Here is a 57,145-nt window from a genome sequence, read left to right on the forward strand (position 1 = left end):
GCAGCGGTTCGTCGCGGCTGCGGTGGGGAACCGCCCTGACGCCATACAGCTGGAGCGGCTGCGCGCGGAGCACTCTGACACCCTCGTCACGGTGTCCGCTGACGGCGATCGGGTGCTGGGCCGGGTTCTCAGCTCGGCCGCGCGGGAGCACGGTGTCGACTTCGAGATCCTGTATGGCGGGATCACCGATCTCAAGCACGAGTCGCTCGCCTCGTTCACGCTCGCGCTGAGCGGCCCGGAAGCGGGTGTGCAGGCGACGATCTCGGCCCTGCACGCAGCGGGCGCGGTGGAAGGACAACCGCGATGACCACCGACTGGTCGACGCTGTGGCCGACCTTCGAGACGGCGATCGGGCAGACGCTGCTGATGGCGGTCGTCACGATCCTGCTCGGCGGGCTGATCGGGCTGATCCTCGGCGTCGCGTTGTTCACGACGCGCACCGGCGGCTTGCTCACGAATCGCCCGGTCAATGCGGTGCTCAACGTGGCGGTCAACATCGTGCGGCCGATCCCGTTCATCATCTTCGTGACCGCGATCGCTCCCCTGACCTTGCGGACGATGGGATCCACCATCGGGACCACGGCGGTGCTCTTCCCGCTGGTCATCGCGGCGACGTTCGGGGTCTCGCGCATCGTCGAGCAGTCGCTGGTGTCAGTGGATCCCGGGGTCGTCGAGGCAGCGGAGGCGATGGGTGCCGGCCCGTGGCGGATCGTGCAGACCGTGCTGGTGCCGGAAGCGCTCGGCCCGCTGATCCTGGGCTACACGTTCGTCTTCGTCGCTGTGGTCGACATGACCGCGATCGCCGGTGCGGTCGGTGGCGGCGGCCTCGGTGACTTCGCGATCACCTACGGCTATCACCGGTTCGACTGGGCGGTGACCTGGATCGCCGTGGCGGTGATCATCGTGCTGGTGCAACTCGCGCAGTTCGGCGGGAACGCGTTGGCGCGCAAGGCGCTCCGGCGGTAACCCCTCAGCCGAAGAGCGCGTTCAGCGAGTCATGGCTCCGTCCGCCGGCGAGCTCGCGATAGGTGCCGTGCTCGAGCAGCTCGTGCGCAGCCCGCTCGAGGTGTCCGAACACTGCTGCCGCCAGTGACGATCCGGCGGACACGCGGCGCACCCCGGCGGCCTTCAACTCGGGGACGCTCGGCGCGGAAGGTCCGGTCAGGACATTGACCGGAGCGTCGATGGAGGCGGTCAGGCGGGACAGGATGTCCAGGTCGGTGACACCCGGCACGAAGATGCCGCTTGCGCCCGCGTCGAGGTATGCGGATGCACGTGCAACGGTGTCGTCGAAGTCCGCTGCGCCTACCAGGTAGCCGTCCGTCCGGGCGTTGAGGTAGAGCTCGACGCCGGCCGCGTCCGCCGCCTCGCGCACCACGCGCACCCGGTCGGCCGCTTCGTCGATTGGGCGCAGCGTGCGGTCGAACGCGTCCTCGAGGTTGACCCCGACCGCTCCGGCTCCGATGACGAGCCGGGTGGTCTCGGCAAGATCCGCCGCACTGTCCCCGAAGCCGCCCTCGATGTCGCAGGACACGGGAGCGCTTGCGACGGAACAGATCCGGCTCAGGTGCTGGAGCATCAGGTCGCGGTCGAGGACGTTGCCGTCCTGCGTACCGAGAGACCAGGCGACCGCCGCGCTCGATGTCGCAAGGGCTGGTGCACCGGCCTCCTGAATGATCCGCGCCGACGCCGCGTCCCAGCAGTTCGGCAGGACGAGGAGATCGTCGTGCAGGGCGTGGAAGGTCGCGGCGCGTTCGTTCGGGGTCATCTCACCGACGGTAGACCCTCGTCATGGGCCACCGCGACGGCCGTGGGTGCGCGGCGCGTCATACCCTCCGGGCGGTGGCACCATCTCGGCACGGACGCCGAGCAACCGGACCGGCCGTTCGTCGGAAAGCCTTGCGTAGAGAGCGAATGCCGTGTCGGCGATGACGTCCGCGGCGAACGTCGGCTCGGGCAGCTTCCGCACCCGGGTGAGCGTGAAGAACGGTGCGAACCGGATCTTCAGGTGTACTCGTTGACAGGCGCGTCCTTCCGCGCGTATGTCGGACTCCACCTGCGTGGCGAGCTCGAACAGCGCCACGCGGATCTCGTCCTGTGTCAGCAGGTCCTGTTGATAGGTGGTTTCGCGGCCGTGGGCGCGTGCCATCCAGGGCGTGTCGTCGACCACGGCGCTGCCGGCTCCTCGCCCCAGCCTGCCGATGTGCGGCCCGGTGTTGGGTCCGAACTCGGCGGCGAGCACTTCGTCGTCCGCATCGGCCAGGTCGTTGACCGTCCGGATTCCGAGCTTTTCCAACCGTTTCGACGTCTGGCCGCCGACGCCCCACAGCGCCTTGACCGGACGGTCGCCCATGACCGGTCGCCAGTTGTCGCGCGTCAGCAGGAAGATGCCGTGCGGTTTGCCGAGATCGGTCGCGGCCTTGGCGCGGATCTTGGTGTCACCGATGCCGACACTGCAGTCGAGGCCGGTCGCAGTGCGCACGGAATCCTGGACGGCCCGTGCCGCCGCGACCGGATCGTCTGCGACGAGGCCGACGAAGGCCTCATCCCAGCCGAGCACCTCGACGACGGTCCCCGGGATGTCGCGTAGGGCCTGCATGACGGTTGCCGAAACTGCCTCGTAGACAGGGAAGTCCACCGGCAGGAAGATGGCGTCAGGGCATCGTTTGACGGCGATCTTGAGCGGCATGCCGGACCGGATGCCGAACGCGCGCGCTTCATACGACGCGGTCGACACCACGGCCCGCTCGGTCGGATCACCACGACCGCCGACCACCACCGGTTTGCCGGCCAACTCCGGATGACGCTGGATCTCGACGGCAGCGAGGAACTGGTCCATGTCGACGTGCAGGACCCAGGCCGTCATACGTGTCACCTCGCTGGGGACCAGGGTGCCCTACCGGCGAATGAGTGTCACGAATCAGAAGGCGCCCGTGCCGGCCACCTGCCGAGTGGTCACGTTGATCCGGTTGAAGAGGTTGGTCGTCGCGATCCAGAGGACCAGGGCCGCGAGCGCCTTCTCGTCATACCGGTCGGCGACCTCGTCCCACACGGCGTCCGGCACCGGGTCCAGGCTGTCCGCGAGGCGGGTCATGTGCTCGGCGAGCAGCAACGCGGCCCGCTCGTCGTCGGTGAAGTACGGCGCGTCCCGCCATCCGGCGAGGGTGATCAGGCGCTCGTCGCTCTCGCCCGCCTTCTTGGCGTTCTGCAGCCCGTAGTTCAGGCACCAGGAGCAGCCGTTGATCTGGCTGACCCGCAGATGCACGAGTTCGAGCGTCGCCTCGGGAACGCCTTGTCCGTGGACGGCGTTGACGACAGCGAAGATTCCCTTGGTGGCGGACTGGTCGAGCAGGCCGGCGGGGTTCGTCATACGGGGTTCCATGTTCGGTTGGCTCCTTCAGTGCTTGATTGATGTGTCATCGCAGGTGACGTATGACGGCAGGAGAATGTGACAGGTGAGCGACGACGAATTGCTGGCGCGCGACTTCGATGCCCAGCGGACGCGGTTGCGGGCCGTCGCCTACCGCATTCTGGGGACGTATGGCGACGCCGACGACGCGGTCCAGGAAGCGTGGTTCCGGCTGCATCGGACCGACCGGACGTCGATCGACAATCTGAGCGGCTGGCTGACCACTGTCGTGTCCCGGGTCTGCCTCGACATGCTGCGGGCACGCCGCAGCCGCGCGGAGGAAATGCTCGACGCCGAAGACGACACTCTGCAGTCGGAGAGTTCGGACGAACCGGAAGCCTACGCCGTGCAGCGCGATTCGGTCGGTGACGCGTTGCTGGTCGTGCTGGACAGGCTCGGTCCGGCCGAGCGCCTGTGCTTCGTGCTGCACGATCTCTTCGAGGTGCCGTTCGACCAGATCGCGGCGGTCATCGAGCGGTCGCCGGAGGCGACGCGCCAGCTGGCATCGCGGGCACGCCGCCGGCTGCGCACCGCGGACCTGCCGAGCGCCCGGGCGGAGCAACGGACCGCCGTGTCGGCGTTTCTCCGTGCGTCGCGCGCGGGTGACCTCGCCGGGCTGCTGGAGGTCCTCGACCCCGACATCGAGCTGCGGGCCGACCGAGTCGCGGTCGCTGCGGCCGCGCTGGCCGGAGGCGGCGCTCCGGAGATCGACCACCGGCTGCGGGGCGCCGAGGCGATCGCGGCGGCCTTTCAAGGACGGGCACGCCAGGCTTCGCTGGCGATCATCGACGGCGTGGTCGGTGCGGTGTTCGCGCCCGGTGGCCGCGTCCTGTCCGTGATCGCGGCTCGGGTGCAAGGCGGGCGCATCGTGCGGATCGACGTGTGCGCCGACCAGGACACGATCGCCGGAATGGAGATCGAGGTGCTCGGCGCCGCGTGACCCGTGGCGGGTGTCAGTCGCCGGGCCAGGTCAGGTAGGTGCGGGCGGAGGGGCTGGTCCAGGTGCACACGCCGTCGGCTGTCATCGAAACGGTCCAGCCCCCTTCGTGTTTGGCCCGATGGTGATGCCGGCAGAGACATTGCAGGTTCGACGCGGCGGTCGGTCCGTCCGGCCAGCGATCGACGTGATCGATGTCGTCGAGCCGCGCCGGCCGGGTGCAACCGGGGAAGCGACAATGCTGGTCGCGAGCCATGACGAATCGCCGGAGGCGAGCGCCGGGCCGGTAAGTGACATCGGCCGTCTCGACGGTGGTCCCGGTCGCCGGGTCCACCAAGGCTCGAGTCAGGCCGACGCCGAGCGTTTGGCACAACTCGGTCAGCACGGCAGCGGGTATGACGCCCAATCCTTCGACGACCACGTCGCCGATGCGGTAAACCTGGGTCGGCGACGCGGTCTCGGAACCAGTCGGTCGAGACCGCCCGCGTCGCCGCTTGGTTGACGTGGTGATCGGTCCGGGGTCCCAGCGTTGCGAACTTGTCGAGGCCGGCGGGTGGAGGTCCACCTCGATTCGCGGAGCACATCGCGTGCCCAGCTTGCTCCGGATCAGGGTCGCCGCGTCGCACGGGGTGCGCACGATGACTTGGGATGTGGGGGTGTCGAGGGTGGTCAGCATGTCCATGCCTTCGGACACAGCCAGCGCGAGCCATTGCTCCAGCTGGGGCTCAACGAACGACGGCGCCGCGGGTCGATCGGAGTCGCAGGACAGCCGAGTCGTCGGACTGCGGAACGCTCTGCTGTGCTCGGTGATGTCGGCCAGCCGACCGAAGCGCCACGGCGCGACGTCGCTGCCTTGACGAGGCGTCCCGGCGGCTGCCCCAGAGCCGGGCTCACCGAAAGTCGAGACCAACGGGAGCTGGACCACGCAGGTGGTGCTGACCGAGATATTGCCGAGTAGCAGGTCGACGAACGCGTCGACGCGGCATTCGTCGAGAGACTTGCCGGTGGTCGTGTCCTTGTGCAGGTGACGCGCCAACTCGTTGACGCCGGCCATGACCCGCATCGCGTCCTCGGTGGGCAGGACCGCACGGAACACGCTCAACCCGGGCTCGTGGTGCGGGAAGGCCCGCACCTGCTTCGCCTGTGCCCTGCAAGCGGCGGCCGCCTCCTCCGCATCGGCGGGTGATGCGGCGGCGAGCAGCCGCCGCGCGCGTCGTACCAGTTTGGTCGCCGTCAATGGAACTGGCTCATCGCTGTCGTTCACGCACGCGTCACCGATCGCCGTGAGCAGCTCGGCCTCGATCTTGCGGGCGGCCTTCCTGTCCGAACCGCACAGCGTGTCGGTGACGCCGGTGAGTTTGCGCGGGTCCAGTGAGCCGCACTGCGTGAGGTCGAACATCGACGGCGCGTAGCGGATCACATCGACTGCTTCAGTCAGGCGGTCGGTCGCCTGACGGTCGGACCAACCGAGTCGGGTCGCGAGCTCCTGCGGCGTCCACTCGTCGGCGTAGCTGCCGATGGCGTGGCGGACTTCACGAGGCGGCGCACCCGGCGATACGACCTCCTCGATGGCAGCCACCTGGGCGAGCCGGACCGATTGCGCCGCCCAGACGGAGTTTTGCACCTGCTGGCAGGCGACGACCTGGTCGATCAGCTGCTCGCGAGACACGTTCGTCGTGCCGGCCCTCGACTTGGCGGCCGCCTCACGCGCAAGGGCGTGCGCGGTGGCCAGCAGCGCGACGACGGACGCGTCGGCAATGACCTCACCGGCGACCAAGAACGGCTGCTTCGACATGTTGTCATGATACTTACGTTCGACTCTGAATACAAGGTGTAAATGCGGTCAATTACGTTGCCACTGAGCAGTTTTCGCCGACTTCGAGACGTCACACCACCCCACTGCAGAGCCTATACGACCCTACCGACATCACCATCTCTGACAGAGTGTCGTCATGACGCCGCCCTGGCCGTTCGACGCACTCACCATCACCACTCGGGAGCTTGTACTGCGCCCCGTGCGAGACGTCGACCTGCCCGCTCTGGTCCGTGTTTTTCCGGACGACTTCGATCTCGATCCGCGCTACCCAGCCGTGCCCGGCATCCCGATGGCCGTGGACCGCCAACGCCGGCTCCTGCAGAGCATCTGGCGGCACCGTGGCTGCTGGTCGGTCGACGAGTGGGCGCTGGACTTCGCGGTATGGCGCGACAGCGACCTCATCGGGGTGCAGACCCTCGAAGGGACCGAGTTCACAGCCGAACGCACCGTCGACACGGCATCCTGGATCGCGAAACCGTTCCGTGGCAGCGGATTCGGCATCCAGGCCCGTGCATCGGTGCTGGGATTCGCCTTCGAGCACCTGCATGCCGAACGCGCTATCACCTCCGCCCTCCGGACCAACCGCGCGTCTCTGGGAGTGAGCCGGCATCTCGGTTACCGGGACACGAAGGTCAGGTCGCACGACACCGGGCACGGCATCGTCGAGTTGCAGCACCTCGTGCTCACCCGCGACGAATGGGCAGCGCGCGGCAGCACGCCGGAGATCGAGGTTCACGGCTTCGACGCCTGCCGCCCGTTCTTCGACCCGGCCTGACGAGGTGCCCTCACACCGGGAACAAAACGCGCCTCCGCATCCTTGAGCCAATAAGACTCAACTTTCGTTGCGGCATGAAGGGGTATGGCGGTGGGACCGCCCGACCCGTCAGCGCCGCCCAAGACTCAGGAGAGCAATGACTCAATCCTTCGAGCTGCCCGTGCTCTTTCTGCACGACCAGGTGGCCCTGCCCGGCATGACGCTGCCCATCGAGCTCGACGACGAGGCCCGCGCGGCCGTCGACGCGGCTCGGGCTGCCGGTGGCGAGCAACTGCTGCTCGCGCCGCGTGTCGACGACAACTACCCGACAGTCGGCGCCGTCGCCACCATCGAGCAGGTCGGCCGGATGCCCAACGGCGGGCCGGCTGCCGTTCTGCGCGCCACTGACCGTGCGCGCATCGGCCGCGGTGTCGCCGGCCCCGGGGCCGCGCTCTGGGTCGAAGCCGAGGTGCTGGCGCCCTCGGAGCCGACCGAGCGCACCCGCGAGCTCGCCACGGACTACAAGCGACTCGTCGTCGCGACCCTGAAGCGCCGCAACGCGTGGCAGGTCATCGACCACGTCGAGTCCACCACCGATCCGCACGCGCTGGCCGACCTGGCCGGGTGGGCGTCATACCTCTCGCCGCAGCAGCGGGTGCAGCTGCTCGAGGAGACCGACGTCGACAAGCGGCTCGAGGTCCTGATCACGTGGACCGGCGACCACCTCGCCGAGCAAGAGGTATCCGACAAGATCGCCACCGACGTCCGCGAAGGCATGGACAAGCACCAGCGCGAGTTCCTGCTGCGTCAGCAACTCGAGGCCATCCGCAAGGAGCTCGGCGAGAACGAGCCGGAGGGCGCCGACGACTACCGCACACGTGTCGAAGCGGCCGACCTGCCGGACGACGTCCGGGAGGCCGCCCTGCGGGAGGTCGGCAAGCTGGAGCGCTCCAGCGAGCAGAGCCCGGAAGGCGGCTGGATCCGCACCTGGCTCGACACCGTGCTCGAGTTGCCTTGGAAGTACAAGACATCCGACCGCACGGACATCACCGCCGCCCGCGAGGTGCTCGACGCCGACCACCACGGGCTGGAGGACGTCAAGGACCGCATCGTCGAATACCTCGCCGTCCGCGGTCGTCGCGCCGAGCGTGGCCTGGAAGTCGTCGGCGGTCGTGGCTCGGGCGCGGTGCTCGCGCTCGTCGGCCCGCCCGGTGTCGGCAAGACGTCGCTGGGCGAGAGCGTCGCACGCGCGCTCGACCGGTCGTTCGTGCGCGTGGCCCTCGGCGGTGTGCGCGACGAGGCCGAGATCCGCGGTCACCGCCGCACGTATGTCGGGGCGCTTCCCGGTCGCATCGTCCGTGCGATCAAGGAGGCCGGCTCGATGAACCCGGTCGTCCTGCTCGACGAGATCGACAAGGTCGGTTCCGACTTCCGGGGTGACCCGGCGGCAGCGCTGCTCGAGGTGCTCGACCCGGCGCAGAACCACACGTTCCGCGACCACTACCTCGAGCTCGACCTGGACCTGTCCGACGTCGTCTTCATCGCGACCGCCAACACGCTCGAGACCATCCCGAGCGCGCTGCTGGACCGCATGGAGCTGGTCGCCCTCGACGGCTACACCGACGACGACAAGGTGGCCATCGCGTCGACGCACCTGCTGCCCCGGCAGCTGGAACGCGCGGCGCTGACGACCGACGACGTCACGGTCGACGAGGCCGCACTGCGTGAGATGGCAGGCGATTACACCCGCGAGGCCGGCGTTCGGCAGATGGAGCGGTTGATCGGCAAGGTCCTGCGCAAGGTCGCCACCAACCTCGCCATGGACAAGGCGGAAGCACCCGTCCGGGTGACGGTCGACGACCTCAAGGACTACCTTGGCCGGCCCCGCTTCACGCCGGAGTCACCCGAGCGCACGGCGGTGCCCGGTGTTGCCACCGGCCTGGCGGTGACCGGCATGGGCGGGGACGTTCTCTTCATCGAGGCGGCCAAGCCCATGGTGCCGAGGCTGCAATCCGCTTCTACGGACGGCGAATCGGCGGCCGACCCTCGGCTGACGCTCACCGGTCAACTGGGCGACGTGATGAAGGAATCCGCGCAGATCGCCCTGTCCTACCTGCGAGCACACGGCACCGAGCACGGCGTGGAGGCGGCATCGCTCGCCGGGCCGATCCACCTGCACGTGCCGGCGGGCGCGACACCGAAGGACGGGCCGTCCGCCGGTGTCACCATGGTGACCGCGCTGGCCTCACTGGCGACCGGCCGCCCGGTCCGCAGCGATGTCGGTATGACGGGCGAGGTCACCCTGAACGGTCGCGTGCTGCCGATCGGTGGTGTCAAGCAGAAGCTGCTCGCCGCTCAACGGGCCGGCCTGACAACGGTGTTCATTCCGCGGCGCAACGAACCCGACCTGGATGACGTGCCGGTCGAGGTGAAGGACGCTCTCGACATACGACCCGTCAGCGATGTCGCAGAGATCCTCAGCCTGGCGTTCGAGGACGCGTCTGCGGCCCGCGCCCACGGCGCCGCCTGATCGATCGTCCGGGCAGGGGCTTGGCCCTTGCCCGGACGCTCGCGGTCATCCGTCAGGACCCGACCTGCGGCGCTGAACCTGCCGACACACTCGTTGCCGCGTCGCGAACCGGGTCCCACAGGTCGATCGTCTGCAGGATCCAGAACGCCGCGAAGCACACCAGCATCCCCGTCTCGACGAAGAGCACCGAGAACTTCCACGCGTGCACGACCCCGAACACCACTGCGAGACCCACCATGACGGCGAGCAGCACCCAGTACGCGGTGTCGAAGCGCGTCCTGCTTCGCTTCGCATCACCGGCGAGCACCCGGACGCCCCAGTCCGTGTTGAGCACGACGACACCGACGAACGGCACGAAGGTGAACACCGCGGCCAGCGTGTGCGCGTGCTCCACGAACGTCGCCCGGCTCACCGACAGCCACAGGACTCCGACCAGCCAGGCAAGCGCCACCGACACCAGCCCTACCGTGCTCCAGACGGTGAGCCGGCCACCACGGCGCAGCCGCCGCCATACGAGGAAGAGCACCGCCACATAGCCGACGGCGAGGACAGCGAGAAACGTCACCGCGTTGTTGGTGATCGCCGGGAGGTCCGGCGGATACCCGGGCTCGGGGTGCGGCACGAACGCGACCATCGGCGCGCTGATGCCGGCAAGGTCCAGGCACACGTTCTCGGCCTCGGTGAAGCCGTGCAAGGCGACCAGGCATACTCCGACACTGGCCAGCACCGCGATGAAGACCGGCCCGGCCGGCGTGTAGTAGTACGAGCTGATCGACCGCTGCCAGCCGTCCCGGACCGTTGCCATCCCGACCGACACCGTGAGCGCCAGCAAGAGGCCGAGCAGCCCGAACCGCAGGTAGCGGTAGGTCATGACCTGAACACTGACGGCGTCACGGTTGCCGGCCGGTGGGACCGTCATGAGCCGAGCAGCAACTGGTACCAGCGGGTATCGACCCACCTGTTGAATTTCCAGCCGACCTCGCGCAGCGTGCCGATCACTTCGAAGCCGAGCGATTCGTGCAGCGCGCAGGAGCCGGGATTCGGTTCGGCCACAACGGCGATCGCCGTGTGCATGCCGTCGGACCGCAATAGCCCGAGCAGATGCGAGTAGGTGAGCGTGCCCAGTCCGCGGCCGACCACGGAGTCGGCAAGGTAGATCGAGGTCTCGCGGGTGTGGCTGTATGCCGGGCGCGGGCGAAACGACCCGGCGAAGGCGAACCCGGCAACGACACCGTCCTCCTCGACGACGATCACGTGGTGTCCGGGCTCGGTGCTGGCAACCTTGTCCCGCCAGTAGGACGCCGGCGGGTCGGCCGTGTCGAACGTCGCCACCGTGTGCTGGACCGAATAGCCGTAGATCGCACTGATTGCCGGCACGTCGCCGGGCGTCGCGGCGCGGACGGTTGCGGGCATGACCCTCACCGTACGGCTCTCAGATGCGGATGTGTCGTATGCCGACCGCGAGCCGACGTCCCTGGTAACGCACCGGGTGCAGTCGCGGCCGGGCCAGCTGCAGGCCGACATCACCGGCGATCCACTCGACCACCTCGTCGGTCGACAGGTCGTCGGTGGCCACGTGGGTCGCGTAGCGCTCGGTTGCCAAGGCCTCCACACAACGGGGATCCAGATCAGCACGACCCGCTCACGCCGCCCAGCGGATCGGCAGGCGCTTCACGCCTCGCTGGAAGTTGGAGCGCAGGTATGCCGGCTCGCCGGCGAGTTGTAGGTCGCTCGTGCGGGTCAGCACCTCCCGGAAGAGCAGCGCCATCTGCACCCGAGCGAAGTGGGCGCCGATGCAGACATGCGGGCCATGGCCGAAGACCCGGTGGTTGTTGGGTTTCCGACCGATCCGAAGCTCATCCGGTCGATCGAAGACCGCAGGGTCGCGGTTTGCGGCGATATACGACACGACGACCTTGTCGCCGGCACGCACCGCAGTCCCGCCGAGTGTGGTGTCCCTCGTGGCGGTCCGTCGAAACGTCATCACCGGCGTCCACCAGCGCAGCAGTTCGTCGACCGCCGCTGGGATGAGCGACGGATCGGTGCGCAGGGCGCGCATCGCATCCGGGTTGGTGAGCAACGCGATCATCGCCCCGGGCAAGCCGTTGCGCAGCGTCTCGTTGCCCGCCACGGCGAAGAGCCAGAACATGTTCTCGAACTCCTCGACCGACAGTTGACCGCCGTCCTCCTCGCGTTGGGCCAACAGGATCGACATGACGTCGTCACCCGGCTGGGCGCGCTTCGCGTCCCCGAGCAGATGCGCGTAGCGGTAGAGGTCCGGCATACCGTCGCGACCACGAGGGTCGGGCATTCGTCCTGCGGCGTCGCGCGACGGGCGCAGCGCAACCGCCTCTCGGGCGAGCGAAGTCCCCTGTCCCGCTTCGAAACTGGCAGAGCTCGCATAGTCCGCGTCGAGGAACCCGATCACCCGGTTGGACCAGTCGAACATCAGCCACCGGTCCTCCGGCGGCACTCCCAGGATGTCGGCGAGAGTGAGCAGCGGCAGATCGGCGGCGACGTCCTTGGCGAAATCGCACTCGCGCGGCCCGTCGATCATCCGGTCGACGATGTGCCTGGCGTGTCCGGCGATCCGGTCCTCCAGCGCGCGCACCGCTCGTGGCGTGAACGATGCGGCGATCATCCGGCGCAGCCGAGTGTGCTCCGGCGGATCCATGTTGAGCATCATCCGCCGGACGTACGCCAGGTCCCGCGGTGTGGCGGGGTCCTGGATCTGCGTGCCGCCGAGCGCGGAGGAGTATGTCGCGGTGTCGCGCACCACCTCCGTGACAAGCGCGTGATCGATCACCAGGTGATAGCCGGGTCCCTTTGCCAGCCCGCGCAGTTCGGGCTCGTCGACCCAGTGCACCGGACCCTGCTCGCGCAACCGCTCGAGCACGTCGAACGGCACGCCCTTCGTGTAGGTGTCCGGGTCGTGCAGGACGGCTGTCGACGGGTGCGCCATACGGCTCAGGCCAGTGGGCCGAGGGTGCGTTCGACGGCAGCCGTGAAGTCGCCGGGCGCTTCGTACATCGGGTAGTGCCCAGCGTCCTCGATCACGTCGAGCTCCGCAGTGGGGAAGAGTTGCAGCCAGCTCGCCCGGCACGTCTCCGGACCGAGGGCGCCGTCGCGAGCGCCGGCGATGACGCGCAACGGCACCTCGACCGGCGGCACCTCCTCGTGGAAGTCGGTCTTGGCCCAGGACGGCAGGTAGCCGCCGACCGCCTCACGCCGGGAGTTCTCGACGGAGAAGCGCACCATTTGCTGCACCCATTCGGTCGGATGGACGTTGCCGGTGGTGAAATCGATGATCGCCGCGCGGTTGTCGTCGCTCTCGGCAGCGCCGCTGAACAGCGCCCAGGAGTCGTCGTCGAACGGTATGCCGGTGGGCGGCACCGGTGTCACCGCGACCAGCGCGGTTACCCGGTCCGGGGCATCGGTGAAGGTGCGCATCATCGCCGTGCCGCCCATCGAGTGCCCGATCAACGCGTAACGATCCCACCGCAGTTCGTCGGCAAGCGCACGTGCGTCGGCACTGATCTCGTCGAGACCGTAGTCACCCGGCTCGTCCTTGCGGCTGCCGTAGCCGCGGTAGTCGAGGAACGCGACCGTGTAGCGGTCGCCGTCGAGCAGCAGCGGCCAGTCGCCCCAGCCCTGCGCCGAGCCGAACCAGCCGTGCAGCGCGATCACCCGCACCGGGCCGGAACCCACGAGAACGTGTCCAATACTCATCTGCGCACCATAATGCGTCGCGCGCGTCCTCGCCGGTGTCTAGCGTGCGGTGTATGGCGACCGACGCGACAGTCCGGCAAGCTCGAGGCGATGACGCCGCACCGGTGGCGGCGCTCCGCCGGTTGGTGTCGCCTTACAAGGTGATGTCGGCCGACATGGTGCGGCACCTCATCACCACGGATCGACCCGGCGAGGAACGCCTCGCGCTCGTCGCAGAGCGGGACGGCCGGATCGTCGGCTGGGGCAACGCTCACCTGAACGTCTGGACCAGCGCATCGGGGCAGAGCAACGCCACGGTGTTCGTGCACCCCGAGCATCGGGAAGCCGGCATCGGCAGCACGCTCGCCGACCGCCTCACCCGGCACCTCGTGAACGCCGGTGCGCAGCGCATCCAGGTCTTCGCCCAGCCGGACGGCGCGGAATTCGCACGGCACCGCGGCTATGTCGGGACGCGCACCATGCACTACGCGGGCGCCCAGCTGGCCGGCCTGCCGTCGATGCCTACGGCGCCGGACGGGGTCGAGTTGCGGTCGTATGACGAACTGGAGCCTCGCGCCGTGTACACCGCCGAGTTGCTCGCCGCCGCGGACGAGCCGGGCGACGCACCGCTGGACTCGATGAACTACGAGCAGTGGCTCGGCGACTTCTGGCACGATCCGTCGCTCGACCGAAGACTCAGCGTTGCAGCGGTTTTCGAGGGTGAAGTGCTGTCCTTCACCATCTCCGAGACGGACGGCGACCGACTGTGGTCCGCGTTCAGCGGGACGGTTCCGCGGCATCGCGGACGTGGCCTGGCCAAGCTGGTGAAGGCCGCTGCGCTGCACCGGGCGGCCGCATCGGGCGTCAGGACGGCATACACCTCGAACGACGAACGGAACACGCCGATGCTGGCGGTCAACGATTGGCTCGGATACCGCCGAGTCGCAACCGAGCTCGGCCTCGCACGCACCCTTGGCTGACGCGCCGGTGAACGGAGGAGTAGACCAGTTGTGTCTGCACAATCTCGACCGAAGGAGCCCGCATGCAACCGCGGATGAAGATCGCCAACGTCATACCCGAGGCCTACGAGAAGGTCATCGCGCTCGAGAAGTATGCCGCCGCACACGTCGATCCCGCGCTCTACGAGCTGGTCAAGCTGCGCGCGTCGCTGATCAACGGCTGCGGCTTCTGCATCGACATGCACAGCCACGACGCACTGGAGGCGGGCGAGAAGCCGCAGCGGCTCTTCGAACTGATGGCCTGGCGCGAAGTCGGGTGCTACACCGACAAGGAGCGGGCCGCCCTCGCTCTTGTCGACCAGGTGACGCGGCTCGGCGAGGAAGGCGTCACCGACGAGGTGTGGGAGGCGGTGAGCGGCGAGTTCAACGAGGAGGAGGTCGCCAACCTGCTCATCGCCATCGCGACGATCAACGTGTGGAACCGGCTCGCCATACCGACCCGGATGCAGCCGCCCCAGCGGTGACGCAGGGTGGCTCACGGACCGGACAGCCGACCCAAACCTCCACCCGACTCGATATATAAGTGGGTGTTATGACTTGCGACCCCGAGGTAATGAACGCTGGTCATCGCGGGTAGATTTGGGTCCAGTGGCGAGTGCGGAAGAAGTAGAAGCAGTGAGCAACCTGAAACAGATCAACAGCGTCGTCGTGCGGTTCGCAGGGGACTCCGGCGACGGCATGCAGTTGACCGGTGACCGCTTCACCAGCGACTCGGCCGTGCTCGGCAACGACCTGTCGACCCTGCCCAACTTCCCCGCGGAGATCCGGGCGCCGCAGGGCACGCTCCCGGGCGTCTCCAGCTTCCAGGTCCACTTCGCGGACCACAGCGTGCTGACGCCGGGCGACGCCCCGGACGTGCTCGTCGCGATGAACCCGGCCGCGCTCAAGGCCAATCTCGGCGACCTGCCCCGCGGGTCCACGATCATCGTCAACACCGACGAGTTCACCAAGCGCAACCTGTCCAAGGTCGGCTACACCAGCAACCCGCTCGACGACGACTCGCTCGACGCCTGGCAGGTGCACGCCGTCCCGCTCACCTCGATCACCGTCGAGGCGCTCGCCGATTTCGACCTGGGCCGCAAGGACAAGGAACGCGCGAAGAACATGTTCGCGCTCGGGCTGCTCTCCTGGATGTACACCCGCCCGCTCGAGGGCACCTACGCGTTCCTGCGCACCAAGTTCGCCGGGCAGCCGGACATCCTGGAGGCCAACCTCACGGCGCTGCGCGCCGGTCATGCGTATGGCGAGACCACCGAGGCGTTCTCCGTGCAATACGCGGTGGCACCTGCCCCGATGGAGGCCGGGACCTACCGCAACATCACCGGAAACGTCGCGACGGCATACGGATTGACCACCGCTGCGCACCGGGCGAAGCTGCCGCTGGTGCTCGGCAGCTACCCGATCACCCCGGCGTCCGACCTGCTGCACAACCTCTCCCGGATGAAGCACTTCGGGGTCACCACCATTCAGGCGGAGGACGAGATCGCGGCCGTCGGCGCCGCGCTCGGCGCGTCGTTCGGCGGCGCCATCGGGGTGACGACCACCAGCGGCCCAGGCTTGGCGCTGAAGTCCGAAACCATCGGGCTCGCAGTCGCTCTGGAGCTTCCACTGGTCGTCATCGACGTCCAGCGAGGTGGTCCGTCGACGGGTCTGCCGACCAAGACCGAGCAGGCCGACCTGCTGCAGGCGATGTTCGGGCGCAATGGTGAGTCGCCCGTCGCGGTCATCGCCGCCAGCTCACCGGCCGACTGCTTCGACGCCGCGGTCGACGCGGTGCGCATTGCGACCACCTACCGGACGCCGGTGATCCTGCTCACCGACGGCTACCTCGCCAATGGTTCGCAGCCGTGGCGCCTCCCGAGGTCCTCCGCCGAGCTTCCCGATGTCTCGGTGGAGTTCGCCACGGAGCCGAACGCAACGGATGCCAAGGGCAACCCGGTCTTCCACCCTTACTTGCGCGACGAGACGACGCTGGCGCGCCCCTGGGCCGTGCCCGGCACGCCGGGTCTCGAGCACCGTGTCGGCGGCATCGAGAAGGCCGACGGCACCGGCAACATCAGCTACGACCCGGCCAACCACGACCACATGGTTCGGACCCGGCAGGCGAAAATCGACGGCATCGAGGTGCCCGATCTGGTGGTGGACGATCCGACCGGCGACGCGAAACTTCTTGTCCTGGGCTGGGGTTCGACCTACGGCCCGATCGCTGCCGGTGTCCGGCTGGCGCGCGCCACCGGTGCCCGGATCGCGCGCGCCCACCTGCGCAACCTCGCGCCGTTCCCCGCCAACCTCGGCGAGGTACTGCGCTCCTACGACCGGGTGCTGCTGCCGGAGATGAACCTCGGGCAGCTCGCCCTGCTGCTGCGCGGGAAATACCTGGTCGACATACGAAGCCACACCGCCGTGCGCGGATTGCCTTTCACCGCAGTGGAAATCGCGACCGCCATCGGCGACCACCTGGAAGAGCTCGAAGGGACCCGATCATGAGCGAGCGAAGCGAGCGACCAATGGGCACAGGGCGAATGCAGAGCCCGACGAAGGAGGGGTCTGCATGACCACCATCGACCTCGGCATGCCGTCCGGCGTCGCCGGCGTACCGCTGCTCGCCGACGGCGAGAAGCAGACCAAACGCGACTTCACCTCCGATCAGGAGGTGCGCTGGTGCCCCGGCTGCGGCGACTACATCATCCTCAACGCGGTGCAGAGCTTCCTGCCGGAACTCGGACTGCGCCGGGAGAACATCGTTTTCATCTCCGGCATCGGCTGTTCGAGCCGGTTTCCTTACTACCTCGACACCTATGGCATGCACTCGATCCACGGTCGCGCGCCGGCGATCGCGACCGGCCTGGCCACCAGCCGGCCGGACCTGTCGGTGTGGGTCGTCACCGGTGACGGCGACTCCCTCTCGATCGGTGGCAACCACCTGATCCACGCGCTGCGCCGCAACGTCAACCTCAAGATCCTGTTGTTCAACAACAAGATCTACGGCCTGACCAAGGGCCAGTACTCCCCCACTTCGGAGGTCGGCGCGGTCACCAAGTCGACGCCGCTCGGCTCGGTCGACCAGCCCTTCAACCCGGTCTCGCTGGCGCTCGGCGCGGAGGCGAGCTTCGTTGCGCGGACAATGGATTCGGATCGCAAGCACCTCACCGAGGTGTTGCGCGCGGCCGCTCAGCACCGCGGTTCCGCGCTCGTCGAGATCTACCAGAACTGCCCGATCTTCAACGACGGAGCGTTCGACGTCCTCAAGGACGCCGACCAGGCAGAGGGGCGCATCCTGCGGCTGGGCGACGGCGAGCCGGTTCGCGCGGGCACGGGTGACGACGCGCGCGTCGTCATACGCAACGACGCCGGCGACCTCGAGCTGGTGCCCGAGGCGACGGCCGACCCGGCGCGGGTGATCACCCACGACGCCGCGGCGGCGAACCCGGCCACCGCGTTCGCCTTGTCCCGCTTCGACGGCCCCGAGATGACCAACGTCCCGATGGGCATCTTCCGCAATGCGCCCCGCCCGACCTACGACGATGGTGTCCGCGCCCAGATGGCGGCGGCCTCGCCCAACGGTCCGGCGACCGACGACGAGCTGCTCGCCCTGCTGCAGGGCAACGACACCTGGGCGGTGAGCGCGGACAGCTGACGTTCGCTCAGGGCCGGCCGTCGCCCGTCGGCCCGTTGTCCGACGACGGCGGCGGTCCATAGATCGAGCGCGAGATCCGCACGGCCCGACCCTCCGCCACCGCCAGGTGCAGAGCCGTCCGGAACCGGCCCGGCCCCCAGTAGCGGCCGCCGACCAGGTCGAACAGCTCCGAGGCCCGCAGTCGGCCACGGTCGGCCAGCGTGCGAGCGATCGACTCGATCTCGTGGTCGAGCACCACCGACGGCACGGCGGAGTTCGACACCGACATGCGCGGCGACCACATGGTCCGGCCGGGCCCCGGGCGGAAGCGCCTCGCGCCCCGGCTCTCGGCGCGCCGGCGCTCCTCGCGTGCCCTGATCCGTTCGTCGCGGGCCCGCCGCCCCGGGTCCTGGCTGCGTTCCTCCCCCTCGGCGGGCGCCGTATGCTGAGCGCCGTCCTGACCGCCGTCCTGCGCCGTCAGCGGGGTCGCGATGCTCTCCAGACTCTTCTGCTCGGAGTTCACCCCGAAGAACAGCTCGACGATGCCGCCGATCGCCATCACGATGGCACCGATGATGAAGCCCAGTGCGATCTGCGACGCCTGGCCGGAGTTGATGAAGCGCCCGAACAACAGGGGTCCGGCGATCCCGCCGGCGGCGGTGCCGACGGCGTAGAAGAAGGCGATCGCCAGCGCCCGCGTCTCCATCGGGAAGATCTCGCTGACCGTCAGGTATGCCGCACTCGCGCCCGACGAGGCGAGGAAGAACGTCACCATCAACATCGCTTCGAAACCCCAGACACCGCCGATCGACTGGGTGATGAACCAGGCCAGCACGATGCCGGCGACCGCCGAACCCAGGTAGGAGATGGCGATCATCGGCTTGCGGCCGACCGTGTCGAAGAGGCGCCCCAGCACCAGCGGGCCGAGGAAGCTCGCCACGGCATACAGGACGAAGTAGAGCGGCACCTGGTCCGACCCGATCTTGTACGCCTTGCCCAGCAGCGTCCCCAGGTCGAAGGTGATGCCGTTGTAGAGGAACGCCTGGCCGACGAAGAGCGCGAGCCCGAGGATCGCGCGCTTCGGATACATCGTGAAGGCGACCTTGGCGATCTCCCGGAACGGGATGGTCTTGCGCTGCCGGACCGTGATGCTGTCCTCGGGTTCGGACAGTTCCTCCCCGGTGTCCTCGGTGACGCCGCGCTCGATGCCGCCGACGATGTCCTCGGCCTCCTCCTCCCGGCCGTGGATGAACAACCAGCGCGGGCTTTCCGGCACGTGCCGCCGGACGACGAGGACGAACAACCCGATGACTGCACCAAGACCAAAGGCGATGCGCCAGCCCAGGTCCGCGGCGAGCAGCGACTTGTTCAGCACGACGACCGCCACGCCGGCGCCAATCGCGGCACCGGCCCAGTAGGTGCCGTTGATGATCAGGTCCGTGCGACCGCGAACCCGCGCGGGGATCAGCTCGTCGACGGCCGAGTTGATCGCCGAATACTCCCCACCGATGCCGGAACCGGTGAAGAACCGCATGACGAAGAAGTACCAAGGGGCGAAGGCGAAGGCCGACAGCACCGTGGCGGTGATGTAGACGGCCAGGGTGAGCATGAAGAGCTTCTTCCGGCCGAACCGGTCGGTCAGCTGCCCGAAGAAGAGCGCGCCGGCACAGGCGCCGGCGACGTAGAACGCACCGGCCAGCCCGATCTGGGCGGAACTGATCGAGATGCCGCTGCCGCTCTCGGTCATCCGGGAGGCGACGTTGCCGACCATCGTGACCTCGAGGCCGTCGAGGATCCAGACGCTGCCGAGGCCGATCAGCACCCTCCAGTGGAACTTCGACCAGGGCAGCCGATCCAGCCGGGCCGGGACCTTCGTCGTGATCGTGCCGGTTTGCGCGGTCATCGGCGATCACTCCGATCGCGCAGGAACCGCCATACCCGTAGCGGGAACATGCCGAGCCACGGCGCTCGTCGGCCGGTGTCCTCGCTGTCGCGGCGGTCGAAGGCGCGTGCGAAGTTCCGTGCTGCGGCGGCCGACTCGTAGGTCTTGGCACCTCGCTCGCTGCCGCACCATTCACAGGACCAGACCATGGTGCTTCCGTTCGCACGGAAGCGGATGCGGTGCCCGAACACCGTGCATTTCCAACACCGTTGCGGTGGTCCGGTCCTGGACGCCGTTTGCGTCGTCACGGTCCCTGGTCCACTCGCTCGGCTCATAGGTCTGCTCCCGTCGATCACCCCAGCACCCCCGGTGCTCCTCCTCTACCCGAGGGCGGGTGACGGAAACTACGAGCCGATCGGGTCAGGACGCTCCGACTGCGCCAGTGGTGCGCTCGTGCTGCTCGGGGGTGGGAAAGGCGTACCAGCGCACCGCCAACTCTCGTGTGTCCGCCGTCGGCTCGGTGTGCAGCATCGAATAGCGCAGGACAAGGTCGAGATATTCGCGGCCGAACCGGCGCAGCTCACGCTCGGTGAGCCACATGCCCGCGCGACTTCCCTTCGCCCACTCGTCGAAGGCGGTATGGCGTGCCGCCGCCCACTCGAAGAGCCGCAGCTCCTGCTGAAGTTTTCCGTCGTAGAACGCCTCCACGGCGGACCGGTCGACGCGGTTGAGGGACGCGAGCGCCGGACGCTCCAGCGAGACCGGCACCGTCGACCACTTGCCCGCGCGACCCCGGCGAACCTGCCGTCCACGCAACAACCCCCGCAACGTCGCATCGACCTGCCCTGCCGAGAGGCCGGAGCGCGCGGCAATCATCGCCACGGGAGCGGGACCCTCGGCAAGCACCGCCAGCACGGTGGAGGTGTCGGGTTCACGTCCCAGCCGCACGTCCTGGGCTGTCAGCACGTGGCGCGCCATACCACCGGACAGCAGTTGCCGGCTGGACCGGAAGAGAAGCACGGCCAGCGGTATCTCGACCACCACCGCACACGCGATGCTGGCCCAGACGGCGGACGACCCCCAGTCGAGCGTGATGTCGAACCACGCGTCGCAGAGGAGAAGCGCCGCCGTCGCGGTCATCACCCCGCTGGCCAGGGGATGCCGCCGCGTGCCGAGCCACGCCGCGCACCCGAGAAGCACCAGCAATCCGAGATCGAAGCCGACCCACGCTGCACGCCAGCCGTCGGCTTGGTCCTGTGTCGTGCCACCGGGGTGTGTCAGTGAGTCGCGATCAACGCGCACGAAGCACACGAAGAGGTCTGGATCGCCTGGCAAGCGGCCCAACAATTGCGTGACGACTACGCCGCCGAAGACCTGGTCACCGGACGCACAATCGCGGCCAAGATCCTCGAGTCATTCCCGGCCTGTCCGATCCCGGAGCTCCGCCGCCTGGGCAAGACGCTCAACCGGTGGAAGGAAGTCATTCCTGGCTACTTCACCACCGGCCGCGCCAGCAACGGCGGCACCGAAGCCATCAACGGCCTGATCGAGCTACACGGCCGCGTCGCCCGCAGCTTCCGCAACCGCGACAACTACGGCTACGCATGCTCCTGCTCGGCGGCGCACTCACCAGAACACCTACCCCCACCACAGGTCTTGAAGAGCCGCTTTACCGTAGGCACCTGTGATTCTGGTTCTGATGGCGGTCATGGTCGATCTTTCGAAATCGGGTCACGGACTCCCTTATTGCCCAAGATGCGACTAGAGCCGAGGTGACTATCCCGATGATGCGACCAAGGAAACCATCCGTGTCGGGGCTTGAGAGAGTGATCACTAGTAAGTAGACAACCCATGCAACGCAGATAACTGCGACGGCCATGGCGATCGCGAAGCCTGTAAACGCAGACTTAGCTTTTGACGTCATCGCAGTCCTAGTATGTTCGTTGCCAGTTCACGCCATATGCCTGCGTATGAGTGTATTGCCACCAGCCACCGTACGTCCACCATCCGACTCGTGGCTCGACATACGCGCGGCCCCGTCTAATCCTGAAGTTAGTGACCGTTGTCCGCCACCTGTGATGGACGCACTTTGCGTAATAGGTTGTCCATGAACCATATTTAATCTGAGCAGATTTGATATTGAACCCCCAGGGGTTGAATCCGATGAATCCTACCATCTGTCTTTCAATCCAGCTAAAACGATATGCGCGCCACCGACCCCAATGGGTTATTTGCCGAGGTAACGACGCTGGCCATTGCACGCGCAGTGGCTTGATGGTTGCGGTACTCGCATCATGCCACTTTCGTCAGCCGAATTGATTGGATCAAGCGGATATGTGTATGCCGTCTCGTTTCCACCGGGAATAGGGTCAGGTCCTGTGAAGGATCCGGTGACCCAGTTGTAGTAACGGGCGCCCATGAGGGTGAAGGAGGCGGTTTCACCGGTGGTTGCGCGTTGTTTGCCGCCGAGCCACCCGTAGCCGAGGGGCCCAGCAACAGTGGAGTCGGTCCACTGCCAGTTAACGGCACGGCCGCCGTATTCGGTGTATGCCGACCACCCGGTCACGTTAGTTGCGGCAGTGCTAGTCGCCTGGGCCGCTGGGATGCTGATGCCGGTGACGTTGTTGTTGTGCGGGTCAATCAGGTTGATGGTGGCGTCTCCGGTGTCCGTGATCATCGCACCGAGGTCACCGGTCAGGCCGTCGGTGAACCGCATCGTCTGATCTGCCTGACCCGGGCGGGTGGTGGTTTCCCAGGACGGATTGTCGCTCTCGTCCGTGTAATGCCGGGTGACGGTCTCGCCGTCGTACCAACCACCAGCAGTCGCCTGCCGCAAGCGGCGCCCGTCTGCGTCCAAGGTGAAGGTGGTGGTCATGCCCTGGGTCGAGACACTGGCCGGTAGATCATCGGCGTAGTACCCCAGGGTGGTGTCTTCAGCACCGAAACTGGGCGTGTCTCTGGCCGGGACAGTGGTTTGCCGGCCAAGGGCGTCATAGCCATAGGTGCCAGCGCTGACCCCGTTGATCTTCGACGCCGAGATCATACGGTCGGCATTGTCCAGGGAGTAATCCACGATGCGGGTATTGAGATTGCTCGCGGTGGTGTTGCCGCAATCACCGTCGTTGTGCGTGGTCGTGACGAACTTGGTGCGGGCCCCGTCAGCGTTGAACGTGTAGGCGCGTTCGTCGCACAGCTGGTCCCAGGTTGCCGGGTCATCCGGCGAGAGCGGCCCGGTGGCTTCGCGCATGGTTCGGTCCACGACCTTGCTCAGGCGGCCCGGTGTGTCATAGGTGAAGGCTCGGTCGTAAGCGGTGCCCTGGCCGACGCTCATATGGGAGGTGTCGCCGTCTTCAGGTATACCTGGGTCGCCGTCGAACCCGGCTCCTTCGCCGGTGTATTCGCGCACGATCCGGCCTTGGGCGTCGCGGTCCGCAGTCCAAGCCAGCCAAGTGCCGGTTTCCGGAGTGCCCGGCGTCCAGGTGACCTCACCGGTGTCCGGATCCGTCATTGCGGTGACGGGGGTGACTTGACCTGTGTAGGTCAGCCCGATCGGCTGCTTCAACTCATTGGTCACAGTGATGGCGGTGACCTGCCCGGGCAGTTCCTGGGTGACCAGAGTTCCTGCCGCGTCGTATGCCCCGGCGTACTCGAGGGCGCCGCCAGATCCTGGCCGGGTGACGGTGACCTTGGTGGCCAACCCACGGTGCTCAACCTTGGCATCGGCGTCGTTGCCGTCGTAGCTATAGCTGGTGGTGCCCTTCGGATCGGTCACCGACGCGACGTGGCCAGCCACGTCGTAGGCGGTCGTCGCAACGTCACCTTGCTCGTTCGTGTAACTGGTTTTGCGTCCCCACAGGTCGTACCCGGTGGTGCTGCGCTGGCTCGTGGCGTCGGTGCCGGCAGCGTTCGCGACACCGGTGTAATCCATTAAGCCGTCGGTGTTTCGATAGTGAATGAAGGTGGCCGCGCGTGGCTTGGCCGAGGCGAGGTTCGTGGTGGTTTCTTCGAAAGTTTTCCGGCCCACCGCGTCATACTTGCGGGTAGTGGTGCGAGTTGTGCTGCCGGAAGATTCGACCACGGTGGTCGGGTTCAGCCACATGTCGAATCCGGTGGTACGCGAGTCAAGGATCGCAGGCCCGGCCGAGGGTGCGGCGCCGGGGAAGGTGTGGCACATCGACCCGGCCCATTGCGGCTTGTTACCGCACGCCGCATCGACACTGTTCGCGCCGGCGGTGTAGTACACGGTGCGGGTGGTCAGCGGGTGCGTAGTGCCGGTTGCGGACGGTTGCCGCGTCTCGATGGTCCTGCCGGCGGTGTCCGTGCGCGTGACTTTCGAGATCCCGTCTGTCGTCACCGTGACGGGAGATCCCAGTACCCAGCCGTCTCCATCGCCGGCCATAAGCGGCGCATACGAATTGGTGGTTTTTGAGATCTGCACGTCCGGGTCGGTGTCGGTGGCAGTGCCGTCCACCGACTCAGTGACGCTCGTCGCCAGGTTGTACGGGCTGCTGGTGTCCGGGTTGATCCCGTTGTTGGGCGCGCCCTGGTCATAGCTGGTATGAGTCCGGTTGCGGGCGGTCACGACGCGCCCATCCGGCAGTGTGATCGTGGCCTGCGGTGTGTATTCGTCGACAACCACCGTGCCCGCCGGCACTGTTACGGCGCCGGTGGAGTCGGTGATGTCGTCGTTGTACACGGTCTGAGTGGAGTAGAAGTCCGAGGTGGACTTCACCTCTGAGGCGTCCGCGTCCGCGTTGGCATCGCGCCAAGCACTGATGCCGTTGATCGCTTCCGGGCTCAGAGATCGAACCTCGTTGCCCTTGTCGTCGTAATCGGTCGAAGACAGTAGCCATTGCCCGGCCCCGTAGGTGGCGTCGGTGACGTCGTAGTTCTGGGCGTCGACGTAGGACAGGGATGCGTACGGCCAGTCCCCGGCGGAGATGCTGGGGGGCTGGTGGACGAGACCGGGTGGTCGGCGCCGAACACGGCGTACCCGGTCGACGGGGCCGAAGCTTGCGCCCAGTCCGCGACATCGGACGCCGTCACCGACGGCAAACCGGCCCCGGAGGTCGGCACTCCGTACACGAAAGAGAACAACGCACTGCTGGACCCGCCGGCGGTGGCGGCGTCCCGGCTGATCTGCTTGACCCGGCCGCCGGAGGTCGCGGGACCGTCGTAGCTGATCCGGTAGGCGGCCTGCCCAGCGGGTGTGACCGATGCCAGCCGGGTGCTGGTGCCGTCCCACCCGTACTGGGTGGCAAGTCCGGTGCGCGGGTCGGTTTCCTTGATCAGTCGATTGCTGGAGTCGTAGCTGTAGGAGGCGAGGGGGGTTGCCTTGATCGCCGACGTGGCCGGGTCCCACAGTTGCGCGGTGATGCCGCTGACTTGCCCGGCGCTGTTGTACGCCAGGTCCAGCGCCCGGCAGCCCGGCTTCGTCAAGGTGCCGGTCCCAGGGCAATCCGTGATCGTGTATCCATCCGGGAGCCCGGACAGAATGCGGGTGACTTTACCGTCGCCGTCGCGGGTGTAGGTGGTGGTGCCAGATGTACCGGGTTCGGTCACCGAGGTCACGCCCCACGTCGACCCGATCAGCTTGTAAGTGGTGGCTGTGCCTTCGCCATCAGTCACCGTCATTGCGGTGCCGCCAGAGGCGACGACGAGCTTTATTCCTGCATCCACGGTCTCCTGGGTGACGGGCAAATAGGTTCCGGCCTTGTCCTTGACGCGGCCGCCGCCGGGCTGCTGCCACACCAGCGCCGAGCCGTCATCATCCAGCAACGAGATGGTGCCATCGATAGTGGTCTGGTCGACGACATTCATCGATGCAGTGCCAGCATCCGGGCCATCCAGGTTGCCGGTCCACCCAGGACCGAACATGCTGTTCGCGTAGTCATTGGGCCACCCGGCCAGGGATCCGTCGCCGGCGAACGACAGTGTTGACCGGGAGATCGACAGTTCGCCGGACAGGCCGGGCACAGTCACATCCGTGGCCCTTGTGTTCAACTCACCGGTGACCTGAGCAACGGTACCGACACCGGCATTGGTGCTCGGATAGCCAGCTCCGAAGGCGTGCGGCAGCCGAGTAATTGAGATCGGTGAACCTACCGCCCACGTGCATTGCTGCGCCCCACCAGTGGGATAGGTGAAACACACCTGCAAGTCCAATCCGACCGGGGTACGGTCAGGGGCGGCCACGTTCGCCGAGTCTGTGTCTGCGGTGGCGGCGTCCCAGGTCGTCGACGCGGTCGCGACCCCACTGGAAACTTTCACTGCGACGATAGCCCCGGTGGCGTCCTTCCATCCGGTGGTGGCGTTGGTCTGCCCGGACACGCGCCATTGCAGCTTGGCCGTCGGGGCAGAGTTGCCCTGGGCGGTCGCGGAGACCTTCACTTTCCCTGAGGTCGAGGAGTACGGCACCGGTGTCAGGAGGGAGGCGCTGCCCCATCCGAAGCTGGAGGTGGACGTTGCGGACAGGCTCGCGCCGCCGACCGCGACGGCCTTGATCGAGTGGCCGCCTTTGGTCTTGGGCACGGTGACGGTGGTGGAGGTCGCGGTCTGTTTCGCGTCTACGGTCTTGGTCGGGGTGCTAGCGCCGTCGACGTACACGTTCAGTGTGGTCGCGGCGAGGGTTCCGGAGCCGACCGTGGCGATTGTGCAGGTCAGGTCTGCGGTGGGTGCGTCCTCGGTCCAGGATCCGCTGCCGTGTCCCGGGCACGAGATGGTCGGCGCCGACGGGGCGGTACCGGCACGTTTGATCGTGGTCCATGCCGACCACGACGAGGCAGACAGGCCGAGTTCGTCAGTGGCCTTCGCGCGCACATAGAACGTGCCGCCATTGGCCATGTCGGTGGTGTTCGCGCACGAGATCGTCGCGCCCGACGCCCCCAGCGGCGTGGTACACGAGGCCACCAGCGACGTGGAGGAGACGGTCTTGGAGTTGTGGATCTCGATGGTGGACTTGACCTTGTTGGCGTCCGGGTCGGTGATCTTGGTCGAGAACGTCACCTTGCCGCCCTGCACGTACCCGATGCCGCCGTAGGTGCCGTTCGCGGTGAACGTCGGCGCGGCCGCGGTGTTCGGTGCCCGGTCGTAGGTGTAGGTGATCGAGGGCGGGTTCGCGCCTTCCTTGGAGGAGAACCGCTTCCACCCATACGAATCGGTCTCGGACGAGGCCTGCAAACCGATCCCGGCGTTCGTGTTGGTGCTGCCCGCCCAGTGCTTGACCAGACTGGTGATGTCGATCGTCTGCCACTTCGCGACGCATCCCGTGTAGCCGGCGGCGAACGACGCCGTCGCGTACTTGCCGTACGAGGTGGGCTGGCTGGCCCACCGGGTCGCCGTGGATGCTTGACCCGTGTTGTACACGTCCACACCACGCGCCGAGCACGAATACGACCACGTCTCATACAGTTTCAGCGACGCCGAGGTCACCGTCTTCCCCGTCAACGACGTCAGCGGAAAGTTCAAGTACGACCGCGCCTTCGTGGTGCCACCGTCATACGTGCCGACCCGCAGCTCGGTGCCGGTCGACTGGTCCGTGTTCACAATGTCGGACTGCACATAGGTGTCGAACGACGGCGTCAACGTCGCCGACGCGTACGTCGGGTCGACCGTGACCGGGAACACCCGGTCCGGGTCGGTCGCCCACTTGCCATCCACGATCACCGACACCGTCTGCGAGGCGCCGGTGCCGTTCAGCCGCAGTTTTGACTCGACCGTGTTCTCCGGCAGCCCGGAGTGCTTGTTCATCGTGGCGTCCCACGCCAGCGGGGCACCCATTCGGCCCTGCACCGCGCCCTTACCGTCGACGAACACAATGGTGCCGTCCTTGGCCTGCTTGGCGATCACCCCGCCGCTGGTGATCAACGGGAAGGACCACACCAGCTTGCCGGCGTCCGCACCAGTCGACGGGATTAAAGCCTTGACCGCGGCCGCATCCTTCAAGTGCAGGAACGACTCGAACCCGGTCCGGGTCGACTCCACCGCCACGTCGGTCCCAGTCGCGACATCCTGATACGTCGCAGTGCGTCCCGACACCCTCGGGGCGGCGTACTTCTTCGTCGCCCCGACCATGATCCGGCCATGCTTACCGGCATTCGCCGCAACCACCGGCACCACACCGGACGTCGGGATCGCCTTCCCGGCCGCTGACTTGCCCGCACCCAGCAGCGCCAGTTTGGAGGGTCCGTGCTTGACCTGCACCGCTCCCGAGACCGACGCAAGGTTCAAATCGACGGCCTGCCAGCCGCCCTTGCCATCCCGGTACCGGACCGGGGCCGCGAACTGTTCAGTGGTGATTGTGCCGTCCGGGTTCACCCACGTCGTCGAGGTCTCGGTCACCATGTTCTCGACCTCCACCCGAGAACCCTGCGACCGAGCCGACACCGCAGCCGACACCATGTCCGGACGCGACGCCACCGGAGCCGGCTTCCTCGCGCTCTCCGCCGACGTCGCCGCCTGCGGTTGCTGAACCGCCTGCTGCGGTGTCGCCGCGGCCGCCGGCCGGGCATCAACAACAGCAACGACAGTCGCTCCAACAACACCCGCGATCAGCCACGCGACCACCTGCCACACCCGCCAAAGACGACCATTACGGCCAAACCACGCAGACCACGACCCAGCCACGAAACACTCCCGCAGAAACTCCCCCGAGCAGGCCATTCCTGCGCGAACCGAGAGCATCCCACCACAGGAGAGCCATCCGGACAAAATCCGGCGCACACGATTCTGAGATTTTCCTGTATTTTTCTCGCTTTTGGCTGTGATTATGCGCTCTTCCGTGTCGCCGGCCGCAGCGGACGGACGCCGCGCCTTTTCAAACTGGTGCCACAGCTTTGGTCGCCGCCGGTGCGAAGCTCGCCGCGGAGCGAGCGGTTGGACCGTGCAGGAACACTTCACAGTCGTGAAGGAGAACTCGCTGGTGCTTCAGGATGCAACCGGCCACAGTGGAACAATGGCAACCGTGCAGACCACTCCGACCAAGACTTCGCCCCCGGAGACTTCGGTCAGGAGCGGCAACGGCGCGGCATACGGCTTCCTGGCCTACCTGATCTGGGGCGCGTTCCCCCTCTACTTCGACGCTCTCAAGCCGGCCGGCGCGTGGGAGGTCCTCGCACATCGCATCGTCTGGACGTTGGTGGTCTGCCTGGTCGCGCTCGCGATCACCCGTAACCTGGGGTTCCTGCGGCGGCTGATCGCCGACCGGCGCCAGCTGGGCGCAACGACGATCGCCGGGCTGCTCATCGCCGTCAACTGGGGCGTCTACATCCAGGCCGTCGACTCCGGGCACACCGTAGAGGCCGCGCTCGGCTACTTCCTCAACCCGCTGGTCACGGTGGCGCTCGGGGTCGTCGTGCTCCGGGAGCGGCTGCGCATCATGCAGTGGGTGGCGGTCGTGGTCGGCGCCCTCGCCTGCGTCTACCTGGCCATCGACTACGGCCGGCCGCCGTGGATCTCCGTGGTGCTCGCCCTGTCCTTCGCCAGCTACGGCTTCATGAAGAAACGGATCGGCGGATCCCTCACTGCCATCGAGGGTCTCACCGCCGAGAGCGCGGTGCTCACTCCGATCGCGATCGTCATCCTGATCGTCGTCGGTATGACGGGCCACGCCACCTTCACCTCCGACGGCACCGGGCACACCCTGCTGCTGCTCTGTGCCGGCATCGTCACGGCGGTGCCGCTGCTGCTCTTCGCGGCGGCGGCCAGCCGGGTGCCGTTGGTGACCATCGGGCTGCTGCAGTTCATCACGCCGATCCTGCAACTGCTGTGCGGCGTGCTGCTGCTCGGCGAGCACATGCCGATCGCGCGGTGGATCGGCTTCGGGATCGTCTGGGTTGCGCTGGTGCTGCTGACGATCGACTCGCTGTCGGCAGCTACCCGCGCACGCCGGCTCGCCCGTGCCGCGGAGAACTGCGCGATCTGAGCCGCGGTCAGGAGACCGCAATCACGGTGACGATGTCGTCGACGCCCGTGAAGTCGTCGGGGTTGCGCGTGAGCACCGCAGCATCGACACTCTTCGCGGTGGCAGCAATCATCAGATCTGCGACTCGACTGCGTGGATTGCGACCACTGCGCCGCACGGCCGCCGCGATGGCACCGAACCAGTGGGCGGCGCTCGCGTCATACGGAACGGGCGTGTAGTCGGCCAGGATCTTGCGATAGCGACTCTCCCGCTCCGCACTGATCACCGGATCCTCGACAAACAGACCGAACGCAAGCTCGCCGATCGTCACGGCGGCGACACCGGTCGATCGGGCATACCGCTTGATGTCGCGCGGGCGGTCGATGACGACCGAAGTGTCCAGCAGGGCACGCTCGACCGGCGTCATCGGCGATCCCATGGATCCGTGACAGCCTGATCGATTGCGCCATCGAGGGCTCGTATGTCGGTGAGCCAGTCCGCAGCGACATCGGCAGCCAGAGCCGGCCAGTCGGGATCACCGTCGGTCGGCCGGAACATCGGTGGTGCGTCATCGGAGGCATGCGGGACCAAGTCCATGACGGCCGCACCGCCGGTCACGACGGTGAGCCGCTCCCCATTGCGCACCCGCTTGATGATCTGCGCGTAGTTGTTCCGTAGCTCGCGAGCGGGGATCCGGGCCGTCATACCACCTGATCGTAGCGGGGGTGACTACAGTCTTGCTACACCGCGCTTCACGCGCCGGTCTGCTGGTATGCCGGGATGAGCTCCTGCCAGCGCGCGTGCCACTGCGGCGACGGGCGCTCCGCGGACCAGCCGTCCGGCTGCGCCGACATGCCGGAGGCGAGCGCTCGGCCGAGATCCTCGAGGTGAACCTGCCAGCCGGCGCCATGGAACGGCAGCTCCCCGACGGGTATGCCGCGGTCCTCGATCACCAGACGCGTCCGTGGACCTTCGCCGGTCAGCCACGCTTCCAACTGTCCTTCGTCCGGCGTGCCCGGCTCGGAGGTCAGCACGAGGTGGTGCGGCGCATCGCAGACATCGATTCGCACCGGCGCGCTCCACGTGCTGGTGAAGGTGGCTTGGACGGTGGCGCCCACTCTCAAGTCGCCGTCCACCTGCGCGATCCAGCGGGCGAGCCGCTCCGGCTCGGTGCACGCCTGCCAGAGGTCCTCGAGGGCGGTGTCGTAGACGTCCTCGACGCGGACCGCGCCCCGGATCTCGTCGAGTTTGCGTGTCGTGGCAATCGCTTTCACTGCTGAGCCTTCTTCCCTCGGGCGAGCTTTCCTCGCGCGATCTCGGTGTGCAGCGCGTCGAGCCGGCTCTGCCAGAGGGCTCGGTAGTCCTCCAGCCAGTCGTCGACCGGCACCAGCGCTTCGGGACGCAACCGATAGATCCGTCGTTGTGCGTCCTGCCGCACCTCGACCAGGCCTGCCTCGCGCAGGACCCGCAGATGCCGCGAGACACCGGGTCGGGCGATCGGCAAGGCGTCGGCCAGCTCCCCCGCGGTCGCCTCGTGATCCCGCAAGATCTCGAGCACCGTACGCCTGCTCGGGTCGGCCAGCGCCTGCAGAACTGCGTCCATCACCCCACCGTACCCGCTCAATTACGTAACCGCAAGGGTACGTACGCACAGAAACTCCACCGAGAGGACACATACCGGACCGAGAGGACACAGAATGCAGGCGAAAACCGGCACCGTATGGCGCCCGTTCGTGTCCCCTCGATCCTGTTGTTGTCCCGTCGGTGTTGTTGTTGTCCCGTCGGTGGGGTCAGGGGCCGAGGACGCGGTCGAGGTAGGCGTTGGTGAAGACGCGCTGCGGGTCGAGGCGGTCCCGCAGGGCGACGAAGTCGTCGAACTTCGGGTAGCGCGAACGCAGTTCGGCTGCTTCCAGATCGTGCAGCTTGCCCCAGTGCGGGCGCGCGGCCAGCCCGGCCAGCATCGACCAGAACGCCTCGAAGTAGCGCCGGTGGTCGCGTCCGGCGTACTGGTGGATCGCCAGGTAGCCCGATTCACGCTGGTATGCCGTCGACAGCCACAGCTCGTCGGCGGCGGCGAACCGCACCTCCACCGGGAAGGTGACAACCTCGACCCTGCGCGCCAGCCAGGAACGCAGCTCGCGCAGCAGCTCCGGCACGGCCGCACGAGGTATGGCGAACTCGCTCTCCCGGAAGACCACGTCCCGCTCGGAGGCAAACACCCGGTCGGACCAGTCGGTGAACTCGCGCCGGGACAAGGCACGCGCGGAAACCTGGTTGACCGCCGGGATGATCCGCGGCGCTCGCGTTGCCGCCTTGTTGAGCGCCCCGAACAGCTTGTTGGACAACAGGTCGTCGTCGAGGCGGCTGCGCCACGCGGGCAGCGGCGCCCGCTGCGACTCGTCAGTCAGCCGGGTGTTGCTCTTGGTGAGCACGCGGTCCGTGTGCGGGAACCAGTAGAACTCGAAATGGTCTGTGTCGTCGACTCGTTCCTCGATGCCGTCCAGCACTTCGTCGAGTGACGCCGGTGCTTCGACGGCGTGCAGCAGAAACTTCGGGACGCACTGGATCTCGACGGCCGTGACGATGCCCAGCGCGCCCAGGCCGACCGCGAGGGCCGGCAGCCACCCGGCGTTCTCGTCATCGGTCACGCGCAGCAGGGAGCCGTCGGCCTGCACGAGCTCGAGACCGGTCAGCTGCCCGCCGAGGCCCGTGAAGCGCGCGCCGGTGCCATGGGTGCCGGTCGACACCGCACCGGCGATCGTCTGCCGGTCGATGTCGCCCAGATTGGTCATCGCCAGGCCGCGGCGCTGCAACTCCGGACCGAGCACGTGCAACGGCGTGCCGGCGTGCACCCAGACCCGGCCGGTCGCCGCGTCGACCGAGCGGATCCCGGACAACCGGTCCATCCGCACCAGCACGTCGGTCGGCTCCGCGATGCCGGTGAACGAGTGCGCGGCGCCCACCGCCTTCACCCGGCGCCCGGCGCGCATCGACTCCTCGCACAGCAGCTGCAGGTGAGGCACGTCGCGCACCAGGACCGTCTCCCGCGGGCGGCTGGTCACGGTGCGCGCCCAGTTGCTCCACTCAGCCAAAGTTCTGTCCTTCTCCGCGGTAGGTGGGCAGCCGGTCCACGATCTCGCCGTCGCGCACCAGCACGATCTCGGTGAAGCGCTCGCACATCTCTCCGGCCTTCGCGTGCCGGAACCACACCAGGTCACCCAACTGCAGCTCGCGAGCGCTCCTGCCGCGCAACGGTGTCTGCACTTCGCCGGCACCTTCGGTCCGGAACAGGTGCAGACCCTTCGGGTGCACCGGACGGGGCGACCGTGACCGGCCCGGGACACCGGAGGCGGCATACCCGCCGCTGAAGGTCACGACGATGTCGGGGCGCGGCTTGCGCACCACCGGCGAGGCGAAGTACGCCGCCGGCCGCAGATCGGTGTCGTCATACTCGTCGAACAACGTGGGCGTGAAAAGCCCTGATCCTGCTGCCAATTCCGTCACGGACGCATCCCAGTCGGCGTGCAGGCTGCCCGTGCCGCCGGCGTTGACCAGCTCCAGCCGCGCATACTGCGAGACGGCCGCGCGCACTGCCTGGCGCCGCACCCGCAGATCCTCGGCGGACTTGCGCTTCATCAGTCGTATGGCGGGACCGGTGTCCCGCATGCCGGCGATCTGCGCGTCGTAGAACATCAGCCCGACCAGCCGGATCTGCTCGAAACTCGCTGCCAGTCTTGCGAATTGCGCAGCCTGCTCGGGCGTGTGCACGCTGGAGCGATGCACGCCCAGGTGCACCCGGCCGACGTCGAGGGAGCTGTCGACGTCGAGGCACACGCGCACGGGTTGCCCGCCGGCCGCGGCCTCGATGAGCGCCAGGTGCGCCGGAAGGTCGGCCATGAAAGTGATCCGCTCGCGCAGCCGCGCATCGGCCGCCACCTGGGCGATCGTCGCGGTGTCGACCGTCGGGTAGGCGACCAGAACGTCCTCGACACCGTGCCGGGCGAGCCAGCATGCCTCGGCCGCCGAGTAGGCCAGCACGCCCCGATAACCCGGCTCGGTGAGCACCCGGTCGATCAGCCCACGGGCCCGGATCGACTTGGACGCCACCCGGATCGGCAGCCCGTGCGCCCGCCTGCGCATCTCGGCGAGGTTGTGCTCACACGCCGCCACGTCGAGCACGGCGACCGGCGCGCTGACTTCGCCGAGCGCTCCCCACAGCGAGCCGTCGGGGGACGCACCGCGTCGCGTTCCAGGCAGTCTCACGCCGGCGGCAACCCGGCATCGATCGCGCCGGCCAGCAACCGCGCGAAGGTCTCCAGCACCACCTGCGCCTGCTCGTCGTCGCTGGTGACGATCCATGCCAGGCTGACTCCGTCGGCGACCGCGATGATCAGTCTGGTCAGCACGACGAAGTCGACCGGCAGCGAGCGGCCCACGGCCCGGGCGTAGGTGCGCAACGCGTCGAGAACGACGCCGAACGCGCGGTCCACCAGCCTGCGCGCGATCTCCCGGCTCTCGGCGTCACCCCGGGACAGATGGGCGAGCAGTTCGTAGATGAGCAGCTGGCGCCGCCGGTCACTGCCGATCTGCTCCCAGTACGCGCGGAACGCAGCAACCAGCGCCTCGTCCGTGGGCAGCGCCGCCAGCGCACCCACGTCGATCGTCGGCTGCTCGATGCTGTCGGCGACCGCGCTGATCAGCGCCGCCTTGGATCCGAAGCAGTAGTGGACGGTGCCGAGCGGCACGCCGGCTTCCTTGGCGATCCGTCGGACGGTCGCGGCCTCGAGCCCCTCGGCAACGGCGACGCGCACGGTCGCCTCGACCAGCTCGACACGTCGGTCCTGCGCAGACAAGCGTGGCATGCTCGGAGTGTAACCACGGTCTTGGACAAGCGTCCACGAATTGGCGGTGCTTGGTGTCGCTCGCTCCGAGGTGCCGTCAGACCGTGCGCGAGGCGACCTGTCCGGGCAGGCTGCGCAGCACGTCGAGAGCGTCGCTGTCCCCCAGCGGTTCGAGCAGGCGGGCGGCCTGCTCCGCCACGGCAGCGGTATGCCGGCGCGCCTGCTCCAGCGCCGGATGTGCGCGCAGCAGCGCCAGCGCTTCGGCGTGCTCGGCGTCGTCCAGCAACGGATGGGACAGCAGCGACTTCAGCCGGTCGTCGGCCGGGTCGCGCGAGGCCCGCGCGTAGAGGACCGGCAGCGTCGTGACGCCCTCGCGCAGGTCGGTGCCGGGCGTCTTACCCGACTCCTCCGACACGATGTCGAGTACGTCGTCCGACAGCTGGAAGACCACGCCGACATACTCGCCGTACTGGCGCATGATCTCGACCGTCTCCGCCGGGCAGCCGCCGAACATCGCGCCATACCGCGCGGCGGTGGCGATCAGTGAGCCGGTCTTGTCCGCGAGCACCCCGAGGTAGTGCTCCATCGGGTCCTCGTCGGCCGGCGCCTGCCGGTCGTCGCGGATCTGCCCGGCGCACAGCCGGACGAAGGTCTGTGCCTGGATCCGCGCGGCCTCGCTGCCCAGGCCGGCGACGATCTCCGACGCCCTCCCGAAGAGCAGGTCGCCGACGATGATCGCGGTGATGTTGTCGTAGGTCGCGTTGACGCTCGACTTGCCGTGCCGGCGTTCGGCGGCGTCCATGACATCGTCGTGGTAGAGCGAGGCGATGTGGGTGAGTTCGACCCCCACCGCAGCATCCACCACGGCCTCGTTCACGCCGGTGCCGAGCTCGGAGGCGAGCAGGGTGAGCAACGGCCGGAAGCGCTTGCCGCCGGAGAGCAGGTGCTGCGACGCGCCGGCGATGAACTCGTCCTCGTGCTGGACGACCTCGGTCAGCCGACGGTCCACCGCCGCGAGGCCCTCGGTCAGCCGGTCGGCCAGCGCCGGGCTGGCCGACGGCATCAGCGTCGCGGCCCTACTCATTGCGACCTCATGGAACGTGGTCTCGATACGGCTCGCCCTGGGGGCTCGCCTACTCGACCGACGCAATTTTTCATCGGATGAACAGCGCGGAGTGCTGTGCGAGGTTGAGCAGCGGTGCCGGCGCCACACCGAGCACCAGGGTCGCGAGCGCGCCCACGGTGACCGCGATGCCGCTCAGCGGCGACGGGATGAGCACGTGGGTGTCGCCGTTCGGCTCCGAGAAGTACATCAGCACGATGATCCGGATGTAGACGAAGGCGGTGACCGCGCTCATCAGCATCGCGACGACCACCAGCCAGGTCGCCCCGTGACCGACCGCGCCGGAGAACAGCGCGAATTTCGCGGTGAACCCGGAGGTCAGCGGGATGCCGGCGAAGCCCAGCAGCAGAAAGGAGAACGTCGCCGCCAGCACCGGGCTGGTCTTGCCCAGACCGGCCCACTGCGACAGGTGCGTCGCCTCGGAGCCGGCCGAGCGCACCAGCGGCACCATCCCGAAGGCGGCCAGGGTCGTGAAGCTGTAGGCCACCAGGTAGAACATGGTGCCCGACAGGCCGGTCTTGTTCAGCGCGACGACACCCACGAGCAGGAAGCCGGCGTGTGAGATCGAGCTGTAGGCGAGCAGGCGCTTCATGTCGGTCTGGGTCACCGCGAACACCGCACCGACCACCATGGTCAGCACCGCGACGACGGCGATCACCGGCTGCCAGTTCCAGGACAGCCCGTCCAGCGCGACGTAGAAGACGCGCAGCAGCGCACCGAAACCCGCCACCTTCACCGTGGTCGCCATGAAACCGGACACCGGGCTCGGCGCACCCTGGTAGACGTCCGGCGCCCAGCCGTGGAACGGCGCGGCGGACACTTTGAAGAGCAGGCCCACGCCGATCAGGAAGACGCCCGGGATGAGGATGTCGTCCCGGCCGGTGATCGTGCCGACCGCGTTGGCGAGACCGCCGAACTTGATCGTGCCGGTGGCGCCATACACCAGGGCGGAGCCGAAGAGGAAGAACGCCGACGAGAACGCACCGAGCAGGAAGTACTTCATCGAGGCCTCCTGCGACAGCAGTCGCCGGCGGCGGGCCAGACCGGTGAGGATGTAGAGCGGCAGCGACAACACCTCGAGCGCGATGAACATGATCAGCAGGTCGCCGGAGGCGACGAAGAGCATCATGCCGCCGATCGAGAAGAGCACCAGCGGGAAGACCTCGGTGGTGGTCGCGCCGAGCCTGACCGAGTTGGTCTCCAGCGCCGAACCGGGCACCGAGGCACCGGACTGGGTGAACGCGTCCGCGGCCGGCAGGTCGAAGCGCTCGGCCATCAGCAGCACCGCGAGGAACGAGATCACCAGCACGGTGCCCTGCAGCAGCAGCGCAGGACCGTCGATGACGACCGCGTCGCCGGCAGTGACGCCCGTGTGGTTGCGCGAGATGAGCACGAGCGTCAGGAAGCTCGCGACGATGCCGACCAGGGTCAGCCCGAGCTGCGCCCAGTAACGCTGGCCGCGAGGCAGGAACGCCTCGAGGAGGACACCCACCAACGCCGCGCCGAAGATGATGAGCATCGGCACGACAGCGGCATACGAGATGTGTGCCTGGGTGAAGGTGGAGGTCACTTGCTGCTCCCCTCGGTGGTGGTGACGCCGGCATGCGGTGCCGGGTCGTGGACGTGGACGTGCTGGAGGGTGGAGTCGACCGCGGGCCGCAGCAGGTCGAGCGCGGGCTTGGGGAAGAAGCCGAGGAAGAGCATGAACGCGATGAGCACGCCCGCGACCGTTCGCTCACGCGCTCCGAGGTCCTGTATGGCGGATCCGCGCACCCGCGCCTCCGCGGGCACGTCCTCCTTGTCGATCTCCGGCTCGTCGAACAGCGTGTCGGTGATCCCGGTCGAGGGACGCAACCCGTCCGGGCCCAGCGCGAGGGTGCCGTCGGCGGCCGCCACGAGCTGCTGCTTGGGGCCGGTGAAGACGTTCTTGTACATCAGCAGGATGTAGAGCGCCGCCAGCACCACGACGGTGACCGCGAACCCGGCCGCGACCGGGTAGCGCTGGAAGCTGCCGACCAGGACCAGGAACTCCGAGACGAAGGAGTTCAGCCCGGGCAGCGACAACGCCGACAGGCCCGCGGTGAGGAACACACCGGCCAGGATCGGGGTGGTCCGCTGCCAGCCGCCGTAGTCGGTGATGTTCTTGCTCTTGCCACGCACCATCAGGAAGCCGACGAACAGGAACAGCGCCGCGGTCGTGAAGCCGTGGTTGATCATGTAGAGCTGCGAGCCGATCACCGACGTGCGGGTCACCGCGAAGATGCCCAGCACGATGAGGCCGAAGTGGCTCACCGAGGTGTAGGCGATCAGCCGCATCATGTCGTTCTGGCCGATGGCCGCGATTGCGCCGTAGACCACCGAGACGACCGCCAGGATGATCACGACCGGGGTCGCCCACTTGCTGGCCTCCGGGAAGAGCTGCAGGCAGAAGCGGATCATCCCGAAGGTGCCGACCTTGTCGAGCACGGCCACCAGCAGGACGGCGACGGCCGGCTTGGCCTCGGTCGCCGCGTCCGGGAGCCAGGTGTGCACCGGCCACATCGGGGCCTTGATCGCGAAGGCGAAGAAGAAGCCGACGAACAGCAGCCGCTGCGTGGACTGCGACATGTGCAGGCCGGTCAGGGTGCTGACCAGGAAGCCGTGGTCGCCGCCGGGACCCTGCTGGTAGAGCGCGATGACCGCCACCAGCATGATCAGCCCGCCGAGCAGCGAGAAGAGCAGGAACTTCATGGCGGCGTACTGCCGGCGCGCCCCGCCATACAGGCCGATCAGGAAGTAGATCGGGACCAGCATCGCCTCGAAGAAGACGTAGAAGAGGAACACGTCGGTCGCCGCGAAGACGCCGATCATGAACGTCTCGACGATCAGGATGAGCGCGAAATAGCTCTGCTCCCGGCGGCCGCCTTCCGGCACGTCGTTCCACGCCGCGAGCAGCGCGATCGGCACCAGCACGACGCTCATCAGGATGAGCGTCAGCGCCATACCGTCGACACCGAGGGCGTAGGAGACACCGAACTGCGGGATCCACGAGTGGGTCTCGGTCAGCTGGAACTGCCCGTGCCCGCCGCCGGTCTTGAACCGGGTCGCCGCGACGATGCCGACCACGAGGGTCAGCAGCGAGAAGGCGAGCGCCACCACGCGGGAGTTGCGCGCCGTCGCCTTGGGCAGTGCCCACACGACGGCACTACCGACCAGGGGTATGACGCCGAGCGTCGTCAGCCAGGGAAAGTTCGACATCACCGCACCACCCAAAAGGCGCCGAGGATTGCAACGACACCGACGAGCATCGTCAAGGAGTAAGTACGCACGTATCCGTTCTGCATCTTCTTCAGTCGGGCGGAGCTGCCGCCGATGCCCGCGGCCGAACCGTTGCCGACGCCGTCCACGACCTTGTTGTCGAAGAAGACCAGCGCGCGGGTCAGGTGCAGGCCGGGGCGTTGCACGGCTGCCTGGTTGAAGTCGTCCTGACCGAGGTCACGACGGGCCGCCCGGGTCAGCGGCGAGCCGACCGGTGGGGTGACCGGCACGGCGTCGCGCCAGTACATCTTCCACGCGATCGCGATGCCGATGACCATCAGGACGAAGGTCAGCACCATCAACGGGTACTGGCCGATGACCGCGTGGCTGTCCTCGTGTTTGCCGACGACCGGCTCGAGCCAGTCGGTGATGATGCCGGTCGGGCCGAGGATGAGTCCGAGGAACGCCGAGCCCACTGCGAGCACCATCATCGGGATGGTCATCGTCAGCGGCGACTCGTGCGGGTGCACGTCGTCGGTCCATCGCCGCTTGCCCATGAAGGTCATGAAGAACATCCGGGACATGTAGAACGCGGTGATGCCGGCGGCGATGAGCGCGGCCAGGCCGAACAGCCACGGCTTCCAGCCGGAGCCCTCGAACGCGGCCTCGATGATCTTGTCCTTGGACCAGAAGCCGGACAGGCCGGGGAAGCCGATGATTGCCAGGAAGCCCAGGCCGAAGGTCACCCAGGTGATCTTCATGACGACCCAGAGGCCGCCGAACCGGCGCATGTTGACCCGGTCGTTCATGCCGTGCATGACCGACCCGGCGCCCAGGAAGAGGCCGGCCTTGAAGAAGCCGTGCGTCACCAGATGGAAGATCGCGAAGGCGTAGCCGACCGGACCGAGCCCGGCGGCCAGCACCATGTAGCCGATCTGGGACATGGTCGAGGCGGCGAGCGCCTTCTTCAAGTCGTCCTTGGCGCACCCGATCACCGCGCCGCCGAAGAGGGTGATCGCGCCGACCAGGCAGACGGCGAGGCGGGCGTTCTCGGAGGCGTTGAAGATGACGTGGCTGCGCACGATCAGGTAGACACCGGCGGTCACCATGGTTGCCGCGTGGATCAGGGCCGACACCGGGGTCGGACCGGCCATTGCGTCGCCCAGCCAGGACTGCAGCGGGAACTGCGCCGACTTACCGCAGGCGGCGACCAGCAGGCACAGCCCGATCGCCAGCAGGGTGCCCTCGCCCGTGTGCGCGACGGCCGCGTTGACGTGGTTGAAGTCCAGGTTGCCCCAGGCCCAGAACATGATGAACATCGCGATGAGCATGCCCATGTCACCGATGCGGTTGAGGAAGAACGCCTTGTTCGCGGCGGTCGCGTATTCGGGGTTCCAGTTCCAGAAGCCGATCAGCAGGTATGACGCGAGACCGACACCCTCCCAGCCGACGAAGAGCAGCACGTAGGAGTCGGCGAGCACCAGCAGCAGCATCGACGCCACGAAGAGGTTGAGGTAGGCGAAGAACCGGCGCTTGTCCGGGTCGTGCTCCATGTAGCCCAGCGAGTAGACCAGGATCAGCGACCCGACGAAGGTGATCAGCATGACGAAGGTCAGCGACAGCTGGTCCATCAGCAGACCGGCGTTGAGGTTCAGTCCCCCGGCCGGCATCCAGGAGTAGAGGTGCAGATGCATCGACCGGTCGTCGGCCGGCTTGCCGCGCAGCTGCAGCAGGATCAGCAGGCCGATGACGAACGCAGCCCAGGAGAGCAGCACCGCGACATACGGGCCGGCCTTGTCCAGCTTCTTGCCGCCGAGCATCAGCAGCGCGGCACCCAGCGCGGGCAGGCCGATCATCAGCCAGCCGATTGATGCCACACCGGTGGCGTCGTGCATGGTCACGAATACTCCCTAACTCACAGCTTCAGCAGGTTGGCGTCGTCGACCGACACGGACCTGCGGGCGCGGAAGATGGCCATGATGATGGCGAGGCCGACCACGACCTCGGCGGCAGCGACCACCATCACGAACAACGCGATGACCTGGCCGTCGAGCGAGCCGCGCATGCGGGCGAACGTCACGAAGGCGAGGTTGGCGGCGTTGAGCATCAGCTCGATGCCCATGAAGACGATGATCGCGTTGCGGCGCAGCAGCACCACGGCGGTGCCGATGGAGAACAGGATCACCGAAAGGTAGATGTATGAGGTAAGTGTCATGACTTCACGTCGCCTACTTCCTTGCTCGTCATGTCTCCGGCCTCACCCTCGATCTCCAGCGCGGCGGCCACGTGCGGGCCGGGGGCGGCGACCTGGCCGCGCGCCCGCAGCACCCGCTGCACCGAGGCCTCGGCGATCGACCCGTCCGGCAGCAGCGCCGGCAGGTCGGTCGCGTTGCTGCGGGCGTAGACACCCGGCACCGGCAGACCGGCGACATAGCTGTTGCTGCGGATCCGCGAGCGCGACCAGTCGGCCTGGGAGGCCTTGGGCCGCAGCCGCTCGCGGTGTGCCAGCAGCATGGCGCCGAGCGCCGCCGTGATCAGCAGCGCGGACGTGACCTCGAAGGCCCACACGTAGGGTCCGAAGATCAGGTTGGCCAGCCCGCTGACGTTGCCGGTGCTCTCGTTGACCGACCGCAAGCCCTTGGCGGCGCCGAAGCTGATCTTCGCGACGCTGACCAGCAGGCTGATCATCACCGCGAGCGCGAGTAGCAGGCCGGCGACCCGCTGGCCCTTGATCGTCTCGACCAGCGAGTCGGAGGAGTCGACGCCGACCAGCATGATGACGAAGAGGAAGAGCATCATCACCGCGCCGGAGTAGACGAAGATCTGGATGATGCCGAGGAACTCGGCCTGCTCGGCGATGTAGAACACACCGAGCATCACCATGGTCAGGGCCATCCCGACGGCCGCGTGGACGGCCTTGCGTGCGAAGAGCAGCGCCAGCGCACCGGCGACCGCGAGCGGGGCGCCGAAGAAGAACAGCGTTGCCTCCGCGCCACCGAGCCTCATGCTGTCTCCTCTTCGTCGGTGGCTGCGCCGTCGTGCGCGCGCACCCACTCCTCCTGAGCGGTGGTCGCGCCGGTCACCTTGCCCTTGTAGTAGTCCTTCTCGTCCATGCCCTCGACCATCGGGTGCGGCGCGGGCAGCATGCCGGACTGCAGCGGCGCGAGCAGCTGGTCCTTGGTGAAGATCAGATCGGCGCGGTTGTTGTCGGCCAGCTCGTACTCGTTGGTCATGGTGAGCGCACGCGTCGGGCAGGCCTCGATGCACAGCGCGCAGAAGATGCAGCGCAGATAGTTGATCTGGTAGACGCGGCCGTAGCGTTCGCCGGGCGAGAACCGCTCACCGGACAGGTCGTCGTTGTCGGCGCCCTCGACGAGGATGGCGTCGGCCGGACAGGCCCACGCGCACAGCTCGCAGCCGACGCACTTCTCCAGGCCGTCCGGGTGGCGGTTGAGCTGGTGGCGTCCGTGGAAGCGCAGCTGGGTCGGTCGCTTCTCCTCCGGGTATTCCTCGGTCGCCACCTTGCGGAACATCGTCGCGAAGGTGACGCCGAAGCCGGCCACCGGCGCGAACAGCTCCTGCAGAAAACTCTGCTCGTCGTTGTTGTCAGCCACGACTCTCCTCGGGCTCGGTCTCGGTCTCGCTGCTCTGGTATGCCGGCGGCGCGGTGAGCGCGGGTGCCGGCTCGCGCAGCGTCTGTCCGGGCAGCGGCGGCACCGGGTAGCCGCCCGCGAACGGGTCGACCTCCGTGGGCTCGGGCGGAACGGCCTTCTCCGCGGCTGCCGCCCTGTAGTCGTAGATCCAGGCGAAGGCGAGCACCAGCAGCACGATGATCACGATGACGATCAGCGTCGAGCGGTGCATCCGGCCGCCGAGGATCTTCGCGTGACCGAGGAAGCCCTCGTTCGACGCCCGCAGGAACGCCACGGCGACGACCCACACCAGCGTGCTCGGGATGAGCACCTTCCAGCCGAGCCGCATGAACTGGTCGTAGCGGACACGGGGCAGCGACCCGCGCAGCCAGACGAAGAAGAACATGAACAGCCACAGCTTGATGACGAACCACAGCACGCCCCACCAGCCGCCGTTGAACATCCCGCCGCCGATGGCCGCGATCCCGGGAGGCGCCTGCCAGCCGCCGAGGAACAGCGTGGTGGCCAGCGCGGAGACGGTGAACATGTTGACGTATTCGCCGAGGAAGAACATCGCGAACTTCAGCGACGAGTATTCGGTGTGGAAGCCACCGGTGAGCTCGCCCTCGCCCTCGGCGAGGTCGAACGGCAACCGGTTGGTCTCGCCGACCATGGTGATGATGTAGACGCCGAACGAGAAGAACGCCGGGATGCAATACCAGAGGTTCTTCTGGGCCAGCACGATCTGGCTGGTCGACATGGACCCGGCATACAGGAAGACGGCGACCAGGGCCAGACCCATCGCGATCTCGTAGGAGATCACCTGGGCGCTGGAGCGCAGTCCGCCGAGCAAGGGGTAGGTCGAGCCCGAGGACCAGCCGGCCAGCACGATGCCGTAGACGCCGACGCCCGCGACCGCCAGCACCAGCAGCACGGCGACGGGGACGTCGGTCAGCTGCAACGGGGTGTAGTGGCCGAACATCCAGACGCTGCCGGACAGCGGGATGATCGCGAACGACACGAACGCCATCGCTCCGGCGATGATCGGCGCCAGGACGAACATCACCTTGTCCGCCTTGCGCGGCATGATGTCTTCCTTCAGCGCCAGCTTCACACCGTCGGCCAGGGTCTGCAGCAGGCCGAACGGGCCGACCCGGTTGGGGCCGGGACGCTGCTGCATCCGGCCGATGACGCGCCGCTCGAACCAGATCACGATCAGCGTGTTGAGCAGCAGGAAGACGAACAGCAGGACGGCCTTGATCAGCGACAGCCACCAGGGCGTGTCGCTGAAGTCGGCGGCCGGGTTGTCGGTGCTGGCCGCGGCCAGCGCCGGGCCGGCGAGTGCAACGAAACTCATTGGGCACTCTCCTTCTCGGCGACGGTCGCCGGTGCCTTGGCCAGCGCGACGATCGCGCCTCCGTCGGCACCGAGGGTGGCACGCACGGCGCTGTCGGTCGAATTGGTCGGCAGCCACACCACGTAGTCGGGCATCTCGGTGATGACGACCGGAAGGGTGATCGCGCCGCTCTTGGTCGACACCCGCAGGTGTTCGCCCTCGGCCACACCGACGCTCGCGGCGGTGGCGGCGGACAGCCGGGCGACCGAGGGCACCGCGGTGCCGGCCAGGAACGGCTCGCCGTCCTGCAGCACGCCCCGGTCCAGCAGGTGGGTCCAGGTGGCCAGGACGGCCTCGCCGATCAGCGGCCGCGGCACGCCACGGGACTTCACCCGCGGCCGGACCGGGCGGACTCCGTCCCAGGGACCCAGTTCGGCCAGCTCGGCGCGGATCTGGTCGACGCTGCGGGTGCCGAGGAACTCGCCGAGCTCGGCCGCGAGCAGGTCGAGTGCCCGGAAGTCCGGGATGTCGGTGCTCTCGATGGCCCGCTGGAACGGCCGCACGCGACCCTCCCAGTTGACATAGGAACCGGCCTTCTCCTGCTGCGCGGCGACCGGCAGGATGACGTCGGCGTATGGCGCCACCGGGCTCTCCCGTAGCTCCAGGGACACGACGAACGCCTTGTCCAGCGCCTTTTGGGCGGTCTCCTGCGCGGCCAGGTCGCGCGGGTCGACGCCGCCGACCACCAGCCCGGTCAGCTCGCCCGACGCGGCCGCGGCGAGGATGCCGTCGGTGTCCCGGCCGGGCAGTTCGGGTAGCTCGCCCTCGCCCCAGACCGCGCCGACCTGGGCGCGCGCGGAGGCGTCGGTGACGGGCCGGCCACCCGGCAGCAGGTTGCCGATCGCACCGGCTTCGAGCGCACCGCGCTCGCCGGCGCGCCGCGGCACCCACCCCACCCGGGCGCCCTTGGCCTGCGCCAGGGCAAGCACTGCGGACAGGGCGCCGGGCACGGTCGCCATCCGCTCGCCGACCAGGATGATCGTGTCCGAACTCAGTTGCCGCGCAAGGCTTTCGAGGTCACCACGTGCCTCCGAGATCGCGTCGAGCACCTCGGCCTCGGTGCCGGGAGCGGCGGCGATCAGGGTGCCGCCCATCTTCTCCAGCCCGCGGGTCACGAACGGCGCCACCGAGAAGACCTTGGTGCCGTGCTTCCGGTAGCCCTTACGCAGCCGCAGGAAGATGATCGGCGACTCCTCCTCGGGCTCGAAGCCGACGAGCAGCACGCTCGGAGCCTGCTCGAGGTCGCCGAACGTGACCGCGCCGCCGTCAGGACCGGTCGCGACGACCGAGCTGGCCAGGAAGTCGGCCTCCTCGACGGACAGCGGCCGCGCCCGGAAGTCGATGTCGTTGGTGCCGAGCACCAGCCGGGCGAACTTGCTGTACGCGTAGGCATCCTCGACGCTGACCCGGCCACCGGTGAGCACGCCGACGCCGCCCGCGGCCTTGGCCCGGGCGATGCCCCGGGCGGCCACTTCGAGCGCCTCGGGCCAGGACGCGACCCGCAGGTCGCCGCTGTGGTCGCGGATCAGCGGCGTCTGCAGCCGGTCCGTGGTGGCGTACTTGAACGCCCACCGGCCCTTGTCGCAGTTCCACTCCTCGTTGACCGCCGCGTCCTCGAGCGCCATCCGGCGGAGCACGACGCCGCGCCGGTGGTCCGTGCGCAGGGAGCAGCCGCTGGCGCAGTGCTCACAGGCCGACGGCGTGGAGACCAGGTCGAACGGCCGGGACCGGAAGCGGTATGCCGCACCGGTGAGGGCGCCGACCGGGCAGATCTGCACGGTGTTGCCGGAGAAGTAGGACTGGAACGGCTTCTCCTCGTAGATGCCGACCTGCTGCAGCGCACCCCGCTCGATCAGCGCGATGAACGGGTCACCGGCAATCTGGTCGGAGAAGCGGGTGCAGCGGGCGCACAGGATGCACCGGTCCCGGTCGAGCAGCACCTGGGTGGAGATGTTGATCGGCTTGGGGTAGGTGCGCTTCACGTCCTGGAAGCGGCTCCTGGGCCGGCCGTTGGACATCGCCTGGTTCTGCAGCGGGCACTCGCCGCCCTTGTCGCAGACCGGGCAGTCCAGCGGGTGGTTGATCAGCAAGAACTCCATCTGGCCGTGCTGCGCCTTGTCGGCGACCGGGGAGGTCAGCTGGGTCTCGACCTTCATGCCGTCGGCCACCGCGAGCGTGCACGAGGCCTGTGGCTTCGGCATACCACGGCCGTTGCCGGCATCGGGCACCTCGACGAGGCACTGCCGGCAGGCGCCGACCGGGTCTAGCAGCGGGTGATCACAGAAGCGCGGGATCTGGATGCCGATCTGCTCGGCCGCCCGGATCACCAGGGTGCCCTTGGGCACGGAGACCGGGACACCGTCGATCGTGAGAGTGACCAGATCCTCGGCCGGTGGGGCGTCCGGCGTCTTGCCATCGGTGACGGTCGTCATACGGACGCGGCCTCCTTCTGGGTTGCGACCGGGAAGAGTGCGGAGTTGGCCGGCGGGAAGGCCTCCCACCACGGGGTGGTCATGCCGAGCTCGAACTCCTCACGGAAGTACTGAATGCCGGACGTGATCGGCGAGGTCGAGGCGTCACCGAGGGCGCAGAACGAGCGGCCCAGAATGTTGTCGCAGACGTCGAGCAGCGTCTCGATGTCCTCGGCGGTGCCCTTGCCGTGCTCCAGCCGGGTCATGATCTGCTGCATCCAGTAGGTGCCCTCGCGGCACGGCGTGCACTTGCCGCACGACTCGTGCCTGTAGAACTCGGTCCAGCGCGCGACCGCGTGCACGACCGACGTCGTCTCGTCGAAGATCTGCAGCGCCCGGGTGCCGAGCATCGAACCCGCCGCGGCGACCGAGTCGAAGTCGAGCGGCACGTCGAGCTGCTCGGCGGTGAAGATCGGCGTCGACGAACCGCCCGGGGTCCAGAACTTCAGCTCGTGGCCCTCCCGGATGCCGCCGGCCATGTCGAGCAGCTCGCGCAGCGTGATGCCGAGCGGTGCTTCGTACTGTCCGGGACGCGTCACGTGCCCGGACAGGCTGAAGATGCCGTAACCCTTGGACTTCTCGGTGCCCATGCCGGCGAACCAGTCGGCGCCGTTGGCGATGATGCTCGGCACCGACGCGATCGACTCGACGTTGTTGACGACGGTCGGGCGCGCGTAGAGGCCCTCGACCGCCGGGAACGGCGGCTTCAGGCGCGGCTGCCCACGGCGCCCCTCCAGAGAGTCCAGCAGCGCGGTCTCCTCGCCGCACTCGTAGGCGCCGGCGCCGGCGTGCACGGTGACCTCGAGGTCGAAGCCGCTGCCGCCGATGTCCGTGCCGAGCAGGCCCGCGTCATACGCCTCCTGCACGGCGTGCATCAGCCGGCGGTAGACGTGCACGACCTCGCCGCGCAGGTAGATGAACGCGTGGTGGCAACCGATCGCGTATGACGTGATCGCGACACCCTCGAGGAGCGTGTGCGGAGTCGCCATCATCAGCGGGATGTCCTTGCAGGTGCCCGGCTCGGACTCGTCGGCGTTGACCACGAGGTAGCGGGGACCGCCGTCCGGCTTGGGCAGGAAGGACCACTTCATGCCGGTCGGGAAGCCGGCGCCGCCACGGCCGCGCAGGCCGGAGTTCTTGACCTCTTCGATCAGGGCTGCGGGGTCGGTGCCGAGCGCCTTGTCCAGCGCCTGGTAACCGCCCTCACGCTGATAGGCCTCGAGCGTCCAGCTGCGCGGGTCGTCCCAGTGCTTGGTGAGGACCGGCGTCAGGGTGGTGGTCATTTCTGCTCCTCGTCCTCGGCCAGCGGCCCGCCCTCGTCCCCGGGAGCGCGCCAGTCGTTCTGGTGGGCCAGGCGCAGCCCCTCGAGGGACTGCTCGCCCGCACCGACGCCCTCGTCGGCGCGGCCGTCCGGGAAACCGGCCAGGACGCGCTCGATGTGCTTGAAGGTGCACACCTTCGCCGCGCCACGGGTCGGCGCGACGTCCTTGCCGGCACGCAGGTCGTCCGCCATCTGCACGGCCGACTCCGGCGTCTGCTTGTCGAAGAACTCCCAGTTGGTCATCACGACGGGCGCGTAGTCGCACGCGGCGTTGCACTCGACGCGCTCGAGGGTGATCTTGCCGTCCTCGGTCGTCTCGTCGTGCCCGATGCCGAGGTGCTCCGACAGCGCGTCGAAGATCAGGTCGCCGCCCATCACCGCGCACAGCGTGTTGGTGCACACGCCGATGGTGTAGTCGCCGTTGGGGTGGCGCTTGTACTGCGAGTAGAACGTCGCCACGCCGCTGACCTCTGCGTCGGTCAGGTCGAGCCGCTCGGCGCACAGCCGCACGCCGCGGCCGGTGACGTAGCCGTCGACGCTCTGGATGAGGTGCAGCATCGGCAGCAGCGCCGACCGCTTCACCGGGTAGCGGGCGATGATCGCGTCGATGTCGGTGTGCAGCTGCGCCAACTGCTCGTCGGTGTAGGGCTCGTCGGTCGCGTGCAACGGTGCCGGCGGGTGCAGGATTGCGTTGGACGCGTGTGCCCGGTCCTCCGCATGGACCTGCTTCATCTCGGTCATTTTGCCGCCCCTCTGGCCTCGCCTGCGGGCCTCACTCGTGCCTCGCTCGTGTCCTCGCCTCGGTCGGGGCTCATCATCGGTCCACTCCACCCATCACCGGGTCGATACTCGCGACGGCCACGATGACGTCGGCGACCGAGCCGCCCTCGGCCATCGCGGCGACCGCCTGCAGGTTGTTGAACGACGGGTCCCGGAAGTGCGCCCGGTAAGGACGCGTGCTGCCGTCCGACACCGCGTGGCAGCCGAGCTCGCCCTTCGGGCTCTCGATGCCGACGTAGGCCTGACCCGGCGGGACCCGGAAGCCCTCGGTCACCAGCTTGAAGTGGTGGATCAGCGACTCCATCGACTCGCCCATGATCTCCCGGATGTGGTCCAGGCTGTTGCCCTGGCCGTCCGAGCCGACGGCCAGCTGGGCCGGCCAGGCGATCTTCTTGTCCGCGACCATCACCGGTCCGGGGTTCTCGTCGAGCTCCTTGATTACCTGGTCCACGATGCGCAACGACTGGTACATCTCGTTGATGCGCACCCGGTAACGGCCGTAGGCGTCACAGCTGTCCCAGGTGATCACGTCGAAGTCGTACTTCTCGTAGCCGCAGTAGGGCTCGGCCTTGCGCAGGTCGTGCGGGAGGCCGGTCGAACGCAGGACCGGACCGGTGATGCCCAGCGCCATACAGCCGGTGAGGTCGAGGTAGCCGACGTCGCACATGCGGCCCTTGAGCACGGGGTTCTCGTTGAGCAGCGCCTCCAGCTCGCCGATGCCGTCCCGGATCAGCGGGACGTTCTCGCGCACCTGGTCGATCGTGCCGGCCGGCAGGTCGACGGCGACCCCGCCGGGACGGATGTAGGCGTTGTTCATCCGCAGACCGCTGATCGCCTCGAAGATCCGCAGGATCCGCTCGCGCTCCCGGAAGCCGATGGTCATGACCGTGGTCGCGCCCATCTCCATACCGCCGGTGGCGATGCAGACCAGGTGCGACGCGACCCGGTTGAGCTCCATCATCAGCACCCGGATCGCCTGCGCCCGCGTGGGGATCTGGTCGGTGATGCCGAGCAGCCGCTCGACGGACAGGCAGTATGCCGCCTCGTTGAACAGCGGCATGACGTAGTCCATGCGGGTGCAGAAGGTCACGCCCTGCGTCCAGGTGCGGAACTCCATGTTCTTCTCGATGCCGGTGTGCAGGTAGCCGATGCCGGCGCGGGCCTCGGTGACCGTCTCACCGTCGAGCTCGAGGATGAGCCGGAGCACGCCGTGCGTCGACGGGTGCTGCGGGCCCATGTTGACGACGATCCGCTCCTCGCCGAGCGCCGCGGCCTCGTCGACCAGGTCGTCCCAGTCGCCGCCGACCGCGTTGAGGACCGGGGTGTCTTCATCGACGTCGTGGGTGGTGGCGCCGTAGGCGTCCGTGGAGCTGGTCACTTGTACGACCTCCGATCGCTCGGCGGGGGCACCGTGGCTCCCTTGTATTCCACCGGTATGCCGCCCAGCGGGTAGTCCTTGCGCTGCGGGTGACCGGGCCAGTCGTCCGGCATCAGGATGCGGGTCAATGCCGGATGACCGTCGAAGATGATGCCGAACATGTCCCAGGTCTCCCGCTCGTGCCAGTCGACACCGGGGTAGGTCGGGACGATCGACGGGATGTGCGGGTCGGCATCGGGTGCGGTGACCTCGACGCGGACTCGCCTGCTGCCGTTGGTGATCGAGAAGAAGTGGTAGACCGCGTGCAGCTCACGCCCGGTCTGCTGCGGGTAGTGCACGCCGCTCACGCTCAGGCACTGCTCGAAGCGCAGCGCCGGCTCGTCCCGCAGGAGCTCCGCCACCTGTGGCAGCTGCTCGCGCGGAACGTAGAGCGTCAGCTCGCCGCGGTCCACGACGACCCGCTCCACCGCGGCCTCGAAGCTGCTGCCCCGCTCGGCGAGCGCCGCCTCGAGCGCGTCGGCGACCGCGTCGAAGTAGCCGCCGTAGGGCCGGCCGGCCGCTCCCGGGAAGAGCACCGGCCGCTCCAGCCCGCCATACCCGCTGGTGTCGTTGCCCAGCGACGAGCCGAACATGCCCTTGCGTTCGCCGATCTTGATCGGGTCCCCCGCGGTCCGCTCCACCAGCTCGCCCGGGGTCACCGCGTCGGTCGTCGTCGGCTCGGCACTGCGCCGGTCCGGACCCTTGTTCTGATCCTCGGCCGTCATGCCAACAGCCCCTTCATCTGGTGCGTCGGCGCCGCTTCGAGCGCGGCCCGCTCGGCCGCACGGGCGGCCTCGACCCGGTTGACGCCGAGCTTGGTGTCCTGGATCTGCTTGTGTAGCTCGAGGATCGCGTTGAGCAGCATCTCCGGCCGCGGCGGGCAGCCGGGCAGGTAGATGTCGACCGGTATGACGTGATCCACGCCCTGCACGATCGCGTAGTTGTTGAACATGCCGCCCGAGCTCGCGCAGACACCCATCGAGATGACCCACTTGGGCTCCGGCATCTGGTCGTAGACCTGCCGGACGACCGGCGCCATCTTCTGGCTCACCCGCCCGGCGACGATCATCAGGTCGGCCTGCCGCGGGGTGGCGCTGAAGCGCTCCATGCCGAACCGCGCGATGTCGTAGTCCGGCGTGCCGACCGCCATCATCTCGATGGCGCAGCAGGCCAGGCCGAACGTCGCCGGCCACACCGAGCTCTTGCGCATGTAGCCGGCGACCTGCTCGACGGTGCTCAGCAGAAAGCCGGCCGGCAGTTTCTCTTCGATTCCCATGTCTGACCCGGTCCTCAATCCCACTCAAGTCCGCCGCGGCGCCATACGAAGGCGTAGGCGACGAACACGGTCGCGACGAACAGCACCATCTCGATGAGGGCGAACAGGCCCATCCGGTCGAACGAGACCGCGAACGGGTAGAGGAACACCGACTCGATGTCGAAGATGATGAACAGCATCGCCGTCAGGTAGTACTTGATCGGCACCCGGCCGCCGCCCTCGGCGTGCGGGCTCGGCTGGATGCCGCACTCGTAGGCGTCCGCCTTGGCGCGGTTGTAGCGCTTCGGGCCGGCCATCGTGCTGGCACCGACCACGGAGAAGATCGCGAAGGCGGCACCGATCCCCGCGAAGAACAGCAGCGGCGCGTAGGAGTAGTTCATGCTTGTGCGTCCTTTCGAACGGTCATGCGGCCGGCACCACCTTTGACAACAACGACATCACGCGATCGTCGAGCTTGCCACCGTGTTCGTCGCCGAGGTTGGCCATGATCTTCAACAAGAGTTGCATCATCGTCTTGCGCGGCAGTCCGTAGCGCACGGCGAATCGCATGATCTCCGGGTGCCCGATCAGCTGCGCGAAGTAGCGGCCGACGGTGAAGTAGCCGCCCAGCGCGTCCTTCATCACCCGCGGGTAGGACTGCAGCACCCGCTCGCGGCCCGCGTCGTCCGCGCGCCCGAACGCCTGCGCGATGACCTCGGCCGCCAGTCGCCCGGACTCCATGGCGTAGGCGATGCCCTCCCCGTTGAACGGGTTGACCATGCCGCCGGCGTCACCCACCAGCAGCAGTCCGTCGGCGTAGTGCGGCTGCCGGTTGAAGCCCATCGGGAGCGCGGCGCCGCGGATCGGCCCGCGGATCGTCTCCTCGTTGTAGGTCCACTCCTCGGGCATCGTCTCGACCCAGCGGCGCATCACGTCCTTGTAGTCGGTCTTGCCGAAGGCGCTGGACGTGTTGAGGATCCCGAGGCCGACGTTGCTGGTGCCGTCGCCGACGCCGAAGATCCAGCCGTAACCGGGCAGCAGCACGCGCTTGCCGCTCTTGTCGGTGGACCAGAGCTCCAGCCAGGACTCCAGGTAGTCGTCGTCGTGCCGGGGACTGGTGTAGTAGGCCCGGACCGCCACACCCATCGGGCGGTCGTCGCGCTTGTCCCGGCCCATCGCCAGCGAGAGCCGGGAGGAGTTGCCGTCGGCGGCGATCACCAGCGGCGCGCGGTAGCTGCGCGTGCGGCCGGTGGGGCGGTCGTTCTCGCCCATCTCCTTGGCCTCGACACCGATGATCGCGCCGGTGCGCTCGTCGGTGATCGCGCCGCTGACGTTGATGCCCTCGCGCAGGCGCGCGCCATACTTCACGGCGTGCTTGGCGAGGATGTCGTCGAAGTCCTGCCGAGTGCGGACCAGCCCGTATGGCGGGAAGCTCGCGACATCGGGCCAGTCCAGCTGCAACCGCATGCCGCCGCCGATGATGCGCAGGCCCTTGTTCTTGATCCAGCCGTCCTGCTCGGGCGTCGGCACGCCGAGCGTGATCAGCTCGCGCACCGCGCGCGGGGTGAGTCCGTCACCGCAGACCTTCTCGCGGGGGAAGTGTGTCTTCTCGAGGAGCAGGACGTCGAGCCCGGCCATCGCGAGGTATGCGGCTGTGGCGGATCCCCCGGGGCCGGCGCCGACGATGATGACATCGGCGGTCTCGTCCGGGGCAGGCGTAAGGCCAGGGAGGCTCACTCGGGTGAATCTTTCTAGCTTGTGAACGTCTTCACTAACCCATGCACTGTATTCCCAGCCGAGTCGCCATACCTACTTAGGCGAACCTAAGAGGGGTGGCTCACCATCGTGCCGGTTTGGTGGCCCGGTGCAGGGCGACGATGCCGCCGGTGAGGTTGCGCCATTCGACGTCGCCCCAGCCGGCGTCCTGCAGCAGCCGCGCGACGCCCGCCTGGTCCGGCCAGGCCTGGATCGACTCGGCCAGATAGACGTAGGACTCGGCGTTGGAGCCGACCCGCCGGGCGACCCGCGGCAGCGCCGACATGAGGTATTCGCTGTAGAGCTTCCGGAACGCCGGGTTGCTCGGCGTCGAGAACTCGCAGATCAGCAGCCGGCCGCCGGGCTTGGTGACCCGGCGGAACTCGCGCAGCGCCTCCTGGGTGGAGTGCACGTTGCGGAAGCCGAACGACATTGTGACGGCGTCGAACACCGCGTCGGCGAACGGCAGCTGCGTCGCGTCGGCGGCGGTGAACGCCAGGTCCGGGCGGCGGTTCTTGCCCTGCCGCAACATGCCGAGGGAGAAGTCGGCCGGCACGACGCGGGCCCCGAGCCGGTCGAACGGTTCGCTGCTGGTGCCGGTGCCGGCCGCGATGTCGAGCACCAGGTCGCCGCGCCGGACACCGAGCGACTCCACGACCGCCTTGCGCCAGCGACGGTCCTGCCCCATCGACAACACGTCATTGGTGAGGTCGTAGCGGGCCGCGACCTGGTCGAACATCGAGGCGACGTCGCGGGGCTGCTTGTCCAGGCTGGCGCGAATCATCTTTGTATTGTCCCGTATGCCGAAACGCGGGCCCCATGGGCGGTCGGCGTAAGGTGGCCGCTCGTGACGCTGCCACTCCCGCAATTGCACCCGGCGCTGGTAGTGCGCTCCACGCGCATCCAGGATCCCGGCGATCTCGTCTCACTGATCCCGGCCGGCGCCGACGCGCCGGTCAGCTGGTTGCGCGACGGCGACGGTTTCGTGGGGTGGGGCACGGCTGCCGCCATACAGACGCACGGCACCGGGCGCTTCGACGACGCCGAGCGATGGTGGGGCGGAGTCGTCGGCGACGCGGTCGTACGCTCCGAAGTCGACCTGCCCGGGTCCGGGCTCATCGCGGTCGGATCCTTCGCCTTCGCCGCCGACTCCCCCGCGGGCGGCGTCCTGCACGTGCCGGAGACCGTCGTCGGGCGGCACCGCGGCGTCTGCTGGATCACGACCGTCGGCACCGCAGCACATCTGCCGGCGACGCCGAGTCTGGGCAGTGGCCACATGGCCGAGGCACCCGTGGTCGAGGAGGTTCGCGACGGCGCGCTCAGCGGCACCGAGTGGGCCGGCGCGGTGGCGGCGGCCGTCGAGCGCATCCAGTCGGGCGCGCTCGACAAGGTCGTGATGGCCCGCGACGTCGTGGTCCGGGCGGCCACCGACATCGACGCGCGGCACCTGCTGCGCAACCTGTCCGACGCCTACCCCAACACCTGGACCTACAGCGTGGACGGCCTGATCGGCGCGACCCCGGAAATGCTGGTGCGCCGGCAGAAGGGCCTGGTCACCTCCCGCGTGCTGGCCGGCACCATCCGCCGGACCGGCGACGACGAGCACGATCTGGCGCTCGCGGCGTCCCTCGCGCGGTCCAGCAAGGACCTGGAGGAGCACGAGTACGCGGTGCGGTCCGTGGCCGACGCACTGTCGCCGCACTGCTCCTCGATGAACGTGCCCGAATCGCCCTTCGTGCTGCACCTGCCCAACGTGATGCATCTCGCGACCGACGTGGCCGGCGTCCTGCACGAGGACGTCTCGTCGCTCGCGCTGGCCGAGTCGCTGCACCCCTCGGCCGCCGTGTGCGGCACCCCGACGCTGGCGGCGCGCGACCTGATCGCCGAGCTGGAGCAGATGGATCGTGGCCGGTATGCCGGCCCGGTCGGCTGGCTCGACGCCGCCGGAGACGGCGAATGGGGCATCGCCTTGCGCTGCGGCGCTCTGGCGACACCGTCGCAGATCAGGCTTTTCGCTGGTTGCGGCATCGTGGCCGGCTCCGAACCGGCCGCGGAGCTGGCCGAGTCGGACGCCAAGCTGGTGCCCATGCGTCAGGCGCTCGGTTGCGGCGTGCGCCCGGCATAACGGAGCGGTTCCCCGCCTTCCGTTCGACACATCGCGCGGTGGGGCGCGCGCTCGGCATACCCGCGGGACGCCTACTCGGCCGGCTCCGCACCCTCGATCACGATGGCCTCACCATCGGCTGCCTGGAAACGCAGCTCGCGCGCGGCCTGATATTCCGGTGAGTTGTAGCAGTCCATCGCCGCCTGGTAACTCGGGAACTCGATCACCACATTGCGCGCTCGCGACTCGCCCTCGCTGATGTCGAACCTGCCACCACGGATGATCGGCACGCCACCGAACGAGCTGTAGACAGGGCTGGCGGCCGCGACGTACTGCGCGTAGAGCGCGTCGTCGTGAACCGACATACGCGCAATCCAATAACCCTTGGCAGCCATGGCATGTGCCTCTTCTCGTCGGTGTGACCTGCTCAGCCATTCAACAGCAGACGCAGTGCGCCGGGAAGCACCCGCGCGGTGACCGGGGCGGCCGCGAGCGGCTCACCGTCGGCATACGCCTCCACGTCGTCGGCCTCGATGCGCACCTGTGAGCCGCGGGTGGTCGTGACCTCCGGGTTGCGCACATGGGTCCCGCGGTAGAGCTGCGGGAGGGCGCGGACGAATTTCATCCTGCTGCCGGCCCCCACCATCACCACGTCGAGCAGCCCGTCGTGCACGTCGGCGTCGGGCGCGATGTGCATGCCCTTGCCGTAGAAGCCGGAGTTGGCGGCGATGGCGGTGAAGCCGCGGTATTCGAAGGTCCGGTCGTCCACCCGCACCCGGTAGTGGCGCGGCGTGAAGTGCAGCAGCCCGCGCACCGAGGCCAGCTGGTACTGCGCCGTCGAGGGCAGGCGCCCGGAGCTGGAGTTGACCAGCTCCGACACCCGGGAGTCGACCCCGGCATAGACGCTGCCCACGACGACCCGGTCAGCGGCCTCGATGGCGTCCACCGCCGTCTCGGCGCCACCGACCGCGATCCGCGTCGCGTCGTGGATGTTCTCCGGTATGCCGAGCTGGCGCGCGAAGTCGTTGCCGCGCCCGCTGGGGATGATGGCCGCGGTGACGCCGTAACGGTGCAGCGGTCCGGCCATGGTGCTCACCATGCCGTCTCCACCGACCACCACGCAGGTCTCGCCAGCGGCGGCAGTGTCCTTGACCAGCCCGTCCGCTGCTTCGATGCCCGTCGAGAAGGTGGTGCGTACGGCGCCGCCGGCGTCACCGAGATCGGCCGCGACCTCCCGGGCGACGTGGACCGCTCGGCCACCGCCGGACAGCGGGTTGGCAATGACGTGGAAGCACTTAGCGGCGATCAAGGCTCACGGATCCTCTGATAGAAGAAATCGGGGCCCCCGCGAAGTATCGGAGGAGCGCGTCGGGGTCCCCGCGAAGTATCGGAGGAGCGGAGCGGGGGAGAACTTCGTGGGGTGACGCAGCGGGGGAGAACTTCGTGGGGTGATCATGGAATGAGGACACCGGGGTTCATGATGCCCTCAGGATCCAGCGCCTGCTTGACCGCGCGCAAGACCCCCACCCCTGACGCGCCGATCTCGTCGGTCAGCCACGGCTTGTGGTCGCGGCCGACGGCGTGGTGATGGCTGATGGTGCCGCCCGCCGCGCGGATCGCGTCGCCCGCAGCGCGTTTCACCGGAATCCATTGGGCGGCAGCGTCATCGGCCTCGCGCATCGCCACGGTGAAGTAGAGCGACGCGCCCGCACGGTAGACGTGCGAGATGTGACAGAGCACCAGCGGATCGGCACCCTGCTGGGACGCAGCAGCGGTCACCGCGTGCTTCACCGCCGTGTAGAGCTGCGGCAGGTTGCTCCAAAGCGTCGCCGTTTCAAGGGTTTCCACGAGTACCCCCTCGTCGAGCAGCGCGTCACGGAGGTATGGCGCCGTGAAGCGCCCGGCTGCCCACGCCTCGCCGCCCTGCACGCCGGAACACGCACCGCCGGCATCCCGCAACACCGTGGCGACCTCGGCGCGCCGCCGCGCGACCCGATCCCGGGTCCCCTCATAACCGCAGACCATCTGCGCGCCGCCGGCGCCGGACAGACCGATCGCCGAAGGGTCACTGAGGTTGATCGACGTCTCGGTCTCGTCGGACAACCGCAGCACGGTGGGGCTGAGGTCCTCCTGGACGAGCGCGCGCATCGCGGCTGCTCCGTCGTCGAACGACGGCCAGCGCCAGGTCTCGTAGATCGTCTCCTCCGGCACCGGCCGCACCATCACCGTGACGTCGGTGAT

General features: G+C 68.0%; 53 protein-coding genes (2 of these 53 running past the window's edge). 12 read left to right on the forward strand and 41 right to left on the reverse strand.

Annotated features, from left to right (window positions below; genetic code table 11):
• Together ACN8HC_RS00525 and ACN8HC_RS00530 are read left to right on the forward strand one after the other, a co-directional pair.
• On the forward strand, positions 1-307 hold the final stretch of the coding sequence (locus tag ACN8HC_RS00525; protein WP_490072910.1) for a methionine ABC transporter ATP-binding protein. 764 nt of this gene lie to the left of the window's left edge; 307 of the gene's 1,071 nt are visible here — the last part of the coding sequence; the start codon falls outside the window, past its left edge; its stop codon occupies positions 305-307.
• A complete protein-coding gene (locus ACN8HC_RS00530) occupies positions 304-966 on the forward strand; it encodes a methionine ABC transporter permease (protein ID WP_490072911.1) in 663 nt (220 codons plus the stop codon). Before ACN8HC_RS00525 ends, ACN8HC_RS00530 begins: the two co-directional genes overlap by 4 nt.
• 4 nt (positions 967-970) lie before the next feature.
• Here the strand turns inward: ACN8HC_RS00530 and ACN8HC_RS00535 are convergent, their stop codons facing one another.
• From ACN8HC_RS00535 to ACN8HC_RS00545, 3 genes are read right to left on the reverse strand one after another with little or no spacing between them, the layout of a single operon-like run.
• A complete protein-coding gene (locus tag ACN8HC_RS00535; RefSeq protein WP_490072912.1) occupies positions 971-1,768 on the reverse strand; it encodes an isocitrate lyase/PEP mutase family protein in 798 nt (265 codons plus the stop codon).
• A 21-nt stretch (positions 1,769-1,789) separates the two neighbouring features.
• Positions 1,790-2,866, reverse strand: a complete 1,077-nt coding sequence (locus ACN8HC_RS00540; protein WP_490072913.1) for a DNA polymerase IV — start codon at positions 2,864-2,866, stop codon at positions 1,790-1,792.
• Between the two features lie 54 nt (positions 2,867-2,920).
• Positions 2,921-3,370, reverse strand: coding sequence for a carboxymuconolactone decarboxylase family protein (locus ACN8HC_RS00545; protein WP_490072914.1), 450 nt, complete (start codon positions 3,368-3,370; stop codon positions 2,921-2,923).
• Between the two features lie 85 nt (positions 3,371-3,455).
• On the opposite strand from ACN8HC_RS00545, the gene ACN8HC_RS00550 reads away from it, so the two are divergent.
• A complete protein-coding gene (locus ACN8HC_RS00550; RefSeq protein ID WP_490072915.1) occupies positions 3,456-4,349 on the forward strand; it encodes a sigma-70 family RNA polymerase sigma factor in 894 nt (297 codons plus the stop codon).
• A gap of 13 nt (positions 4,350-4,362) precedes the next feature.
• Here the strand turns inward: ACN8HC_RS00550 and ACN8HC_RS00555 are convergent, their stop codons facing one another.
• Positions 4,363-6,141, reverse strand: a complete 1,779-nt coding sequence (locus ACN8HC_RS00555; protein WP_490072916.1) for an HNH endonuclease signature motif containing protein — start codon at positions 6,139-6,141, stop codon at positions 4,363-4,365.
• Between the two features lie 157 nt (positions 6,142-6,298).
• Between ACN8HC_RS00555 and ACN8HC_RS00560 the strand changes: the two genes are divergently transcribed.
• Positions 6,299-6,937 carry a GNAT family N-acetyltransferase gene (locus ACN8HC_RS00560; RefSeq protein WP_490072917.1) on the forward strand — a complete coding sequence of 213 codons (639 nt, stop codon included), beginning with the start codon at positions 6,299-6,301 and terminating at the stop codon, positions 6,935-6,937.
• Between the two features lie 136 nt (positions 6,938-7,073).
• Positions 7,074-9,446: an endopeptidase La gene (lon, locus tag ACN8HC_RS00565; protein WP_490072918.1), complete on the forward strand. Its 2,373-nt coding sequence runs from the start codon at positions 7,074-7,076 to the stop codon at positions 9,444-9,446.
• A gap of 52 nt (positions 9,447-9,498) precedes the next feature.
• Here the strand turns inward: lon and ACN8HC_RS00570 are convergent, their stop codons facing one another.
• Genes ACN8HC_RS00570 through ACN8HC_RS00590 form a run of 5 tightly spaced genes read right to left on the reverse strand, consistent with a single transcriptional unit; the run spans position 9,499 to position 13,175 of the window.
• Entirely contained in the window at positions 9,499-10,365 is an 867-nt protein-coding gene (locus ACN8HC_RS00570; protein WP_490072919.1) for a hypothetical protein, read from the reverse strand.
• Positions 10,362-10,859 carry a GNAT family N-acetyltransferase gene (locus ACN8HC_RS00575; RefSeq protein WP_490072920.1) on the reverse strand — a complete coding sequence of 166 codons (498 nt, stop codon included), beginning with the start codon at positions 10,857-10,859 and terminating at the stop codon, positions 10,362-10,364. The genes ACN8HC_RS00570 and ACN8HC_RS00575 overlap by 4 nt, the downstream gene beginning before the upstream one ends.
• A 19-nt stretch (positions 10,860-10,878) precedes the next feature.
• The gene (locus ACN8HC_RS00580) at positions 10,879-11,058 is read right to left on the reverse strand and encodes a hypothetical protein (RefSeq protein WP_490072921.1); all 180 of its coding nucleotides are present in this window, start codon (positions 11,056-11,058) and stop codon (positions 10,879-10,881) included.
• Between the two features lie 30 nt (positions 11,059-11,088).
• Positions 11,089-12,408 carry a cytochrome P450 gene (locus ACN8HC_RS00585; RefSeq protein WP_490072922.1) on the reverse strand — a complete coding sequence of 440 codons (1,320 nt, stop codon included), beginning with the start codon at positions 12,406-12,408 and terminating at the stop codon, positions 11,089-11,091.
• 5 nt (positions 12,409-12,413) lie between these two features.
• A complete protein-coding gene (locus ACN8HC_RS00590; RefSeq protein ID WP_490072923.1) occupies positions 12,414-13,175 on the reverse strand; it encodes an alpha/beta fold hydrolase in 762 nt (253 codons plus the stop codon).
• 53 nt (positions 13,176-13,228) lie between these two features.
• Between ACN8HC_RS00590 and ACN8HC_RS00595 the strand changes: the two genes are divergently transcribed.
• From ACN8HC_RS00595 to ACN8HC_RS00610, 4 genes are all read left to right on the forward strand, one after another.
• Positions 13,229-14,134 (forward strand): GNAT family N-acetyltransferase, encoded by a 906-nt coding sequence (locus ACN8HC_RS00595; RefSeq protein ID WP_490072924.1) that lies wholly within the window; start codon positions 13,229-13,231, stop codon positions 14,132-14,134.
• Positions 14,135-14,196: 62 nt separating this feature from the next.
• The gene (locus ACN8HC_RS00600) at positions 14,197-14,637 is read left to right on the forward strand and encodes a carboxymuconolactone decarboxylase family protein (RefSeq protein ID WP_490072925.1); all 441 of its coding nucleotides are present in this window, start codon (positions 14,197-14,199) and stop codon (positions 14,635-14,637) included.
• A 151-nt stretch (positions 14,638-14,788) separates the two neighbouring features.
• The gene (locus ACN8HC_RS00605; protein WP_490072926.1) at positions 14,789-16,660 is read left to right on the forward strand and encodes a 2-oxoacid:acceptor oxidoreductase subunit alpha; all 1,872 of its coding nucleotides are present in this window, start codon (positions 14,789-14,791) and stop codon (positions 16,658-16,660) included.
• Positions 16,661-16,724: 64 nt separating this feature from the next.
• Positions 16,725-17,810 carry a 2-oxoacid:ferredoxin oxidoreductase subunit beta gene (locus tag ACN8HC_RS00610; protein WP_490072927.1) on the forward strand — a complete coding sequence of 362 codons (1,086 nt, stop codon included), beginning with the start codon at positions 16,725-16,727 and terminating at the stop codon, positions 17,808-17,810.
• A 7-nt stretch (positions 17,811-17,817) separates the two neighbouring features.
• Here ACN8HC_RS00610 and ACN8HC_RS00615 read toward each other — a convergent pair whose 3' ends face one another.
• From ACN8HC_RS00615 to ACN8HC_RS00625, 3 genes are all read right to left on the reverse strand, one after another.
• Entirely contained in the window at positions 17,818-19,692 is a 1,875-nt protein-coding gene (locus ACN8HC_RS00615; protein WP_490072928.1) for an MFS transporter, read from the reverse strand.
• Positions 19,689-19,880, reverse strand: coding sequence for a hypothetical protein (locus tag ACN8HC_RS00620; protein ID WP_490072929.1), 192 nt, complete (start codon positions 19,878-19,880; stop codon positions 19,689-19,691). The genes ACN8HC_RS00615 and ACN8HC_RS00620 overlap by 4 nt, the downstream gene beginning before the upstream one ends.
• Before the next feature lie 211 nt (positions 19,881-20,091).
• Complete coding sequence (locus tag ACN8HC_RS00625) at positions 20,092-21,006, reverse strand: hypothetical protein (protein WP_490072930.1); 915 nt, start codon at positions 21,004-21,006, stop codon at positions 20,092-20,094.
• Between the two features lie 12 nt (positions 21,007-21,018).
• On the opposite strand from ACN8HC_RS00625, the gene ACN8HC_RS00630 reads away from it, so the two are divergent.
• Complete coding sequence (locus tag ACN8HC_RS00630) at positions 21,019-21,447, forward strand: transposase (protein WP_490072931.1); 429 nt, start codon at positions 21,019-21,021, stop codon at positions 21,445-21,447.
• Positions 21,448-21,898: 451 nt separating this feature from the next.
• Here ACN8HC_RS00630 and ACN8HC_RS00635 read toward each other — a convergent pair whose 3' ends face one another.
• Positions 21,899-24,367: a hypothetical protein gene (locus ACN8HC_RS00635; RefSeq protein WP_490072932.1), complete on the reverse strand. Its 2,469-nt coding sequence runs from the start codon at positions 24,365-24,367 to the stop codon at positions 21,899-21,901.
• A gap of 101 nt (positions 24,368-24,468) precedes the next feature.
• Positions 24,469-28,029, reverse strand: coding sequence for a DNRLRE domain-containing protein (locus ACN8HC_RS00640; protein WP_490072933.1), 3,561 nt, complete (start codon positions 28,027-28,029; stop codon positions 24,469-24,471).
• A gap of 595 nt (positions 28,030-28,624) precedes the next feature.
• Here ACN8HC_RS00640 and rarD point away from each other — a divergent pair.
• Positions 28,625-29,593, forward strand: coding sequence for an EamA family transporter RarD (rarD, locus tag ACN8HC_RS00645; protein WP_490072934.1), 969 nt, complete (start codon positions 28,625-28,627; stop codon positions 29,591-29,593).
• Between the two features lie 7 nt (positions 29,594-29,600).
• On the opposite strand, the gene ACN8HC_RS00650 is transcribed toward rarD, so the two are convergent.
• The 24 genes from ACN8HC_RS00650 to ACN8HC_RS00765 form a co-directional block, all read right to left on the reverse strand.
• Positions 29,601-29,999 carry a PIN domain-containing protein gene (locus ACN8HC_RS00650; RefSeq protein WP_490072935.1) on the reverse strand — a complete coding sequence of 133 codons (399 nt, stop codon included), beginning with the start codon at positions 29,997-29,999 and terminating at the stop codon, positions 29,601-29,603.
• Positions 29,996-30,277: a type II toxin-antitoxin system Phd/YefM family antitoxin gene (locus ACN8HC_RS00655; RefSeq protein WP_490072936.1), complete on the reverse strand. Its 282-nt coding sequence runs from the start codon at positions 30,275-30,277 to the stop codon at positions 29,996-29,998. Before ACN8HC_RS00655 ends, ACN8HC_RS00650 begins: the two co-directional genes overlap by 4 nt.
• A gap of 47 nt (positions 30,278-30,324) precedes the next feature.
• Positions 30,325-30,846 (reverse strand): SRPBCC domain-containing protein, encoded by a 522-nt coding sequence (locus tag ACN8HC_RS00660; protein WP_490072937.1) that lies wholly within the window; start codon positions 30,844-30,846, stop codon positions 30,325-30,327.
• Positions 30,843-31,175, reverse strand: coding sequence for an ArsR/SmtB family transcription factor (locus ACN8HC_RS00665; RefSeq protein WP_490072938.1), 333 nt, complete (start codon positions 31,173-31,175; stop codon positions 30,843-30,845). The genes ACN8HC_RS00660 and ACN8HC_RS00665 overlap by 4 nt, the downstream gene beginning before the upstream one ends.
• 187 nt (positions 31,176-31,362) lie before the next feature.
• Complete coding sequence (locus tag ACN8HC_RS00670) at positions 31,363-32,664, reverse strand: D-arabinono-1,4-lactone oxidase (protein ID WP_490072939.1); 1,302 nt, start codon at positions 32,662-32,664, stop codon at positions 31,363-31,365.
• On the reverse strand, positions 32,657-33,835 hold the full coding sequence (locus ACN8HC_RS00675) for an alanine racemase (protein ID WP_490072940.1): 1,179 nt from the start codon (positions 33,833-33,835) through the stop codon (positions 32,657-32,659). The genes ACN8HC_RS00670 and ACN8HC_RS00675 overlap by 8 nt, the downstream gene beginning before the upstream one ends.
• Positions 33,832-34,434, reverse strand: coding sequence for a TetR/AcrR family transcriptional regulator (locus tag ACN8HC_RS00680; protein WP_490072941.1), 603 nt, complete (start codon positions 34,432-34,434; stop codon positions 33,832-33,834). Before ACN8HC_RS00680 ends, ACN8HC_RS00675 begins: the two co-directional genes overlap by 4 nt.
• A gap of 76 nt (positions 34,435-34,510) precedes the next feature.
• Positions 34,511-35,497, reverse strand: coding sequence for a polyprenyl synthetase family protein (locus ACN8HC_RS00685; protein ID WP_490072942.1), 987 nt, complete (start codon positions 35,495-35,497; stop codon positions 34,511-34,513).
• Positions 35,498-35,567: 70 nt separating this feature from the next.
• The gene (nuoN, locus tag ACN8HC_RS00690; RefSeq protein ID WP_490072943.1) at positions 35,568-37,106 is read right to left on the reverse strand and encodes an NADH-quinone oxidoreductase subunit NuoN; all 1,539 of its coding nucleotides are present in this window, start codon (positions 37,104-37,106) and stop codon (positions 35,568-35,570) included.
• Positions 37,103-38,773: an NADH-quinone oxidoreductase subunit M gene (locus ACN8HC_RS00695; protein ID WP_490072944.1), complete on the reverse strand. Its 1,671-nt coding sequence runs from the start codon at positions 38,771-38,773 to the stop codon at positions 37,103-37,105. The genes nuoN and ACN8HC_RS00695 overlap by 4 nt, the downstream gene beginning before the upstream one ends.
• Positions 38,773-40,668, reverse strand: coding sequence for an NADH-quinone oxidoreductase subunit L (gene nuoL, locus ACN8HC_RS00700; RefSeq protein ID WP_490073672.1), 1,896 nt, complete (start codon positions 40,666-40,668; stop codon positions 38,773-38,775). The genes ACN8HC_RS00695 and nuoL overlap by 1 nt, the downstream gene beginning before the upstream one ends.
• Positions 40,669-40,688: 20 nt before the next feature.
• Positions 40,689-40,988 (reverse strand): NADH-quinone oxidoreductase subunit NuoK, encoded by a 300-nt coding sequence (nuoK, locus tag ACN8HC_RS00705; protein ID WP_490072945.1) that lies wholly within the window; start codon positions 40,986-40,988, stop codon positions 40,689-40,691.
• A complete protein-coding gene (locus ACN8HC_RS00710; protein ID WP_490072946.1) occupies positions 40,985-41,779 on the reverse strand; it encodes an NADH-quinone oxidoreductase subunit J in 795 nt (264 codons plus the stop codon). The genes nuoK and ACN8HC_RS00710 overlap by 4 nt, the downstream gene beginning before the upstream one ends.
• Positions 41,776-42,387, reverse strand: a complete 612-nt coding sequence (nuoI, locus tag ACN8HC_RS00715) for an NADH-quinone oxidoreductase subunit NuoI (protein ID WP_490072947.1) — start codon at positions 42,385-42,387, stop codon at positions 41,776-41,778. The genes ACN8HC_RS00710 and nuoI overlap by 4 nt, the downstream gene beginning before the upstream one ends.
• Positions 42,380-43,762 carry an NADH-quinone oxidoreductase subunit NuoH gene (gene nuoH / locus ACN8HC_RS00720; protein ID WP_490072948.1) on the reverse strand — a complete coding sequence of 461 codons (1,383 nt, stop codon included), beginning with the start codon at positions 43,760-43,762 and terminating at the stop codon, positions 42,380-42,382. The genes nuoI and nuoH overlap by 8 nt, the downstream gene beginning before the upstream one ends.
• Positions 43,759-46,233: an NADH-quinone oxidoreductase subunit G gene (locus ACN8HC_RS00725; protein ID WP_490072949.1), complete on the reverse strand. Its 2,475-nt coding sequence runs from the start codon at positions 46,231-46,233 to the stop codon at positions 43,759-43,761. Before ACN8HC_RS00725 ends, nuoH begins: the two co-directional genes overlap by 4 nt.
• Positions 46,230-47,555, reverse strand: coding sequence for an NADH-quinone oxidoreductase subunit NuoF (gene nuoF / locus ACN8HC_RS00730; RefSeq protein ID WP_490072950.1), 1,326 nt, complete (start codon positions 47,553-47,555; stop codon positions 46,230-46,232). Before nuoF ends, ACN8HC_RS00725 begins: the two co-directional genes overlap by 4 nt.
• On the reverse strand, positions 47,552-48,325 hold the full coding sequence (nuoE, locus tag ACN8HC_RS00735; protein ID WP_490072951.1) for an NADH-quinone oxidoreductase subunit NuoE: 774 nt from the start codon (positions 48,323-48,325) through the stop codon (positions 47,552-47,554). Before nuoE ends, nuoF begins: the two co-directional genes overlap by 4 nt.
• Positions 48,326-48,407: 82 nt before the next feature.
• Positions 48,408-49,751, reverse strand: coding sequence for an NADH-quinone oxidoreductase subunit D (locus tag ACN8HC_RS00740; RefSeq protein WP_490072952.1), 1,344 nt, complete (start codon positions 49,749-49,751; stop codon positions 48,408-48,410).
• Positions 49,748-50,515: an NADH-quinone oxidoreductase subunit C gene (locus tag ACN8HC_RS00745; protein WP_490072953.1), complete on the reverse strand. Its 768-nt coding sequence runs from the start codon at positions 50,513-50,515 to the stop codon at positions 49,748-49,750. Before ACN8HC_RS00745 ends, ACN8HC_RS00740 begins: the two co-directional genes overlap by 4 nt.
• Positions 50,512-51,066: a NuoB/complex I 20 kDa subunit family protein gene (locus ACN8HC_RS00750; RefSeq protein ID WP_490072954.1), complete on the reverse strand. Its 555-nt coding sequence runs from the start codon at positions 51,064-51,066 to the stop codon at positions 50,512-50,514. Before ACN8HC_RS00750 ends, ACN8HC_RS00745 begins: the two co-directional genes overlap by 4 nt.
• A gap of 14 nt (positions 51,067-51,080) precedes the next feature.
• Positions 51,081-51,446, reverse strand: a complete 366-nt coding sequence (locus tag ACN8HC_RS00755; RefSeq protein WP_490072955.1) for an NADH-quinone oxidoreductase subunit A — start codon at positions 51,444-51,446, stop codon at positions 51,081-51,083.
• A gap of 22 nt (positions 51,447-51,468) precedes the next feature.
• The gene (locus ACN8HC_RS00760) at positions 51,469-52,782 is read right to left on the reverse strand and encodes a geranylgeranyl reductase family protein (protein WP_490072956.1); all 1,314 of its coding nucleotides are present in this window, start codon (positions 52,780-52,782) and stop codon (positions 51,469-51,471) included.
• 100 nt (positions 52,783-52,882) lie between these two features.
• Positions 52,883-53,584, reverse strand: a complete 702-nt coding sequence (locus ACN8HC_RS00765) for a demethylmenaquinone methyltransferase (RefSeq protein ID WP_490072957.1) — start codon at positions 53,582-53,584, stop codon at positions 52,883-52,885.
• Positions 53,585-53,647: 63 nt separating this feature from the next.
• Here ACN8HC_RS00765 and ACN8HC_RS00770 point away from each other — a divergent pair, with 63 nt between their 5' ends.
• The gene (locus ACN8HC_RS00770; RefSeq protein ID WP_490072958.1) at positions 53,648-54,925 is read left to right on the forward strand and encodes an isochorismate synthase; all 1,278 of its coding nucleotides are present in this window, start codon (positions 53,648-53,650) and stop codon (positions 54,923-54,925) included.
• Positions 54,926-54,996: 71 nt separating this feature from the next.
• On the opposite strand, the gene ACN8HC_RS00775 is transcribed toward ACN8HC_RS00770, so the two are convergent.
• From ACN8HC_RS00775 to ACN8HC_RS00785, 3 genes are all read right to left on the reverse strand, one after another.
• Positions 54,997-55,299, reverse strand: coding sequence for a DUF1330 domain-containing protein (locus ACN8HC_RS00775; protein ID WP_490072959.1), 303 nt, complete (start codon positions 55,297-55,299; stop codon positions 54,997-54,999).
• A gap of 32 nt (positions 55,300-55,331) precedes the next feature.
• Positions 55,332-56,213 carry a diacylglycerol/lipid kinase family protein gene (locus ACN8HC_RS00780; RefSeq protein WP_490072960.1) on the reverse strand — a complete coding sequence of 294 codons (882 nt, stop codon included), beginning with the start codon at positions 56,211-56,213 and terminating at the stop codon, positions 55,332-55,334.
• A 143-nt stretch (positions 56,214-56,356) separates the two neighbouring features.
• On the reverse strand, positions 56,357-57,145 hold the 3' portion of the coding sequence (locus ACN8HC_RS00785; protein WP_490072961.1) for an FAD-binding oxidoreductase. The gene runs 786 nt beyond the window's last position; 789 of the gene's 1,575 nt are visible here — the last part of the coding sequence; its start codon lies off the right edge, out of view — the gene reads right to left on this strand; it ends in the stop codon at positions 56,357-56,359.

The sequence above is a fragment of the Flexivirga sp. YIM B11880 genome, from assembly GCF_058148645.1.

Coding starts and splice junctions, on each gene's coding strand:
- ACN8HC_RS00610 (WP_490072927.1), top strand. CDS start 16,725: ATGACCACCATCGACCTCGGCATGCCGTCCGGCGTCGCCGGCGTACCG.
- rarD (WP_490072934.1), top strand. CDS start 28,625: ATGGCAACCGTGCAGACCACTCCGACCAAGACTTCGCCCCCGGAGACT.
- ACN8HC_RS00680 (WP_490072941.1), bottom strand. CDS start 34,434: ATGCCACGCTTGTCTGCGCAGGACCGACGTGTCGAGCTGGTCGAGGCG.
- ACN8HC_RS00575 (WP_490072920.1), bottom strand. CDS start 10,859: ATGCCCGCAACCGTCCGCGCCGCGACGCCCGGCGACGTGCCGGCAATC.
- ACN8HC_RS00775 (WP_490072959.1), bottom strand. CDS start 55,299: ATGGCTGCCAAGGGTTATTGGATTGCGCGTATGTCGGTTCACGACGAC.
- ACN8HC_RS00765 (WP_490072957.1), bottom strand. CDS start 53,584: ATGATTCGCGCCAGCCTGGACAAGCAGCCCCGCGACGTCGCCTCGATG.
- ACN8HC_RS00695 (WP_490072944.1), bottom strand. CDS start 38,773: ATGTCGAACTTTCCCTGGCTGACGACGCTCGGCGTCATACCCCTGGTC.
- ACN8HC_RS00545 (WP_490072914.1), bottom strand. CDS start 3,370: ATGACGAACCCCGCCGGCCTGCTCGACCAGTCCGCCACCAAGGGAATC.
- lon (WP_490072918.1), top strand. CDS start 7,074: ATGACTCAATCCTTCGAGCTGCCCGTGCTCTTTCTGCACGACCAGGTG.
- nuoH (WP_490072948.1), bottom strand. CDS start 43,762: ATGAGTTTCGTTGCACTCGCCGGCCCGGCGCTGGCCGCGGCCAGCACC.
- ACN8HC_RS00745 (WP_490072953.1), bottom strand. CDS start 50,515: ATGACGGCCGAGGATCAGAACAAGGGTCCGGACCGGCGCAGTGCCGAG.
- ACN8HC_RS00685 (WP_490072942.1), bottom strand. CDS start 35,497: ATGAGTAGGGCCGCGACGCTGATGCCGTCGGCCAGCCCGGCGCTGGCC.
- ACN8HC_RS00595 (WP_490072924.1), top strand. CDS start 13,229: ATGGCGACCGACGCGACAGTCCGGCAAGCTCGAGGCGATGACGCCGCA.
- ACN8HC_RS00535 (WP_490072912.1), bottom strand. CDS start 1,768: ATGACCCCGAACGAACGCGCCGCGACCTTCCACGCCCTGCACGACGAT.
- ACN8HC_RS00655 (WP_490072936.1), bottom strand. CDS start 30,277: ATGACGGCCCGGATCCCCGCTCGCGAGCTACGGAACAACTACGCGCAG.
- ACN8HC_RS00590 (WP_490072923.1), bottom strand. CDS start 13,175: ATGAGTATTGGACACGTTCTCGTGGGTTCCGGCCCGGTGCGGGTGATC.
- ACN8HC_RS00615 (WP_490072928.1), bottom strand. CDS start 19,692: ATGACCGCGCAAACCGGCACGATCACGACGAAGGTCCCGGCCCGGCTG.
- nuoL (WP_490073672.1), bottom strand. CDS start 40,668: ATGCACGACGCCACCGGTGTGGCATCAATCGGCTGGCTGATGATCGGC.
- ACN8HC_RS00585 (WP_490072922.1), bottom strand. CDS start 12,408: ATGGCGCACCCGTCGACAGCCGTCCTGCACGACCCGGACACCTACACG.
- nuoE (WP_490072951.1), bottom strand. CDS start 48,325: ATGAAGCAGGTCCATGCGGAGGACCGGGCACACGCGTCCAACGCAATC.
- nuoF (WP_490072950.1), bottom strand. CDS start 47,555: ATGACCACCACCCTGACGCCGGTCCTCACCAAGCACTGGGACGACCCG.
- ACN8HC_RS00530 (WP_490072911.1), top strand. CDS start 304: ATGACCACCGACTGGTCGACGCTGTGGCCGACCTTCGAGACGGCGATC.
- nuoK (WP_490072945.1), bottom strand. CDS start 40,988: ATGACACTTACCTCATACATCTACCTTTCGGTGATCCTGTTCTCCATC.
- ACN8HC_RS00560 (WP_490072917.1), top strand. CDS start 6,299: ATGACGCCGCCCTGGCCGTTCGACGCACTCACCATCACCACTCGGGAG.
- ACN8HC_RS00650 (WP_490072935.1), bottom strand. CDS start 29,999: ATGACGCCGGTCGAGCGTGCCCTGCTGGACACTTCGGTCGTCATCGAC.
- ACN8HC_RS00750 (WP_490072954.1), bottom strand. CDS start 51,066: ATGGGAATCGAAGAGAAACTGCCGGCCGGCTTTCTGCTGAGCACCGTC.
- ACN8HC_RS00540 (WP_490072913.1), bottom strand. CDS start 2,866: ATGACGGCCTGGGTCCTGCACGTCGACATGGACCAGTTCCTCGCTGCC.
- ACN8HC_RS00710 (WP_490072946.1), bottom strand. CDS start 41,779: ATGAGGCTCGGTGGCGCGGAGGCAACGCTGTTCTTCTTCGGCGCCCCG.
- ACN8HC_RS00600 (WP_490072925.1), top strand. CDS start 14,197: ATGCAACCGCGGATGAAGATCGCCAACGTCATACCCGAGGCCTACGAG.
- ACN8HC_RS00620 (WP_490072929.1), bottom strand. CDS start 19,880: ATGGTCTGGTCCTGTGAATGGTGCGGCAGCGAGCGAGGTGCCAAGACC.
- ACN8HC_RS00725 (WP_490072949.1), bottom strand. CDS start 46,233: ATGACGACCGTCACCGATGGCAAGACGCCGGACGCCCCACCGGCCGAG.
- ACN8HC_RS00665 (WP_490072938.1), bottom strand. CDS start 31,175: ATGGACGCAGTTCTGCAGGCGCTGGCCGACCCGAGCAGGCGTACGGTG.
- ACN8HC_RS00755 (WP_490072955.1), bottom strand. CDS start 51,446: ATGAACTACTCCTACGCGCCGCTGCTGTTCTTCGCGGGGATCGGTGCC.
- ACN8HC_RS00555 (WP_490072916.1), bottom strand. CDS start 6,141: ATGTCGAAGCAGCCGTTCTTGGTCGCCGGTGAGGTCATTGCCGACGCG.
- ACN8HC_RS00570 (WP_490072919.1), bottom strand. CDS start 10,365: ATGACGGTCCCACCGGCCGGCAACCGTGACGCCGTCAGTGTTCAGGTC.